At 71.5% G+C, this 51061-nt stretch carries 49 protein-coding genes; 28 read left to right on the forward strand and 21 right to left on the reverse strand.

Annotation, left to right across the window (positions count from 1 at the left end; all coding sequences use genetic code 11):
* Positions 1-297: 297 nt before the first annotated feature.
* Positions 298-684, reverse strand: a complete 387-nt coding sequence (locus AB0B48_RS05390) for a DUF2267 domain-containing protein (RefSeq protein WP_088989254.1) — start codon at positions 682-684, stop codon at positions 298-300.
* A 181-nt stretch (positions 685-865) separates the two neighbouring features.
* Between AB0B48_RS05390 and AB0B48_RS05395 the strand changes: the two genes are divergently transcribed.
* The 3 genes from AB0B48_RS05395 to AB0B48_RS05405 all read left to right on the forward strand — a co-directional run bounded on the left by AB0B48_RS05395 (position 866) and on the right by AB0B48_RS05405 (position 2439).
* Positions 866-1198, forward strand: coding sequence for a nuclear transport factor 2 family protein (locus tag AB0B48_RS05395; RefSeq protein WP_357196243.1), 333 nt, complete (start codon positions 866-868; stop codon positions 1196-1198).
* Positions 1199-1536: 338 nt separating this feature from the next.
* A complete protein-coding gene (locus tag AB0B48_RS05400; protein ID WP_357196245.1) occupies positions 1537-1956 on the forward strand; it encodes an ATP-binding protein in 420 nt (139 codons plus the stop codon).
* A gap of 105 nt (positions 1957-2061) precedes the next feature.
* Positions 2062-2439: a nuclear transport factor 2 family protein gene (locus tag AB0B48_RS05405; RefSeq protein WP_357196248.1), complete on the forward strand. Its 378-nt coding sequence runs from the start codon at positions 2062-2064 to the stop codon at positions 2437-2439.
* Positions 2440-2454: 15 nt separating this feature from the next.
* Here AB0B48_RS05405 and AB0B48_RS05410 read toward each other — a convergent pair whose 3' ends face one another.
* Positions 2455-2925, reverse strand: coding sequence for a molybdenum cofactor biosysynthesis protein (locus tag AB0B48_RS05410; RefSeq protein ID WP_355006695.1), 471 nt, complete (start codon positions 2923-2925; stop codon positions 2455-2457).
* Between the two features lie 101 nt (positions 2926-3026).
* Between AB0B48_RS05410 and trpB the strand changes: the two genes are divergently transcribed.
* Genes trpB through AB0B48_RS05425 form a run of 3 tightly spaced genes read left to right on the forward strand, consistent with a single transcriptional unit; the run spans position 3027 to position 5715 of the window.
* Positions 3027-4208, forward strand: coding sequence for a tryptophan synthase subunit beta (gene trpB / locus AB0B48_RS05415; RefSeq protein ID WP_357196251.1), 1182 nt, complete (start codon positions 3027-3029; stop codon positions 4206-4208).
* Positions 4205-4927, forward strand: coding sequence for a tryptophan synthase subunit alpha (trpA, locus tag AB0B48_RS05420; protein ID WP_357196254.1), 723 nt, complete (start codon positions 4205-4207; stop codon positions 4925-4927). The genes trpB and trpA overlap by 4 nt, the downstream gene beginning before the upstream one ends.
* Before the next feature lie 56 nt (positions 4928-4983).
* The gene (locus AB0B48_RS05425) at positions 4984-5715 is read left to right on the forward strand and encodes a GntR family transcriptional regulator (protein WP_357196257.1); all 732 of its coding nucleotides are present in this window, start codon (positions 4984-4986) and stop codon (positions 5713-5715) included.
* Between the two features lie 99 nt (positions 5716-5814).
* On the opposite strand, the gene AB0B48_RS05430 is transcribed toward AB0B48_RS05425, so the two are convergent.
* The gene (locus AB0B48_RS05430) at positions 5815-7917 is read right to left on the reverse strand and encodes a PQQ-dependent sugar dehydrogenase (RefSeq protein ID WP_357196260.1); all 2103 of its coding nucleotides are present in this window, start codon (positions 7915-7917) and stop codon (positions 5815-5817) included.
* Positions 7918-7954: 37 nt separating this feature from the next.
* Positions 7955-8902 carry a LamG-like jellyroll fold domain-containing protein gene (locus AB0B48_RS05435; RefSeq protein ID WP_357196263.1) on the reverse strand — a complete coding sequence of 316 codons (948 nt, stop codon included), beginning with the start codon at positions 8900-8902 and terminating at the stop codon, positions 7955-7957.
* A gap of 133 nt (positions 8903-9035) precedes the next feature.
* On the opposite strand from AB0B48_RS05435, the gene AB0B48_RS05440 reads away from it, so the two are divergent.
* The gene (locus AB0B48_RS05440; protein ID WP_357196266.1) at positions 9036-10070 is read left to right on the forward strand and encodes a LacI family DNA-binding transcriptional regulator; all 1035 of its coding nucleotides are present in this window, start codon (positions 9036-9038) and stop codon (positions 10068-10070) included.
* A gap of 15 nt (positions 10071-10085) precedes the next feature.
* Here AB0B48_RS05440 and urtE read toward each other — a convergent pair whose 3' ends face one another.
* The 6 genes from urtE to AB0B48_RS05470 all read right to left on the reverse strand — a co-directional run bounded on the left by urtE (position 10086) and on the right by AB0B48_RS05470 (position 16502).
* Positions 10086-10778, reverse strand: coding sequence for an urea ABC transporter ATP-binding subunit UrtE (gene urtE / locus AB0B48_RS05445; protein ID WP_355006688.1), 693 nt, complete (start codon positions 10776-10778; stop codon positions 10086-10088).
* On the reverse strand, positions 10778-11611 hold the full coding sequence (gene urtD, locus AB0B48_RS05450) for an urea ABC transporter ATP-binding protein UrtD (RefSeq protein ID WP_357196270.1): 834 nt from the start codon (positions 11609-11611) through the stop codon (positions 10778-10780). Before urtD ends, urtE begins: the two co-directional genes overlap by 1 nt.
* A complete protein-coding gene (gene urtC, locus AB0B48_RS05455; RefSeq protein WP_357196273.1) occupies positions 11608-12795 on the reverse strand; it encodes an urea ABC transporter permease subunit UrtC in 1188 nt (395 codons plus the stop codon). Before urtC ends, urtD begins: the two co-directional genes overlap by 4 nt.
* Positions 12792-13679, reverse strand: a complete 888-nt coding sequence (urtB, locus tag AB0B48_RS05460) for an urea ABC transporter permease subunit UrtB (protein ID WP_357196276.1) — start codon at positions 13677-13679, stop codon at positions 12792-12794. Before urtB ends, urtC begins: the two co-directional genes overlap by 4 nt.
* 75 nt (positions 13680-13754) lie before the next feature.
* Positions 13755-14999, reverse strand: a complete 1245-nt coding sequence (gene urtA, locus AB0B48_RS05465) for an urea ABC transporter substrate-binding protein (RefSeq protein WP_355006684.1) — start codon at positions 14997-14999, stop codon at positions 13755-13757.
* Between the two features lie 420 nt (positions 15000-15419).
* Complete coding sequence (locus tag AB0B48_RS05470; RefSeq protein ID WP_357196280.1) at positions 15420-16502, reverse strand: substrate-binding domain-containing protein; 1083 nt, start codon at positions 16500-16502, stop codon at positions 15420-15422.
* A gap of 96 nt (positions 16503-16598) precedes the next feature.
* Between AB0B48_RS05470 and AB0B48_RS05475 the strand changes: the two genes are divergently transcribed.
* Positions 16599-17063 carry a MarR family winged helix-turn-helix transcriptional regulator gene (locus tag AB0B48_RS05475; protein ID WP_357196283.1) on the forward strand — a complete coding sequence of 155 codons (465 nt, stop codon included), beginning with the start codon at positions 16599-16601 and terminating at the stop codon, positions 17061-17063.
* Between the two features lie 481 nt (positions 17064-17544).
* Here the strand turns inward: AB0B48_RS05475 and AB0B48_RS05480 are convergent, their stop codons facing one another.
* Genes AB0B48_RS05480 through AB0B48_RS05505 form a run of 6 tightly spaced genes read right to left on the reverse strand, consistent with a single transcriptional unit; the run spans position 17545 to position 22143 of the window.
* The gene (locus AB0B48_RS05480; RefSeq protein WP_357196285.1) at positions 17545-18261 is read right to left on the reverse strand and encodes an urease accessory protein UreD; all 717 of its coding nucleotides are present in this window, start codon (positions 18259-18261) and stop codon (positions 17545-17547) included.
* A complete protein-coding gene (ureG, locus tag AB0B48_RS05485) occupies positions 18261-19013 on the reverse strand; it encodes an urease accessory protein UreG (RefSeq protein ID WP_357196365.1) in 753 nt (250 codons plus the stop codon). The genes AB0B48_RS05480 and ureG overlap by 1 nt, the downstream gene beginning before the upstream one ends.
* Before the next feature lie 37 nt (positions 19014-19050).
* Entirely contained in the window at positions 19051-19797 is a 747-nt protein-coding gene (locus AB0B48_RS05490) for an urease accessory UreF family protein (RefSeq protein ID WP_357196287.1), read from the reverse strand.
* The gene (locus AB0B48_RS05495) at positions 19797-21500 is read right to left on the reverse strand and encodes an urease subunit alpha (RefSeq protein WP_357196290.1); all 1704 of its coding nucleotides are present in this window, start codon (positions 21498-21500) and stop codon (positions 19797-19799) included. Before AB0B48_RS05495 ends, AB0B48_RS05490 begins: the two co-directional genes overlap by 1 nt.
* Positions 21497-21844 (reverse strand): urease subunit beta, encoded by a 348-nt coding sequence (locus AB0B48_RS05500; protein WP_357196293.1) that lies wholly within the window; start codon positions 21842-21844, stop codon positions 21497-21499. The genes AB0B48_RS05495 and AB0B48_RS05500 overlap by 4 nt, the downstream gene beginning before the upstream one ends.
* Entirely contained in the window at positions 21841-22143 is a 303-nt protein-coding gene (locus tag AB0B48_RS05505; RefSeq protein WP_030335444.1) for an urease subunit gamma, read from the reverse strand. The genes AB0B48_RS05500 and AB0B48_RS05505 overlap by 4 nt, the downstream gene beginning before the upstream one ends.
* A 323-nt stretch (positions 22144-22466) precedes the next feature.
* On the opposite strand from AB0B48_RS05505, the gene AB0B48_RS05510 reads away from it, so the two are divergent.
* Positions 22467-22877, forward strand: a complete 411-nt coding sequence (locus AB0B48_RS05510) for a hypothetical protein (RefSeq protein ID WP_357196296.1) — start codon at positions 22467-22469, stop codon at positions 22875-22877.
* A gap of 21 nt (positions 22878-22898) precedes the next feature.
* Here AB0B48_RS05510 and AB0B48_RS05515 read toward each other — a convergent pair whose 3' ends face one another.
* Positions 22899-24074 (reverse strand): LLM class flavin-dependent oxidoreductase, encoded by a 1176-nt coding sequence (locus AB0B48_RS05515; protein WP_357196299.1) that lies wholly within the window; start codon positions 24072-24074, stop codon positions 22899-22901.
* Between the two features lie 177 nt (positions 24075-24251).
* On the opposite strand from AB0B48_RS05515, the gene AB0B48_RS05520 reads away from it, so the two are divergent.
* From AB0B48_RS05520 to AB0B48_RS05545, 6 genes are read left to right on the forward strand one after another with little or no spacing between them, the layout of a single operon-like run.
* A complete protein-coding gene (locus AB0B48_RS05520; protein WP_357196301.1) occupies positions 24252-25232 on the forward strand; it encodes an aliphatic sulfonate ABC transporter substrate-binding protein in 981 nt (326 codons plus the stop codon).
* Positions 25229-26062 (forward strand): ABC transporter permease subunit, encoded by an 834-nt coding sequence (locus AB0B48_RS05525; RefSeq protein WP_357196304.1) that lies wholly within the window; start codon positions 25229-25231, stop codon positions 26060-26062. Before AB0B48_RS05520 ends, AB0B48_RS05525 begins: the two co-directional genes overlap by 4 nt.
* Positions 26035-26766 (forward strand): ABC transporter ATP-binding protein, encoded by a 732-nt coding sequence (locus AB0B48_RS05530; RefSeq protein WP_357196307.1) that lies wholly within the window; start codon positions 26035-26037, stop codon positions 26764-26766. The genes AB0B48_RS05525 and AB0B48_RS05530 overlap by 28 nt, the downstream gene beginning before the upstream one ends.
* A gap of 14 nt (positions 26767-26780) precedes the next feature.
* A complete protein-coding gene (locus AB0B48_RS05535) occupies positions 26781-28187 on the forward strand; it encodes a selenium-binding protein SBP56-related protein (protein WP_357196310.1) in 1407 nt (468 codons plus the stop codon).
* Positions 28184-28813, forward strand: a complete 630-nt coding sequence (locus AB0B48_RS05540; protein ID WP_357196313.1) for a hypothetical protein — start codon at positions 28184-28186, stop codon at positions 28811-28813. The genes AB0B48_RS05535 and AB0B48_RS05540 overlap by 4 nt, the downstream gene beginning before the upstream one ends.
* A gap of 42 nt (positions 28814-28855) precedes the next feature.
* Positions 28856-29872 carry a methyltransferase gene (locus tag AB0B48_RS05545; RefSeq protein ID WP_355006668.1) on the forward strand — a complete coding sequence of 339 codons (1017 nt, stop codon included), beginning with the start codon at positions 28856-28858 and terminating at the stop codon, positions 29870-29872.
* Positions 29873-29964: 92 nt separating this feature from the next.
* Here the strand turns inward: AB0B48_RS05545 and AB0B48_RS05550 are convergent, their stop codons facing one another.
* Complete coding sequence (locus AB0B48_RS05550; RefSeq protein ID WP_357196317.1) at positions 29965-30816, reverse strand: alpha/beta hydrolase; 852 nt, start codon at positions 30814-30816, stop codon at positions 29965-29967.
* A gap of 139 nt (positions 30817-30955) precedes the next feature.
* Between AB0B48_RS05550 and AB0B48_RS05555 the strand changes: the two genes are divergently transcribed.
* Entirely contained in the window at positions 30956-31822 is an 867-nt protein-coding gene (locus tag AB0B48_RS05555) for a metallophosphoesterase (RefSeq protein WP_357196320.1), read from the forward strand.
* A 9-nt stretch (positions 31823-31831) separates the two neighbouring features.
* On the opposite strand, the gene AB0B48_RS05560 is transcribed toward AB0B48_RS05555, so the two are convergent.
* Entirely contained in the window at positions 31832-32680 is an 849-nt protein-coding gene (locus AB0B48_RS05560; protein ID WP_357196323.1) for a helix-turn-helix transcriptional regulator, read from the reverse strand.
* Positions 32681-32808: 128 nt separating this feature from the next.
* On the opposite strand from AB0B48_RS05560, the gene AB0B48_RS05565 reads away from it, so the two are divergent.
* The gene (locus tag AB0B48_RS05565) at positions 32809-33795 is read left to right on the forward strand and encodes an aldo/keto reductase (protein WP_357196326.1); all 987 of its coding nucleotides are present in this window, start codon (positions 32809-32811) and stop codon (positions 33793-33795) included.
* Between the two features lie 90 nt (positions 33796-33885).
* Here the strand turns inward: AB0B48_RS05565 and AB0B48_RS05570 are convergent, their stop codons facing one another.
* Together AB0B48_RS05570 and AB0B48_RS05575 are read right to left on the reverse strand one after the other, a co-directional pair.
* Positions 33886-36273: a discoidin domain-containing protein gene (locus AB0B48_RS05570; protein WP_357196329.1), complete on the reverse strand. Its 2388-nt coding sequence runs from the start codon at positions 36271-36273 to the stop codon at positions 33886-33888.
* Positions 36274-36397: 124 nt separating this feature from the next.
* Positions 36398-37450, reverse strand: a complete 1053-nt coding sequence (locus AB0B48_RS05575) for a GDP-mannose 4,6-dehydratase (protein ID WP_357196332.1) — start codon at positions 37448-37450, stop codon at positions 36398-36400.
* A 210-nt stretch (positions 37451-37660) separates the two neighbouring features.
* On the opposite strand from AB0B48_RS05575, the gene AB0B48_RS05580 reads away from it, so the two are divergent.
* From AB0B48_RS05580 to AB0B48_RS05630, 11 genes are all read left to right on the forward strand, one after another.
* The gene (locus AB0B48_RS05580) at positions 37661-38782 is read left to right on the forward strand and encodes a sugar transferase (protein WP_357196335.1); all 1122 of its coding nucleotides are present in this window, start codon (positions 37661-37663) and stop codon (positions 38780-38782) included.
* Positions 38775-40340, forward strand: coding sequence for an oligosaccharide flippase family protein (locus tag AB0B48_RS05585; RefSeq protein WP_357196338.1), 1566 nt, complete (start codon positions 38775-38777; stop codon positions 40338-40340). Before AB0B48_RS05580 ends, AB0B48_RS05585 begins: the two co-directional genes overlap by 8 nt.
* A complete protein-coding gene (locus AB0B48_RS05590; RefSeq protein ID WP_357196341.1) occupies positions 40337-41185 on the forward strand; it encodes a class I SAM-dependent methyltransferase in 849 nt (282 codons plus the stop codon). The genes AB0B48_RS05585 and AB0B48_RS05590 overlap by 4 nt, the downstream gene beginning before the upstream one ends.
* The gene (locus AB0B48_RS05595; RefSeq protein WP_357196344.1) at positions 41185-42036 is read left to right on the forward strand and encodes a class I SAM-dependent methyltransferase; all 852 of its coding nucleotides are present in this window, start codon (positions 41185-41187) and stop codon (positions 42034-42036) included. The genes AB0B48_RS05590 and AB0B48_RS05595 overlap by 1 nt, the downstream gene beginning before the upstream one ends.
* Positions 42036-43343 carry a glycosyltransferase family 2 protein gene (locus tag AB0B48_RS05600; protein WP_357196347.1) on the forward strand — a complete coding sequence of 436 codons (1308 nt, stop codon included), beginning with the start codon at positions 42036-42038 and terminating at the stop codon, positions 43341-43343. Before AB0B48_RS05595 ends, AB0B48_RS05600 begins: the two co-directional genes overlap by 1 nt.
* Positions 43336-44502, forward strand: a complete 1167-nt coding sequence (locus AB0B48_RS05605; protein ID WP_357196349.1) for a glycosyltransferase — start codon at positions 43336-43338, stop codon at positions 44500-44502. The genes AB0B48_RS05600 and AB0B48_RS05605 overlap by 8 nt, the downstream gene beginning before the upstream one ends.
* On the forward strand, positions 44499-45815 hold the full coding sequence (locus AB0B48_RS05610) for a hypothetical protein (protein WP_357196352.1): 1317 nt from the start codon (positions 44499-44501) through the stop codon (positions 45813-45815). The genes AB0B48_RS05605 and AB0B48_RS05610 overlap by 4 nt, the downstream gene beginning before the upstream one ends.
* Positions 45812-46759 (forward strand): glycosyltransferase family 2 protein, encoded by a 948-nt coding sequence (locus AB0B48_RS05615; RefSeq protein WP_357196355.1) that lies wholly within the window; start codon positions 45812-45814, stop codon positions 46757-46759. Before AB0B48_RS05610 ends, AB0B48_RS05615 begins: the two co-directional genes overlap by 4 nt.
* On the forward strand, positions 46759-47958 hold the full coding sequence (locus AB0B48_RS05620) for a glycosyltransferase (RefSeq protein ID WP_357196358.1): 1200 nt from the start codon (positions 46759-46761) through the stop codon (positions 47956-47958). The genes AB0B48_RS05615 and AB0B48_RS05620 overlap by 1 nt, the downstream gene beginning before the upstream one ends.
* Positions 47958-49967, forward strand: coding sequence for a hypothetical protein (locus tag AB0B48_RS05625; RefSeq protein ID WP_357196360.1), 2010 nt, complete (start codon positions 47958-47960; stop codon positions 49965-49967). The genes AB0B48_RS05620 and AB0B48_RS05625 overlap by 1 nt, the downstream gene beginning before the upstream one ends.
* Before the next feature lie 87 nt (positions 49968-50054).
* A complete protein-coding gene (locus tag AB0B48_RS05630) occupies positions 50055-50918 on the forward strand; it encodes a TylF/MycF family methyltransferase (protein ID WP_357196362.1) in 864 nt (287 codons plus the stop codon).
* Positions 50919-51061 lie beyond the last annotated feature (143 nt).

The raw sequence follows: 51061 nt of genomic DNA on the forward strand, positions 1-51061 counted from the left end.
CCCCGCTCAGGGTGCCGAGGTCGACGACCCGATAGCTGTGCGGGGGTGACGGCGCTGCGACGGCGGGAGCGGGAGCGAGGGTGATCATCGCGACGGCGGTCGTCGCTGCGGTCAGCAGGGGACGCGGGGACACCATGGACGCCAAGGGGGACGCTCCTCGGATCGGAGCGGCGACGACCCGGCGGACGGGCGCGGGGCAACCGCCACTGCGCGTTCGATCGGTAACGCACAGTAGATCCGGTGTCGTGGCGGCACGCCAGGGACCGAACGGTCACCGACGCATGAGGTGCGCGTCGGTCAGGGGCCGTGCGGCAGCGGCTGCGCCAGTGCCCGCAGGTCCGCCGGGAGTTGGGCCAGGGCGTCCTCGAACTCCCGGTGCCCGACCACCCGGTGCATCGTCTGGAGCACCGCCCGGGTGCCCCGCTCGGCGGCCGGACGGTCGATCCCGGCGCGGTCGGCGACCCGGCTCAGGAACTCGTCGTAGCCGAACGTTTCCGGCGGCTCGGCGGCCTTGACCAGCAGTGGGCTCAGCTCATCGGCCAGGTGGGGGGCCAACGCGCCCGCCTCCCCGCCGCTGAGCCGCTCGGTGAGGGTCCGCAGGACCGCCTCGGTGAGCGGGCGTGCCTGCTCCGGCGGGAGACCCGCCCGTGCCGCAACCTTGTCGACGAACGCCAGCTCGGCCATGCCCCCGCCCTTCGCTCTCGGAAACGCGTGGCTACCCGGGCCCACCGGCAGCAAACCCGGCAGCCACAGCGGGGATGGTTCTGCTGGTTGCTCCGCGCGGTGCCGTCGGCTTCTCGTACGGTGAGGTCGGACCGGGAACCCGACGGCTGCCCGACGGCGGCCCGTGCCGCAGGAGGAGCAGATGGCCCTCGACCTGCCCGACGTGATCGACCGGTACTTCCGGGCCGTCAACGACCGGGATCTGGACGCCTTCGTCGCCTGCTTCGCGGACACCGCGAGCGTCGCCGACGAAGACCGCCTGTACGACGGACGGGCCTCGATCCGCGCCTGGCGGCAGAAGACGATGGACGCCTACGCGTACACCGCGGAGCCGGTCCGGGTCACGTCGCAGGCGGGCGACTCGTACCTGGCTGTCACCCGGGTGTCCGGTGACTTCCCCGGAAGCCCGATCGAGCTGCGGTACCGGTTCACGCTGCGCGACGGGCTGATCGGCGCCCTGGACATCCGTCCCTGACGGCGAGGGGGCCCACTGACACGAGAGGAATGCGGTGCCGCGAGTCTGGCTCATCACCGGCTGTTCGGCGCGATGGCGGGAGTTGAGCGAATCGATAGCCTTCGACGCGGCACCCTGACCCGACTGCCCTACCGGACCGGCGAGGCCGGTCAGGCCGGCCCGTAGGTGATCAACCGCCGAACGGACGAGACAGTCAAGAGGGCGGTGGGTGACATGATGTGGCGGCAACAGCTACGAGAAGGGTTCCGCTGCCCGATGGCGCACTTTGAGGCTCGCACGCCCACGACACCCGCGCGGAACGCGGTGCCGCTGGTCGGGCAGCCGCATCGGGCGGGCTGATGCCGGGCGAGCGACCGGAGACCGTGGCCGAGCAGAATGTCCCCACCCACGCCGCAGACACCATGGCGTATCAGGTCGCGACGGACATTCGGGCGCTGCGCGCATTCGTCAGCGCCGGTGCGCTGGCCCGTGGCCTGTCGGACGAGGGGGCGGAGCTGTTGACGCTGGCCGTCAGTGAGTTGGCCACCAACACGTTGCAGCACACCACCGGCGGTGGCTGGGTGCGACTCTGGGCCGAGCCGGGTCAGCTGATCTGCGACGTCGTCGACCACGGGCCGACGCGGGCGTTCGGCCGAAGCATGCCGGCCACCGACTCGGTACGGGGTCGCGGGCTGGCGATCGTGGAGCAGATCTGTGACGAGGTCGCCGTGCTCACCAGTCCCGGGGAGACCGTCGTACGGATTCGCCTGAGTCTGTGAACCTCGGCGGCGATCCCCACCCGCCCACGCCAGGTTGACTGCCACAATGCGGACAGCTCGGGCCGACGGTGGCACCGGGTCGGACCCGAACGGGAGGACGCCCCGATGCCGGACAGCGCACGCGAGGCCGAGCTGCTCGACGCCGAGCGCACCCTGCAGGCCGCCCAACGGGCCGGTGACGTCGCCGCCCTCGATCAGCTGCTGGTCGACCAGCTGATCGCCATCGGCCCGGACGGGCGTACCCACAGCAAGCAGGATGACCTGGCCGCTCACCGGGACCGACGCTCGGTCGTCGAGGAGTTGGTGGAGGAGGAGCTGGACCTGCTCGTGGTCGGAGCGACGGGGGTGACGTTCTTCCTGGGCCGCGTGTCCGGCGTCCTCGAGGGAACGCCGTTCGCCGCGCGGCTGCGCTACACCCGGACGTGGGTCCACGACGACCCGCACGGCTGGCGGGTCCTGGCCGCACACATCAGCCCGGTCTGACTCAGGCTGGCGTCCTCAGTTCACTGTGGCGTCGATCGCGCCGAGGCGCAGGGTGCCGTCGTTGAGGGGCGTGCAGCGGATGCCGCCGGTGGTGCGCAGCGCTTTCCACGCCCCCGGTCCGACAGTGACGTCCATCCAGGCACACGGTCGGGCCGCCCGGTTGACCCGCAGGCTGACCGGGCCGTCGCCGGAATCCAGCACCAGCACTCTGCCGATCAGCTCGTCCACGGCGATCCCGGTGGTGAGGATGTTTCGCCGCACCTCGGTCAGGCCGATGCCGACCGGCAGCGATTCGCGGGCGATGACAGTGACGCTCGCGTCGCGGTGTGCCTGCTGACCGAAGTACCTGTCGCCGACGATGCCGAGGCCGGCCCGGATCCGGACGGCGTCGACCAGCTCGCCGGGTGGGGCCGGGGCCGGGCCGTCGGCGGGCCGGCCCAGGAAGCGGTGCACGGGCGAGGCCAGCAACTCGACGATCTCCGGCATGGCAGGAATTCTACGAACCGGACAGGGCCGCCGGGGCAGGTCGACGGATGCGCGGTGCCGCCTCTCTTGCCAGGCGACCTCCGCTGTTCTATAACTGTTGCATGAGTTCTATAACAGTACGACCGGCGGGCGTTCCGGGGCGATACGGGAGCTACGGCGGGCGGTACGTGCCGGAGTCTCTGATCCCCGCCTGCGAAGCGGTCGCCGAGGCCTTCTCGCAGGCGTGGGCAGACCCCGGGTTCCGCGGCAGTCTCGCCGCGCTGCTGTCGGCCCACGTGGGACGGCCGACACCGCTGACGCCGGCCGTGCGACTGTCGACCGAACTCGGCGTGACGGTGCTGCTCAAGCGGGAGGATCTGACGCACACCGGATCACACAAGATCAACAATGTGCTCGGGCAGGCGTTGCTGGCCCGACGCATGGGGCGCACGCGTCTGATTGCCGAGACCGGGGCGGGCATGCACGGCGTCGCGACGGCGACGGCCGGCGCCCTGCTGGGCTTACCGGTGAAGGTGTTCATGGGCGAACGCGACGTGGAACGCCAGGCGCACAACGTCTTCCGTATGCGGCTGCTGGGTGCCGAGGTCGTTCCGGTGACCACCGGCAGTCGGACGCTGAAGGACGCCACCAGCGAGGCCATGCGCCACTGGGTGACAGACGTCGACGAGGCGTACTACTGCGTGGGCTCGGTCATCGGTCCGCACCCCTATCCGATGATGGTCCGCGAGTTCCAGCGCGTCATCGGTGACGAGGCCCGGCGGCAGTGCGCGGCCGAGCTGCCCGCTGCCACCCCCGACTACGTGGTCGCCTGCGTCGGCGGGGGCAGCAACGCGGCGGGCACGTTCGCCGGGTTCGTCGAGACCCCGGCGAAGCTCGTCGGGGTGGAAGCCGAGGGCGGCTCCGGCGCGACGAACGGGGAGATCGGCGTCCTGCACGGCTTCCAGTCGCTGTTCCTCCAGGACGAACACGGGCAGATCAAGGAGGCGCACTCGATCGCCGCCGGGCTGGACTACCCGGGCGTCGGCCCCGAGCACGCGTACCTGCGCGATCTGGGGCGCGCCCGGTATGTCACCGCCTCCGACGGGGAGGCGATCGCGGCCGCGGTCCGGCTCGCGCGGTCGGAGGGCGTGCTGCCCGCCATCGAGTCGGCCCACGCGCTCGCCTGGGTCGTCCGCGCCGCCGGCACGCCGGAGCTACCCAGAGGATCGACGGTGCTCGTCACCCTCTCGGGGCGCGGCGACAAGGACATCACCACCCTGATCGCGGAAGCGGAGCTCGCATGAAGCTACTGATGCCCTACATCACGGGCGGGATCGTGCCCGGCTGGACGGCGTACCTGAACGCCTTCGAGGACGCCGGAGCCGACATGGTCGAGGTCGGGCTCCCGTTCTCCGACCCGACGGTGGACGGCCGCACCATTCAGGAGGCCTCGGACGCGGCGCTCGCCCGAGGCGCGACGCCCGCCTCGGTCCTGGGAGACCTCGCCACGGCGCGGACAGGCATCCCCCTCGTGGCCAGCACGTACGCCAACATCGCGCTACGACCCGGGTTCGGCGACGCGCTGACGGCGGCCGGGGTGACCGGGCTGATCGTGCCCGACCTGCCCCTCGACGAGCTGGCCGGGCTGGACGTGCCGGGCGTCCAGGTGAGCCTGCTCGCCTCCCCCGCCACGCCCGACGACCGGCTCGCCGAGATCGGCCGACGCAGTCAAGGTTTCGTGTACGCCATCTCGATCATGGGCACGACCGGCGAACGCGACCGGCTCGCACCGTCGGCCGTCACTCTGGCCGCCCGACTCAAGCAGGTCACTGATCTACCCGTGCTGCTGGGTTTTGGCATCTCCACCCCGGAACACGCGGGCGAGGCGGCGGCGGTCGCCGACGGAGTCATCGTCGGCGCGGCCGTCATGCGGCGCATCCTCGACGGGGCGGGTCCCACCGAGGTCGGCGCCTTCGTGGCGTCGCTGCGGGCCGCGTTGTCTCAGGTGGCTACCGTGCGATGATCGGCGGTGGCCGTCGATGACGGGAGCGGACAGTCGACGCATCGGGAGACAGAACAGTGGCACGCTACCGGGCCATCGCCGCCGACCTCGCCGCCAAGATCCGCGACGGTCGCTACGCGCCGGGTGAGGCGTTGCCCGCGCAGCGCGAACTGAGCACGGCGTACGGCGTCACTCTGATGACGCTGCGGCAGGCCCTACGCGAACTGAGCGCCGAGGGCCTGATCGTCCAGCGACCCGGCAAGGGCACCTATGTCGCACCTGCTCATGCCGCGTACCAGCTCGGATCGTTGCGGAGCTTCGGCGACGACCTGCGCGAGCAGGGCCACGAGGTCCACACGACGGTGATCTCCCGCGCGCAGCGCCGCGTGCCGTCGCGCGTCGCGGCCCGGCTGCGGGTCCGCGAGGCCGAGACGGGCCTGCGCCTGGAGCGGGTCCGCGCGTTCGCCGGCCGCCGCGCCATCCATCAGATTTCCTGGGTACGCGAGCCGCACGCGAACCGGTTGCACGACGTGGACTTCACCGGCACCTCGTTGTACGCGGCCCTGGCCGACCTGGGGGTGGTGGTGGCCCGGGCGGCGGAGACGATTCGACCGGAGGTGCTGAACGCGGACGTGGCCCGGCACCTGGACGAGGCCGAGGGGGCGCCGGTGCTGGTCAGTGACCGGATCACGTACGCGCCCGACGGGACGGCCCTGGTGACCGACCGGGCCACGATGCTGGGCAGCATGATGCAGATCACCGCCGACCGGGCCGCCACCGGGTTGTCCCTCCACTACGGAGCGGTCTAGCCGGCCCGGCGTGCTCCTCGCCATTGATCTCGCACGGTCGCGACGGTTGCCCGGTGGGGACGGCGGCGTGAGCCGTCGCCGTCCCCACCGTGACCCGGTTCAGGCCGGCGCGCCGTTGACGGTCAGGTTGCGCAGTCGGCCCACGTTGTCGAACGAGCCGAAGCCGACCCGCCCCGAGCCGAACGTGGTGTCCTTCGCGGTCAGCAGCGGGTCCCGGTGCCCGTCGACGTAGACGGCGATCTCGCCGGTGGCCGGCAGGTGCACCACCCGCACCTGGTGCCACCTGGCGTCGGTGATCGCCGGGTTGGCGCCCCGCGAGCGGCCGTTCCACTGGTGGTCGATGCGCTCCCGGTCGGCGTTGTCCACCTTGAAGATGCCGTTGTGCGGATAGATCGTGTTGTCGGTGGAGAGGTGGGCGTAGTAGAACTCGGTGTCCGAGCGCCAGCCGAAGACGATGATCACGTCCCGGTTGGTGACCTCCACCGGGGTGTCGAGTCGTACCTGGGCGTCGACCCGCACCGACGACCACGCCGGTCCGTTGGTCAGCACTGCGTACTCGAAGGGCCGGCGCGGGCCCGGCCGGCTCTCCCCGGCCTCGGCCAGGACGACCTGGTCGTGTGTGAACTGCCACTTCGCCGGCGTCACCGGTGCCCAGTTGGTGGCTCCGGTGGTACGGCGGACTGTGACGTCCCCGACGTCACCGCTGGCGAACTCTCGGGTGCCGGTCACCTTCCAGACCTTTCCGTTGGCCTTCGCGACGACGTAGAGCTCACCGGCGGCGTCGGTGCCGAAGCGCAGGTCCACCCGGTTGGGGTCACCGGGCGCGCCCGGTGCGGACAGGTCGCGCATCCGGACCGGTGTGCCCGCCTCGTCGAAGAGCGCGAGCTGGTGGATAGTGGCCAGCTCCCGGCCCCGGCGCATCTCGTTGGCCTCGGTGTAGAGCACCCGACCGTCGACCAGGTCGCCGAAGACGTACTTGCCGCGCAGCGCTGGCAGCGCCCGCCCCCGGTAGACGAAGCCGCCGGCCACCGCGACACCGACATCGTCGGTGCAGTTCCAACCGGCTGCGGGGTCGTGGTCGTACGCGGCGACCGGGTAGGTGTAGCCGTAGCTGTCGTCGTCGGCGGGCAGCGGGAGCAGCCGGTCGCAGGGGTTCGTGGCCGCCTTGTCGAAGACGAAGGAGCCTTCGCGCTCGCTCCAGCCGAAGTTGTCCCCGGCACGGACTTCGTAGATCGCCTCGACTGCGTGTTCGCCGATGTGCCCGAGGTACATCCGGCCGGTCGCCCGGTCCCAGCTGAACCGGTGCGGGTCCCGGAAACCCACGGCGTAGAGCTCGCCGAGCGCGCCGGCCCGGCCGACGAACGGGTTCCCGGCCGGGATGCCGTAGCGCCCGTTCGCGGAGTTGGTGCCCCGCGGGTCGATCCGGAGCAGCTTGCCGTGCGGCAGGGCCAGGTTCTGCGGATCGGTGTTGCGAGCACCCTGGCCACCGTCGCCGACGGCCAGGTACAGCAACCCGTAGTCGCGGTCGTGGCGCTTGGCAGTGGGGTTGAAGTTGATCTCCTGGATGCCGTGGACCTGGCCGCCGAAACCGATGCGCAGCACCTCCCGGTGCGTACCGGCGAAGGTGGCGGCGGCGGGATCCGTCGCCGTCCACTCGGTGATGACGCCGTGGAAGAGCGTGTTGGGCTGGGCGTAGTCCGCAACGGCGGTCGTCGTCGACGCCAACTCGGTGTGGATGGTGTAGAACCGGCCGTTCACACCGAACTCCGGGTGGAACGCGACGTACCCGAAGCCCTGGCCGAGCCCACGACCGGAGAAGAACCGCGGCGCGAACGTCGCGGCCACGTCCAGGTAGACGTGCGGCACGCCGCCCTCGACCAGGTAGAGGCTGCCGTTGAGGTCGGGCACCGCCCGCCGGCCGGAGCCGTCGGGCACCTCCATGATGGTGTTGATCCGCGCGGTACGCATGAGCCGCGCGTCGGTCGGCGCCGGTGTCGGATACGACTGCGGGAAGCTGGCGTACTCGCTGAGGACCAGCCCGAGTCGGGACTGGACCGGCATGTCGGGGATCGGGTCGTCGACCGCGTCCGCGGCTCGCGCGGGTGTGGCGACCAGTGTGGACAGGATCAGCACGAGGGCGGTGAGGCCGGCCCTCAGTGTGGGCCGGCGGACGGCGCCGGCGCGGCGGTGCAGGGTGCGCACGCGTGTCTCCTTCTCGGTGGGACGGTGCCGAGGGTGGTCAGCGGGCAAGGTGGCGGTACTGCCTCCGCACGTCGTTCGCGGAGACCACACTGTCGAGGAACATCAGGCCGTCCATCCGGCAGTCGCACGGGTTGCGTTCCAGGTTGTCCTGGGGGAAGCTGCCGCCGATCTTGATGCCCCGGGGGTCGGACGCCGTGGTCACGTGCGGGCCCGGCCCGGAGACCAGCCACGGGTCGTCGGCGCGGGTGTAGAAGCCGTCCACCGGTTCACCGTTGCGGTAAAGGGCGAGCGCGCCGGTGGCGAAGTCGAAGGTGGCGGCCAGGTGCACCCACTCCCCCATGGGCAGCAGCTCACGCCAGTCCCGGGTGGCGGCGAACGTCTGTGAGTTGCCGCCGTCGAGCCGCCGGCCGAGCGCGACGAGACGCAACTCCCCGTCGACGTCGATCAGCTCCAGCAGAGCGCGGACGCCGTGGCCGTCGGAGTCGCCGGTCAGCACTCCGGCCAGCCCGATCGCGTTGTACCTGTCGTTGGGATCGGCGGTGGTGGAGTTGGGTAGCGGGCGGTCCATGTTCAGCTTGAACCAGCCCATGACCGTGGTGCCGGCGGTGCCGCTGAAGGCACGTAGTGTCCGCACCCCGCTGGCCGACCAGGTGCCGGCCTTCCAGTCGTCGTCGCCGGCGACGGCGGGATCGATCTGCCGGGTCTGCACCGCGTTGCGGCTGCCCCGGTAGGCGCCCTCCGGCACCCGCATGGCGGCACCGCCGTTGATCAGCTCGATCTCGGTGCCGGAACGCCCCTGGTCGCGCTCCAGTGCGGGGTCGCCAGGCACCGGGTGGTCGAAGTCGTACGCGGCGACCAGGTGCGCGCGCAGCGCCGGGTGGACGGCGGACGGGATGCTGCGATCCGCCTGCGCCGGTGGCGCACTGGCGCCGGTCAGTGCGCCGATCGCCAGGAGGGAGACGGCCGCTCGTCGGGCCCTGGACATGGCTGTCACCTCGTTTCGCGGCATCACGGATGCCGGTCACGTAAGCGCTTACGAAAGCGCTTACGTACCCTAGGCTTCGATCGGTGCCGATCGCAACAGATCGGATGACATGGATGTCTTCGGAGGGTTGCCGATGCCCAGGGCCAGCCAACGGCCGCGCCTCGTGGACGTCGCCGAACACGCTGCCGTCTCGCTGGCGACGGCCTCCCGAGCGCTCGCCGGCCGCGAGGGGGTCAGCGCCGAGGTCGCCGACCGGATCCGGCAGATCGCCGGTGAGCTGGGCTATGTCGCCAACCCGTACGCCCGCACCCTGGCCAGCGGGGCCACCTCCACGGTTGGGTTGATCGTCCATCAAATCGATGACCCGTACTTCTCCGAGATCGCCGCCGGGGTCATCCAACTCGCCGCCGAGCAGGGGCTGCTGGTGCAGATCTGCCAGTCCGGCCGCGACCCCGGCTACGAGCTGCAACAGCTGCGCCACCTGATCGCCCAGCGGGTCGGCATCGTCCTGATCAGTGGTTCCGGCTACGACGACCCCCGGATGGAGAGCGCGGCCCGCGCCGAGTTGGCCGCGTTCCAGGACCACGGCGGACGGGCCGCTGCCATCGGACGGCACACGCTCGGCGTCGACGCCGTCCTACCGGACAACGAGGCCGGCGGTCACGCCCTCGCCCAGCACCTGATGGACCTCGGTCACCGGCGGATCGCTGTCGCCGCGGGCAGCGCCGGCCTCACGACGGTCGCCGACCGGCTGGCCGGTGTGTCGTCGGCCCTGCGGCAGCGCGTGCGCTCCCCCGCCGACCTCGCCGTCGTGCACAGCGACTTCACCCGCGGCGGGGGGCGCGCCGCCGCCGAGCAGATCCTCAACGAGCATCCCGAAACCACGGCGATCATCGCGCTCAACGACGCGATGGCCATGGGTGTGCTGTCGACGCTGCGGTCCCGCCGCGTGCCGGTGCCCGCGCGGATGTCCGTGGTCGGCTTCGACGACGTCTCCGTGGCGGCCGACCTGGCACCCAGCCTGACCACCATCCGCCTGCCGATGACCGAGATGGGTCGCACGGCACTCACCCTCGCGCTCAAGCCGCGCACGACACGCCCGCGCCGCCGCCCCACCGGGCACCTGCTGGTCGTCCGCGACTCGACCGGGCCCGCGCCGGGAAGCTGACCGACGCCACCCCGATCAGACGGCCAGGGCCGCCCGGACGTCCCGCTCGGCCGTGACACCCCCGTCGCCGGACGAGGTGACCCGACCGGACTCCAGGACGTGGTAGCGGTCCGCCACCCGCAGGGCGAAACCCAGATGCTGCTCGACGAGCAGCACACTGAAGCCGGACTGCCGGGTCAACTCGACGATCCGCTCCTGGATCTCCGCAACGACCGACGGCTGGATGCCCTCGGTCGGCTCGTCGAGCATCAGCAGCCGCGGCCGGGTGATCAGGGCGCGGGCGATGGCCAACTGCTGGCGCTGACCGCCGGATAGCAGCCCGGCCCGCCGCCGCAGCAGCGGGCGCAACGCCGGAAACAGATCCAGCACCTCCGCCGTCGCCACCGCGCCGTCGCGCCGGCCGTCGGCGACCAGCCGCAGGTTCTCCGCCGCGGTCAGGTGCGGAAAGCACTGCTGACCCTGCGGGACGTACGCCATCCCCCGCGCCACCCGCTCGTGCGGCCCGGCGCGGGTGACGTCCTCCCCGTCCAACTCCACGGTGCCGGCACTCGGGCGCAGCAGCCCCGCCGCGACCCGCAGCAGGGTGCTCTTGCCGGCACCGTTGTGCCCGAGCACGGAGGCGACCCCGTCGGGCGGGACCGCCAGGTCGACCCCGTGCAGCACCCGAGAACGCCCGTACCCGGCGTGCACCCCACGCAGCGTCAGCATCATGCCTCCCGGCCGGTGCGGGCCGACCCGGCGTCGACCGGGTGGCCAAGGTAGACCTCCTGCACGCGCGGGTCCGCCTGGACCTGCGCGACCGTACCCTCGCTGAGCACCCGGCCGGCGTGCAGCACTGTGACGCTGCGCGCGAACCGACGCAGGAAGTCCATGTCGTGCTCGATCACGACGACAGTGCGATCCCGGCTCACCCTCTCCAACAGGACGCCGGTGGCGTCGCGTTCCTCATGGCTCATCCCGGCGACCGGCTCGTCCAGCAGCAGCAGCCGCGCGTCCTGCACCAGCAGCATGCCGATCTCCAGCCACTGCTTCTGGCCGTGCGCGAGCGTCCCGGCGAGGTCCGCGGTCCGCTCGGCCAGACCGATCGTCTCCAGCGCGGCGGCGATCTCGTCCGGCACGCCCCGTCGGCGGCGGGCCAAGGTCGCCCAGCTGCGCCGCGCGCCCGCCGCGATGTCGAGGTTCTGCAACACCGATAGCTCCTCGAAGACCGTCGAGGTCTGGAAGGTCCGCCCGATGCCGAGCCGGCTGATCCGGTGCACCGGCCGGCCGAGCAGTTCCTGGTCACCGAACCGGACCGAGCCGCTGGCCCTGACCAGGCCGGTGATCGCGTCGACCAGTGTGGTCTTGCCGGCGCCGTTCGGCCCGATCAGGAACCGGATGTCGCCGGCGGGCACCTCCAGCGAGACGCCGTCCACGGCGGTGAAACCGTCGAAGCTGACCCGCACGTCACGGACGGACAAGCCGTCCAACCGCTCGCCGCTCATGCTGTGCTGACTGGGCATGCGCTCACGGCCCTCGCTGCGCTCGGTGCGTTCGCTCATGCCGCCGGCACCTCCGTCCGCTCGGCGCGTCGTCGACCCGGCGACAGCCAGCCGCGCCGCTGCGGCCGCGCGGCGACGTCACGGCGGCGGGCCAACGCCCACAGCGACGCCAGGCCTCCGGGGAGGAACGCCACCACGACCACGAAGAGCAACCCCTGAAGGTACGTCCAGGTGCCCGGAAAACGCTCGGAGAGGGCGGTACGCGCCCAGGCCACCGCCACCGCGCCGAGCACCGGCCCGAGCACCGTCGCCCGGCCGCCCACCGCGACGCCGATGACGAACTCGATCGACGGGACGATGCCGATCAGCGCGGGCGAGATGATGCCCACCGCCGGCACGAAAAGCGCCCCGGCCAGCCCGGCCATGCCCGCCGCCACCACGTACGCCACAAGCTTGACCGACGCCGGGTCGTAGCCCAGGAAGCGGACCCGTTCCTCACCGTCGCGGACCGCCACCAGCAGTTCACCGTAACGGCTGTGGATGAGCTGACGGGTCAGCGCGAGCAACGCCAGCAGCGTGCCGGCGATGATGAAGTACACCATCCGCTGGTTGACCGGGTCGTCGAGGTCGTAGCCGAAGAAGCCCTTGATGTCGGTGAGCCCGTTGGTGCCACCCGTGGTGCCCTGTTGGCCGATCAGCAGGATCACCATCGCGGCGGCGAGCGCCTGGCTGAGGATGGCGAAGTACGCGCCGCGGACGCGGCGGCGAAAGACCAGCGAGCCGAGCCCGAAGGCGACAGCCATCGGCAGCAGCACCGTGGCGGGCAGCGCGAACCACGGGCTGGCGAACGGCCGCCACCACAGCGGCAGCTCGTCGAGTTGCCCGTACAACTGCATGAAGTCGGGCATCCCACCCGGGCCCGCGTCGGCGAGCTTGAGGTGCATGGCCATCGCGTAGCCGCCGAGGCCGAAGAAGACACCCTGGCCCAGGGTGAGCATCCCGCCCCGGCCCCAGGCGATCCCGATGCCGACCGCGACCATGGCGACGCAGAGGTACTTGGCGAGCAGGGCCAGCCGGAAGTCCGACAACACCAGCGGGGCGACCGCGAACAGCAGCGCCGCGCCGAAGGCGAAGCCGGCCAGGGTCCGTAGCCGCGAGCGGCCGGCGGGGCGGCCCGGTGGTACGGCGCCGGCAGGCGCCGGGCGGACGGCGGTGCTGGGTGGCGCGGGGGTGACGGCTGTCATGCGAGGCTCCTGGTCCGCAGGGTGAACAGGCCCTGTGGCCGCCACTGGAGGAACGCGACGATCGCCACGAACACGATCACCTTGGCGACGCTGAGGGTGGTCAGGTACTCCCCGGTGGCCTGGAGCACGCCGAGGGCGAAGGCGACGATCACACTGCCCTTGAGCTGGCCGATCCCGCCGACCACGACGACCAGGAAGGCATCGATGATCAGGTTGGTGCCCATGGTCGGGCCGATCGGGCCGAGAAGGGTGAGGGCCACCCCGGCGAGCCCGGCCAGGCCGGAGCCGAGGAAGAAGGTCGTCCGGTCGACCCGGGAGGTCGCGACGCCGGAAACGGCGGCGAGGTCGCGGTTCTGCACCACCGCGCGGATACGACGTCCGAGCGGGGTGAGTCGCAGCGCCAGGGTGAGCGCCGCGACAGCGGCCAGCGCCAGGGCCAGGATGAACAGCCGGTTGTTGGCGATGGTCAGCCCGCCGGGCAGCGCCACGTTGCCGGTAAGCAGCTCGGGCGCGCGGGTCTGCACATTGGGGCTGCCGAAGATGTCCCGGGCCAGTTGTTGCAGGATCAGTGACACACCCCAGGTGACCAGCAGGGTGTCCAGGGGGCGGGCGTAGAGCCGGCGGATGAGCAGCACCTCCAGCAGGACACCCATGGTGCCGGCGACCACGAACGCCACCGGCAGCGCGACCGCCAGTGACAGGCCAGCGCCGGTGATGCTCTGTTGCAGAACGTAGGTGGTGTACGCGCCGGCCATGATGAACTCACCGTGCGCCATGTTGATCACGTTCATCTGGCCGAAGGTCAGCGCGAGGCCGAGCGCGATGAGCAGCAGCACCGCGCCGATGCTGATGCCGGTGAAAAGTTGACCGAAGAGGACTGTCACGGTGGGTACTCCGAACTGCTGGTCGGGTGGCCCGGGCGGAGCGCGCGGCAACGCGTTCCGCCCGGGCCGGCGTCGTCAGCTCAGGCCGCTCGCCCACGGGTAGGTCTTGAGGTACGGATCCGGTGCGACCGGCTTGCCGGAGTTCCACACCTCGGTGATCAGGCCGTCCGCGCCGATCTTGCCGATCCGGGCGGTCTTCGCGATGTGCTGGGTCTTGCCGTCGACGGTGACCAGGCCCTCCGGAGCGTCGAAGGTGATCCCGTCCGAGGCGGCGCGGACCTTCTCCACATCGAAGGCGCCGGCCTTCTCGACCATCGCCTTCCACAGGTGCACGCCGACATAGGCGGCCTCCATCGGGTCGCTGGTCGGCTTGTCCGCGCCGTACTTCGCCTTGTACGCGGCCACGAACTTCGAGTTCGCCGCGCCCGGAGTGGTCTGGTAGTAGTTCCAGGCCGTCAGCTGGCCCTCCAGGTACTGGGTGCCGATGCCCTTGACCTCTTCCTCGGCGATCGACACCGACACCACAGGCATCGCGGCGGCGCTCAGACCCGCCGACTTGTACTCCTTGAAGAAGGCGACGTTGCTGTCACCGTTGAGCGTGTTGAACACCGCATCCGCGCCGGATGATTTGACCTTGTTCACGATGGTGCCGAACTCGGTGGAGCCCAGCGGCGCGTAATCCTCACCCAGCACGGTCATCCCGTTCGCGGCCGCGTACGCCTTGATGATTTTGTTGGCGGTCCGCGGAAACACGTAGTCGCTACCGACCAGATAGACCGACTTCGCGCCCTGCGACTTGAGGTAGTCCAGCCCGGGAACGATCTGCTGGTTGGTCGTCGCTCCGGTGTAGAAGATGTAGGGCGACTGCTCGAGTCCCTCGTACTGCACCGGGTAGAACAGCAACGCCTTGTTCTTCTCGAACACCGGCTTGACCGCCTTGCGGCTGGCCGACGTCCAACAGCCGAAGACAGCCGCCACCCGGTCCTCGGAGATGAGCTTCTCGGCCTTCTCCGCGAAGGTGGGCCAGTCCGAGGCGCCATCCTCACCGACCGGCTGGATCTTCTTGCCGAGGACGCCGCCGGCCGCGTTGATCTCGTCGACGGCGAGCATGATGGAGTCGCGGACGGTGACCTCGCTGATCGCCATGGTCCCGGAGAGCGAGTTGAGCAGGCCCACCTTGACGGTGTCGCCGGAGACGTCGGCGGTGACGCCGGTCGCGCCACCCTCGTCGGTGGTCTTGCTGCCGCACGCGGTCATCGCGGCCGCGGCGACCAGGGTCATGGCACCCGCCAGGATGCGGCGGCCCCGGAATAATGACATCTACTCTCCCTGCGGTGCAGTCATGTGGCGAAAGGACGGTCGGTGCGGTCCGATGGAGCTGACGTGGGCGGTGCCGAGATCGACGGGTGGACGCCGCGCAGGGCACCGGCTCGGATATGGGCAGGGAAAGCGTTGACCGGCATGATTGCGCGCGTGTTTCCCGGTCCTTAATTGACTGTTTCCGAGGGACCGTCGAGTCGCACACGAAAAGCGGCCGACACCGTTGGGGAGGAAACGGTGTCGGCCGTTCGGAAAGACGCAGGGATAAGTGCCACCACATTGGTCGACGGCGAATCCGCCAACGGTGGGCACACAATGGTGAGATCTGACTCCTCGGCCAGATACTTCACGCAGGAAGCATCTTAGGGCGGGATCGGGTGGCGCTGTCAAGAGTCGGGTGGGCCGACTGCCGTGCCCGGTTCAGAGCTGAGCGAGCACAGTGAAGTCGAGCCCGTCGGCCTCGGCCAGGTAGATGCGCTGCCGGACGTGCCGCTGACGCAGCCGTAACCGCCCACGCGGCCCGTGGTAGGCGACCGTGTCGGCGGCCGTCTCGATGGCCCGTACGTCGAGGGTGCGGGCTTGGCCGATCAGCGCGGCGAGCAGCATGACGCCCTCGTAGCAGGACTCCCCCAGACTGCCCAGCGGCGGCGCCTCCACGCCGAAGCGCCGCGCGAACTCGCCGTGGAAGTCGAGGTTCTCCTGTGTGACAAGTCCGGCGAAGAAACCCGCGGTGCTGTAAAGCCTTCGAGTCGCGCCGGCACCACTGGCCAACAGCATGTTCTCGTCCATCAGGGTGCTCAGCCGCAGGCAGCGCTGATCCAGGCCGGATCGGGCGAACGCCCTGTTGAACCGCACCGCGTCGGCACCGACCAGCAGCATCAACACCGCGTCCGCGTCACTGTGCTCGATGCGGCGTAGCACCTCGGTGAAGTCGTGCGCGTCCAACGGCAGGAAGTGCCGGCCCACCAACTGCCCACCGCCGCGCAGCGCGTACCGCTGGGCGGCCCGCGCCGTACGGCGCGGCCACACGTAGTCGTTGCCCACCACGAACCAGCGGCGCACCCCCTGCTCCGCGGCGAGCATCCGCATCGCGGGCCACAACTGGGCATCGGGCGTCTCGCTGGTCAGGAAGACACCTTCGGTGCGTTCGCCGCCCTCGTAGAGTGCGGTGTAGACGTAGGGCACCCGGTGCGCGACGCGGGGTGCCAAGGCCTGGCGCACCGAGGAGATGTGCCACCCCGTCACCCCCTGCACGGCTCCCACCGACACCAACGCCTCGACCTCGGCGGCCACCTCGCCCGGCGGTGCGCCACCGTCGACAGGAACCAGGCGGACCTCCCGGCCCAGCACGCCACCGCACCTATTGATCTCCTCGACCGCGAGCTGCGCGCAGAGCTCACAGGTGGGGCCGAACATGCCGGCCGGCCCGCGCATCGGATAGACCAGCGCGATGCTGACCACGGCACGGTCGACGGTCAGCCACGGCGGTGCCGGCGCGGACATGAGCACATGATTGCCCGGCCCACGACGGAAGACCAGCGCTCACCACTGACCGGGACGACTCGCTACCATGACAGGGCCACCGGACCAGGGAGTTTCATGTCAGACGTGCCCGGGGCGCCAGCCGACCTGCTGCGCTCGCTCACCCGCGCCGAACGGCTGCTCTCCCGCCGGCTGGGCGCCGTTCTGGCCGACGACGCGATCAGCATCGAGGCCTGGAGGGTGCTCTGCCTGCTCGCCGACGGCCAGGGTCACCCGATGAGCGAGGTGTCCATCGAGGCGTCGCTGCCGCCGGGCACGCTCACCAAGCTGGTCGACCAACTCGTCGACCGCAACCTCGTCTTCCGTCGGATCGATCCGATCGACCGCCGACGGATTCGGGCGTACCTGACCGCTCGGGGCCGCCGCGAGCACGCCCGCCTGGACGAGCGGGTCCGCGCCAGCATCGCCGAACTGGGCGTGCCGCACGCCGCCGACCTGGTGAGCCAGATCGACGACCTGATCGGCCGTCTCGACCCGGCCCGGCCACGGGAACACGCCGACGCGTCCGGCCCCCACCGCTGATCCGTCCCCGGCTCACCGGCCGAACTTCTGGGCGAGCCGCAGTCTCACCCTGCTCCCCACGCGGCAAGAATCGGCCCGGGCTGGCCTCGATCGCGACCCAAGTCCAACCGCCGCCCGACCCGCACGCATCACTCGGCCACACGCGCCACCAGCCGCGAACGCCACCGGCCCCGCACACCCCAACCAGCCGCCAACACCACCCGGCCACACGGGCACCCAGACGCCAACGCCACCCAGCCCGCACGCCTTCACCAGCCGCGAACGCCACCCGACCGGACACCCCACTCAGCCGCGAACACTAACCGGCCACACGCGGCACCCAGCCGCGAACGCCATCGAGCCTCGCGCTGCACCCGCCCGAGAGCGTGATGTCTGTGAGTCATCGTGATGACTCACAGACATCACGCTCTCCGCAGTGTCCGCCTCCAGAACGGCCCCCGGGGTAGGCGGACCGACTGGGCTTCCTAGCCGGTGAGGTGGGCTAGCCGGTGAGGTGGGCGCGCAGGGTGCGCGCGTCGGGAGCGGTGGCCGTCCACAGGGTCGCCGGGCCACCGGCCAACGGCAGCCGGGCGACACCACCCTCGGCCGATGGAGGTTCGGCGGGCCGCGACGGGTCGACCACCAGCAGCGATCCCGTGGCCGGGGCGCCGCCGAGCACCGCCGGGCCGGCCCAGCCCGGCGCGTGCGGTCCCACCGCGAGGGACTGGCGCAGCAGCGGTCGACCCGCGTAGTCGACCTGGGTGTGCACGACGGCGCTGCCGGGCGCCTCGCCGTACCGGCCGCAGATCAGCTCGTCGCGCCACCGCAGGCCCGCGCCGGCGGCCAACTCGATCCGGGACTCGGCGAGGTGCGCGCAGCCAGCCGCCGCTACCAACTGTTCCGGAAGCCAGTGCAGCGTGGCCCCGGCGTGCACCACCGCCCGCACCGCCATCCGGGAGACGGCACCCACGCGGCCCGGTAGGGCGATCGACGCGGCGACGCTGTGCACCCGCACGGCCGCGCCCGGCCCGACCTCGATCTCCAGGCGCAGATCGTCGCCGGCCAGTGGCCCGGCCGCCCCGCCGACGAGGTACACAGAGGCGACACCACCGTCGGTCGGGGTCTGGCGCAGCAGCAACGGCGTTTCGCCGTGCAGCTCGACAAGGGCCGCGCCGCCCCGCCCGTCGGCCCGGGCGACCAGCCGGGCGAGCGCTCGCATCAGGCCGTTTCCACCGGTACGGCGAGCGGGTGCAGGGCGGCGTGGTGGGCCAACTCGTGCCGGATCCAGTCCGCGACCGACGTGGCGGTGGGGTCTCCCACGATGGACAGGAAGAGGGTCGGGAGGTCGCCGCGCCGGGCCCGCGCGTCACGATCCATGACGGCGAGGTCGGCGCCCACCATCGGGGCCAGGTCGGTCTTGTTGATCACGAGAAGGTCGGCGGCGGTGACCCCCGGGCCGCCCTTGCGGGGGACCTTGTCCCCGCCCGCCACGTCGACCACGAAGATCTGCCGGTCGACCAGCCCCCGACTGAAGGTCGCCGTCAGGTTGTCCCCACCGCTCTCGACGAGGACGAGGTCCAACGGGCCGACCGTATCGGCCAGTTCGTCGACGGCGTCGAGGTTGGCGCCGATGTCGTCGCGGATCGCCGTGTGCGGGCAGCAGCCGGTCTCCACCGCGCGGATCCGCGCCGGGTCCAGCACGCCGGCCCGCCGGAGGAAGTCGGCGTCCTCGGTCGTGTAGATGTCGTTGGTCACCACGCCGAGCCGCAACTCGTCGGCGAAGGCACGGCAGAGCGCGGCCACCAGGGCCGTCTTGCCGGAACCGACCGGGCCGCCGATGCCGACCCGCAGGGCACGGCCGGCACGCGCCAACGGCGGATGGGGGTCCACCCCCGGCTCCGGATGGGTGTGCGGAACGGTCTCGTCGTGGGGTGGGATGGCCGCCGTCGGCGTGCCCGGCGGCGGCGTGATCGGTTCGACGGCGGGCACAGCGCTCGGCACAACGGTGTCAGGACGCAAAGAGACGCACCTCCCAGGTGGCATGGATCTCGGCATGGATGTCGGCGAGTGGGGCGGCGGCGGCTGGCAGCCGCTCCGGTGGATCATCGGCGGCCCGCGCCGCGTCGGCGGCCGTGCCGTCGCAGGCGTCGGCCAGGCCGACCAGCAACGCTTGGACCTGGTACGGGTCGAGTCCGAGCAGACGTACGCCGGCGCTGGCCGCCCCGGTCAGCGTCCCGTACGCGGCGATCGTGGCGGTCTCGACACGGGACAGCCCGGCCGCGGCGCAGAGCAGCCCGAGCACCAGCGGCTGGTGTGCGCCACCGGGCGTCGCGGGCAGGTCGGCGAACGGGGCGTCCGACCAGATGGCCCGCCCGGCCCGCAGCAGCGCCCTACCCTGTCGGCGCGAGACCGCCCGCAACGCCGGGGCAGCGGTACGCGCGTCCAGCTCCGCGTCGAGCCGAGCCAGCGCCCCCGACCGGGCGGCGGACTCAGCCGGCGCGTCCGCCCCTCGGGCGGACCGGGCCGGGTTGGCGGAGTCGGCGGTCTCGGCCACCGCCGCCCGGTGTGCGGCTGCCGCGAACGCCGCGCCGACCAGACCGGCGGTGGCCAGTCGTCCGGCCAGGAACGCCTCCAACGAGGCCAGGTCGGTGACCCGGCCGGCGGCGACGGCCGCCTCCAGACCACCGGAGTGCGCGTGCGCCCCGGCCGGGAAGCGTCCGTCGGCCAACAGCAACAGCAGGCTCGGCGTTGCCATCAGAACAGGAAGTACCGCTGGGTCATCGGCAGCCGGGTCACCGGGTCCGGCTCCACCACCTGCCCGTCGATCCGCACCGTGAAGGTGTCCGGGTCCACCTCGATGCGCGGCATCGCGTTGTTCTCCGGCAGGTCGGCCTTGCCCCGCGACCGTACGTCGCTCACCGGCACCACCCGGCGACGCACGTCCAGGCGGAGCCCGGCGTCCACGGCCGCCGGGGCCACGAAGGCCAGGCTGGTGGCGGACGCCGCCGCGCCGTACGCCCCGAACATCGGCCTCGGCAGCATCGGCTGCGGTGTCGGGATCGAGGCGTTGGCGTCGCCCATCTGGGCGTACGCGATCATGCCGCCCTTGAGTACCAGGTGCGGCCGGACCCCGAAGAACGCCGGGTCCCAGAGCACCAGGTCGGCGAGCTTGCCCGGTTCGACCGAGCCGATCTCCCGTTCCAGGCCGTTGGCCATCGCGGCGCAGATGGTGTATTTCGCCACGTACCGTCGGGCCCGGTGGTTGTCGGCGGGCCCGTCACCCGGTAGGGCGCCGACCCGGTCCTTCATCACGTGGGCGCTCTGCCAGGTCCGCATGATCACCTCGCCGACCCGGCCCATGGCCTGCGCGTCGGAGCCGATGATCGAGATGGCGCCGAGGTCGTGCAGCAGGTCCTCGGCAGCCATCGTGGACGGTCGGATCCGGCTCTCGGCGAAGGCGAGGTCCTCCGGCACGGACGGGTTGAGATGGTGGCAGACCATCAGCATGTCCAAGTGCTCGGCCAGGGTGTTCGCGGTGTACGGCCGGGTCGGGTTGGTCGACGACGGCAGCACGTTCGGTTCGCTGGCCACGGTGATGATGTCCGGTGCGTGACCGCCACCGGCTCCCTCGGTGTGGTACGAGTGGATCGCCCGTCCACCGATCGCCCGCAGGGTGTCGGCGACGAATCCGGCCTCGTTGAGCGTGTCGGTATGGATCGACACCTGGACCCCGGACGCGTCCGCCACCCGCAGGCAGGCGTCGATCGCCGCCGGTGTGGTGCCCCAGTCCTCGTGCAGCTTGAAACCGCCCGCACCGGCCCGCAACTGTTCCCACAGCGCTTCGCTGGAGACGGTGTTGCCCTTGCCGAGCAGCAGCACGTTGACCGGCATGGTGTCCAGTGCCTCGTGCATCCGGGCCAGGTGCCAGGCGTTCGGGGTGACAGTTGTCGCGCGGGTCCCCTCGGCCGGCCCGGTGCCGCCGCCGACCATCGTGGTGATGCCACTGGCCAGCGCTTCGGTGACGATCTGCGGGCAGATGAAGTGCACGTGGGTGTCGACCGCGCCGGCGGTGAGGATCCGCCCGTTGCCCGCGATCACCTCCGTCGACGGGCCGATGACCAGGTCGGGGTGCACACCGGGCATGGTGTCCGGGTTGCCGGCCCGGCCGAGCGCCACGATGCGTCCGTCGCGCAGCCCCACGTCGGCCTTGACGACGCCCCAGTGGTCGAGCACCACCGCGCCGGTGATGACGGTGTCCAGTGCCCCCTCGGCGCGGGTGGCACGGGACTGCCCCATCGACTCGCGGATCACCTTCCCGCCGCCGAAGACAGCCTCGTCGCCGCCTACGCAGTGGTCGGTCTCCACCTCGATCAGCAGGTTCGTGTCGGCCAGTCTGATCCGGTCACCGGTCGTCGGGCCGTACAGGTCGATGTAGCGGTCCCGCCGCACGGCGCTCACCGCGTTGACCCGTCGGCAGTGACCGCGTGCGGCGAGGGGTCCAGCGGTCCCGCGCACTCTGCGCGCAGACCCGGCACGACACGTGCGCCGCCAAGTGGTACGAGCTCGACGCTGCGGTTGATGCCCGGCTCGAACCGGACGGAGGTGCCGGCCGGGACGGCCAGCCGCTGCCCCCAGGCCGCCCTGCGGTCGAACGACAGCGCCGGGTTGGCTTCGGCGAAGTGGTAGTGCGAGCCGACCTGCACCGGGCGGTCGGCGGTGTTGACCACGAGCACCGTGGTCACCGGACGACCCACGTTGATCTCGACCGGGTCGGCCGCCGGCAGGATCTCCCCGGGGATCACGGGATCGGGTGGTGCACCGTCACGAGCTTGGTGCCGTCCGGGAACGTCGCCTCCACCTGCACCTCCCTCAGCAGCTCGGGGATGCCGTCCTGGACGTCGTCGCGGCCCAACACCGCCCGGCCGGCCGACATCAGGTCGACCACCGACCGCCCGTCGCGGGCCCCTTCGAGGAGGAACGCGGTGATCACCGCGACGGCTTCGGGGTAGTTGAGGCGCAGGCCGCGTTCGCGGCGGGCGCGGGCGACATCGGCCGCGACGTGGACGAGCAGGCGATCCTGCTCGTGCGGGCTGAGGAACACGGGGCTCTCCCGGTGGGTCGGCGTGCCCCGGCTCGCCGTCGGCTCCACGCGGAGCCACCCGGGCACCAGGACCCGAGGGGACGAGCTGGGAGTCACACGACCGCCGGGCCACCGCCGACGGGGCGACCCGGGACTCCACCATCCCGGCCCGCACGACGGGCATCCGGCGGTGTCGGGTCGGATGCGGACCGCACCGCCCACCGCTGAGCAGACCGTAGAGGATCGCCACCGACCGAGGCAACAGTCCACTGGGGATCGGCCTGGTTCACGGCCCGGTGCGGGTACGTGTTCCCGTGCGGCGGCAGGCAGGGGATGATCACCGGATGACGGCGACGAGGGGTACGCGCGCACTGCTCGGTGTTCTGTTCCTGGCGGCGGCCACGGTCGGGACGTGGCTCCTCTGGCTGGGCTGGGACACCCGGTACACGGTCGACGCGCAGACCGGCGCGAGCAGCGGCCCGTACGAGCCGTGGCAGGTGATCGGCTGTGTGGTGACGCTCGTGCTGCTGGCCGCGCTCGCCGGGACGCGGCTCAGCCCGTGGTTGGTGGCGCCGGTGATGACCGTGGCGTTCACGGCGGCCTGGTCGTGGCGGGCCGCCGGGACCGACGACAGCGGGCTGTGGGTGGTCGGGGGGATTCTGGTGCTGGTCGGGATGGCGGCCGGCAGCACCGTGGTGAGCCTCGCGGCGCGGCGGGTCGGCCAGCGGTTCGCCGGCCGACGCGCCGCGAGATAACCGATCGCAGCGGGCCGCCGGTCAGCGGGCCACGGCGGGTTGCGGCGCTGGCACGCCGGCGAAGGGGATGTCGACGTGGTCGCCGGCCCCTGGCTGGCCGTCGGGGTGCCGCCACAGCCCACGCTCGCGAAGGATCGGCAGCACGCCCTCGCCGAACCAGTACGCCTCCTCCAGGTGCGGATAGCCGGAGAGGATGAACTCGTCGATGCCGAGCGCGTGGTATTCAGCGATCCGGTCGGCGATTTCGGCGTGGCTGCCCACCAGCGCCGTGCCGGCCCCGCCGCGGACCAGCCCGACCCCCGCCCACAGGTTGGGGGCGACCTCCAGGCCGTCGCGGGAGCCACCGTTGAGGTCGAGCATGCGGCGCTGCCCCTCGGACTCGCTGCGGCGCAGTCCCTCCTGCACGGCCCGGATGTCGGCCTCGGACACCCCGTCGAGCAGGCGCTGCGCCTGCGCCCAGGCCTGCTCGACGGTGTCACGCACGATGACGTGCAACCGGATGCCGAAGCGCAACTCACGCCCGGCGCGGGCGGCCAGCGCCCGGACCCGCTCCAGCTTGTCGGCGACCAGGGCCGGCGGCTCGCCCCAGGTGAGGTAGACGTCGCTGTGCCGCACCGCCACCGGAAGTGCGGCGGCGGAGGACCCACCGAAGTAGACCGGCGGCACCGGGTCGGGCGGCCGATGCAGCCGTGCCTGTTCGACGCGGACGTGGGTGCCGTCGTGGTCGACGGTCTCGCCGCGCCACAGCGCACGCACCACGTGCAGGAACTCGTCGGCCCGCGCGTACCGGGCGTCCTTGTCCAGGAAGTCGCCGTAGGCCCGCTGCTCCTGTGACTCGCCGCCGGTGACCACGTTGAGCAGCAGCCGGCCCCGGGACAGCCGCTGGAAGGTCGAGCCCATCTGGGCTGCGAGGGTGGGGGCCAGCAGCCCGGGCCGGAAGGCGACCAGGAACTTGAGTCGCTCGGTCACCTCGGTGAGCATCGCGGTGCTGAGCCAGGCGTCCTCGCACCAGGCGCCGGTGGGGGTGAGGGCGCCGACGAAGCCGAGTTGCTCGGCGCTGCGGGCGATCTGCCCGAGGTACGCCACGCTGGCCGGGCGGGCGCCTCCCGCGGCACCGGTCGGTACGCCGTGGCCGCCGCCGACGATGTCCCGGCTGTCGCCGTTGGTGGGTAGGAACCAGTGGAAGGTGAGGGTCATGGGGCTCTTTCCTCCAGCGGGGGCGGTCGGCGCACGCGGCGAGGCGGGCGCCTCCTGAGGGGTGGGACGATCCCGCCGACAGCCTACCCATAAAACCTATCGGGTTAGTAGGCTACTGCCGGCGGCGACACCTGTCGATGCGCCGCTGTCCGCCTGCCCCCGACCCGAGGAGCCGCCATGCCCACCCCGTCGACGAGCCGTCCCCCGCACCGCCGCCTCCTGACGGCGGCACTCAGCACAGTGGCGCTGCTCGCCACTGTCGCGGTGAGCGCGTGCGGCGGGTCCGCCGATGCGGACGGCGGCAGCGCTCAGAAGCTCCGGATCGGCTACCAGCGCTTCGGCGGGCTGAGCCTGGTCAAGGCGCGCGGCGCCGCACCGGATGTGGAGTGGTCGCTGTTCGAGAGCGGACCCGCGCTCACCGAGGCGCTCAAGGCCGGCTCCATCGACATCGGACAGGTCGGCGAGGCGCCGCCCGTCTTCGCCGCCGCCGGGAAGATCCCGTTCTCCGTCATCGGCACCTCGGCACCGATTCCGCAGGGGGAGGCTGTGCTGGTCAAGGCCGACCGGGGCTACCGCAGCTTCGCCGACCTCAAGGGCCGGACAGTGGCCCTCAACAAGGGGTCCAACGTGCACTGGCTGCTGGTCCGGCTGTTGGAGGCGAACAACATGACGTTGAAGGACATCCAGGTCAAGTACCTCAAGCCCGCCGAGGGGCGGCCCGCGTTCGACGGCGGGCAGATCGACGCCTGGGTGATCTGGGACCCGTACTTCGCCCTGGCCGAGCAACCGGGGGTCCAGGTGCTCGCCGACGCGACCGGTCTGGCCAGCAACCGCGAGTACGTCCTCGCCTCGCCCCGAGCGGTCGACAAGCGGACGGACGAGATCCGCGCTTTCCTCCAGCGCTACCGCGAGGTGACCGACTGGGGCATCGCCCACCCCGAGGAGCGGGCCAGCACCCTCGCTCCGGAGCTGAAGATCCCCCAGGACGTCACCAGCCGCGCCCTGGCCCGCAGCGCCAAGCCCCTCGCCCCGGTCACCCCGGCCATCGGCGACGAACTTCAGGCGATCACCGACAGCTTCATCGCCCTGGAACTCATCCCGGGGCCGGTCGACCTCCGATCCCGGGTCGACGGCCGGTTCAACGAGGTGTTCCAGTGAGTCGGGCGACGCTCGTCGAGGCGCCCGAAGAGGTCACCGCGGCGGCGCCTGTCGTACCCCGTCGTCAGCGGTCGACCCGGCGCTGGCGGCGGGTGGTGAGCCCGGTGGCGCTGGTCCTGGGGTGGGAGTTGGCCGCGCGGACCGGGCTGCTGGCGGCCGAGAAGCTGCCCGCGCCCAGCGACGTCCTGGCCACCGGCGCGCGGCTGAGCCGGGACGGGACGCTCGGAATCCACCTGCTGGACTCCCTCACCCGGGCCGGTGCCGGCCTGCTGATCGGCGGTCTCCTGGCCCTGGTCCTGGGCACCGTGGCCGGGCTGCTGCGGCTCGGTGACGACCTGGTCGACCCGCCGGTGCAGATGGCCCGGATGCTGCCGCACCTCGGGCTGGTCCCGTTGCTGATCATCTGGGTGGGCATCGGTGAATCACTCAAGATCAGCCTGGTGGCTCTGGGCGCGTTCTTCCCCATCTACTTCAACACCTACGCCGGGATCCGGGACATCGACGAGCGGCTGGTGGAGGCGGCCCGCACCTGTGGTCTGGGGCAGGCCGCCCGACTGCGGCACGTGGTGCTGCCCGGCGCGTTGCCGTCGCTGTTCCTCGGCCTGCGGCTGGCGATCGGGGCGGCCTGGCTCAGCCTGGTCGTCGGCGAGCAGGTCAACGCCCAGACCGGGATCGGCTTTCTGATGATGGAGGCGCGGGAGTTCAGCCAGACCGACGTGGTGGTGCTCGGCCTGCTCGTCTACGCGCTGCTCGGGCTGATATCCGACAGTGCGTTGCGGGTCCTGGAGAGGAGGATGTTGACATGGCGTCGCGGACTGCGGGCCACCTGATCGGCGCCGAGCCGGTGCTCACCGCCCACGCGGTGCGCCGGGCGTTCGGGCCGACGGTCGTGCTGGCCGGGGTCGACGTGACCATCGCCCGCGGCGAGGTGGTGGCCCTGCTGGGCGGCAGCGGTTCCGGCAAGAGCACGCTGCTGAGGATTCTCGCCGGGTTGGACGGCGAGGCCAGCGGGACGAGCGTCGTGCACGGCACCGCCGCGGTGGTCTTTCAGGAGCATCGGTTGCTGCCATGGAAACGCGTGGCGGAGAACGTGGGGCTCGGCCTGTCCGGCGCGGACGGCCCGGGGCGGATACGGCGGGCGCTGGCCGAGGTCGGTCTCGCCGAGCGGGATCGCGCCTGGCCGGCGGAGTTGTCCGGCGGGCAGGCGCAGCGGGTGGCAGTGGCGCGGGCCCTGGTCCGCGAGCCGGACCTGCTGCTGCTCGACGAGCCGTTCGGCGCCCTGGACGCGCTGACCCGCCTGCGGATGCAGATCCTGCTGCGCCGGCTGCGCGCCGAGCACGGCTTCGCCGCCCTGCTGGTCACTCACGACGTGGAGGAGGCGCTGCTGCTCGCCGACCGGATCCTGCTCCTCGATGAGGGCCGCATCGCCGCGGAACTGCCCGTCGACCTCGGCCCCACCCGCACGCCGGACGACCCGGCCTTCGGCGCGCTACGCCGCCACCTGCTCGACCGACTCGGCGTTCCCACCACCTGACGAGCGGAGCTGCGATGACCCGCTGGACCCCCGACCCCACGTTCTACCCCTCGCCCCGCGAGGCGGTGACCGCGCCGGCGGAGAAGCTCGCCTACGTGGCGGCCTTCGACCGGACGGCCAGCCGTCCGGACGCCATCGTGGTGCTGGACACCGACCCCGACTCCCCCGACTACGGCCGGGTCGTCGGCTGGACCGACCTGCCGTACGTGGGTGACGAGCTGCACCACTTCGGCTGGAACGCGTGCAGCAGCGCGCTCTGCCCGACCGCGCCGCACCCGCATGTCGAGCGGCGTTACCTGATCGTCCCCGGCCTGCGGTCGTCGCGCATCCACGTGCTCGACACCCAGCCGGATCCGCGCCAGCCGCAGATCGTCAAGGTGATCGGGGCCGACGAGTTGGCGAAGCGGGCCGGCTACTCACGGCCGCACACAGTGCACTGTGGCCCGGACGGCATCTACCTCTCCGCTCTCGGCGGCGCGGACGGCGCGGACGGCCCGGGTGGCATCGCCATCCTCGACCACACCACGTTCGAGGTCCGCGGGGCGTGGGAGGCCGACCGGGGGCCGCAGTTCCTGGCGTACGACGTGTGGTGGCACCTGACCCAGGACGTGCTGGTCACCAGCGAGTGGGGCACCCCGCCGATGATCGAGGACGGCATCATCGGTGAGCTGCTGCTGGGTCGACGCTACGGGCACGCCATCCACTTCTGGGATCTGGCGAAACGCCGGCACGTCCAACGGGTCGATCTCGGCGACCAGTACCAGATGCCGCTGGAGCTGCGGCCGGCACACGATCCGACGAAGTCGTACGGGTTCGTCGGCGTGGTGATCAGCGTCGAGGACCTGTCCGCCTCGATCTGGCTCTGGCACCGCGACGGGGACGCCTGGGCGGTCACCAAGGTCATCGACATCCCGGCCGAGCCGGCCGACCCGGCGAACCTGCCCGACCTGCTCAAGCCGTTCGGGGCGGTGCCGCCGCTGGTGACCGACATCGACCTGTCGGTCGACGACAGGTTCCTCTACGTCTCCTGCTGGGGCACCGGGGAGCTGCGCCAGTACGACGTCAGCGACCCGCTGCACCCGGTCCAGACAGGCTCGGTGCACCTCGGCGGGATCGTCCGCCGCACCGCGCACCCGTCCGCACCCGATGAGGCCCTCGCGGGTGGCCCGCAGATGGTGGAGGTCAGCCGGGACGGCCGGCGCGTCTACGTCAGCAACTCGCTCTACGGCGCGTGGGACGACCAGTTCTACCCCGACGGGGTGGGTGCCTGGCTGGCCAAGCTCGACGTCGACGTGGACGCCGGCGGGCTCACCCCGGATGAGCGGTTCTTTCCGCACGGGGATGAGTTCCGGGGCCTGCGGGTGCACCAGACCCGGTTGCAGGGCGGCGACGCCTCCTCCGACTCGTACTGCTATCCATGACCGTCACCACCCTCGCGACGCTCGCCGCGCTCGGCGCGTTCCATGGTCTGAACCCGGCGATGGGTTGGCTGTTCGCCGTGGCGCGGGGCCTTCAGGAGCGCAGCCGGCTGGCGCTGCTGCGCGCCCTGCCGCCGATCGCGGTGGGGCATCTCGCCTCGGTGGCCATCGTCGCCGCGTTGGTCGCCGCGACCCGCTCGGTGACGGCGAGCAGCACCCTCGCGGTGGTCGGCGGTGTGGTGCTGGTGGCCTTCGGGCTGTGGCGGCTGCTCTCCGAGCGGCACTTCCGCTGGGCAGGGATGCGACTGTCCGCAGCACAGCTCGCCGCCTGGTCGTTCCTCATGTCGTCGGCGCACGGGGCAGGGCTCATGCTGGTGCCGGTGCTGGTGGCCGAGCCGGTGCCCGGGGGTCACTCCGGGCACCTGGCCGCCGCGCCGGTCGGCGCGCTGTCCGGCCTCGCGGCGGCCGGGGTGCACACCGTGGCCATGCTCGGCGTCGCCCTGGCCGTGGCGCTGCTGGTCTACCAGGTGCTCGGGGTCGGCGTGCTGCGTCGGGCCTGGTTCAACGTGGACCGGCTCTGGGCCGGAGTGCTGGTGGCCGCGGGGTTGGTGACGCTGATCCGGGCATGACCGACCATCGTGGACGGCGGCAAATCGTGATCTGATGTCGGGGTGATCACTCCCACTCCCCTCATGCGCCTGGTGGCCGGTGTGTGGGGGTTCAAGACCCTCGCGGCCGGCGTCGAGCTCGGTCTGTTCACCCGGTTGGCCGGCGGGCGGACGATGACCGTCGAGCAGGCCGCCGCCGAGTTCGGGCTGCCCGACCGGCCCGCGGACCTGTTGCTGGCCGCCAGCGCGTCGCTCGGCCTGTTGGAGAAGGCGGGCGACGGCTACCGCAACTCGGAGTTGGCCGAGCAGTTCCTGGTCGAGGGTCGCCCGTACTACTTCGGGGCGCAGGTTCGTTACTCGGACCTGCGCACCTACCTGCCCTGGCACCGCATCGGGGAGGCCCTGCGCACGGATCGGCCGTTGACCTGGGACCCGGAGGCCCAACAGTCGATGTTCGACACCGCCGATCCGGAGATGCTGGCGCAGTTCTGGGACGCGATGTTCTCCACGTCCAGCTTCACCGCCAGCGCGCTGGCCGACGCGTACGACTTCTCGGCGCACCGCCGGCTGCTCGACGTGGGCGGCGGTGCCGGCGCGTTCCCGATCGAGTTCTGCCGCCGCCTGCCCGAGCTGCGGGCCACCGTCCTGGATCTGCCGCACGTCTGCGTGCGGGCCCGGGAGCGGATAGCGGAGGCCGGCCTGACCGGGCGGATCGACGCGGTGGGCGGTGACTTCCTCGCCGACCCGGCGCTACCCGACGGGCACGACGTCATCCTGCTCAGCATGATCCTGCACGACTGGGACGAGCCGACCAACCGGGCGTTGCTGGCCCGGTGCCACGCGGCGTTGCCGCCCGGTGGAGCGATCGTGGTCTGCGAACTGCTGCTGAACGATGAGCGCACCGGGCCGCCGGAAGCGGCCCTGATGGGGATGAACATGCTCGTCGAGACCGAGGGTGGCCGGAACTACTCGGGCGCCGAGTACGCTGCCTGGCTCACCGACGCCGGCTTCGTCGACGTGCGTACGGTGCCGTTCGACGCGCCGGGCGCCAACGGCGCGGTGGTGGCGCGCCGGGCCTGAACGCGGACGACACCCGGCCCCGGGTGCGAAACCGTGGGCCGGGTGTCGCAGCGCCGGGTTGGCGCTGGCGTCCGATCGGCTACCGGTACGGGTCAGGCGCGAGCCTTGGCCGGCTGCTTCATGAAGTCCATGATCGCCTTGTTGACCTCGTCGGCGTGGGTCCACGGGATGCCGTGCGGCGCGCCCTTGAGCGTGACGAGCTGGGCGGTCGGCATCATCGGCCCGAGCCGCTGACCGGTCACCGGGTAGGGAAGCACACGGTCCTGGTCACCCTGGACGATCAACACCGGAATGTTGATCTTCGGCAGATCCGGGCGGAAGTCCTCCTGCCAGGCGTCCACGCTGTCGTGGGTGGCCTTGCCGGAAGCCATCGCACCGATCTGCCAGTGCGCCCGGTACGCCTCCTCGCTGACTCGCTTACCCATGTTCTGGTCCGGGTTGAAGAACGCGTCGCAGAAGGACGTCAGGTAGGCGAAGCGGTCCTTGATGATGGCGTCCTGGAAGCCCTTGAAGAGGCTCCGGTCGACACCCTCCGGGTTGTCGCTCGCCTTGGCCAGCATCGGTTGCAGCGGGCTGAGCAGCACGGCCCGGCTCACCCGCTGCGAGCCGTAGTTACCCAGGTAGCGGACCACCTCGCCGGTGCCCATCGAGTGACCGATGAGGGTCGCCTCCTTGAGGTCCAGCTCGGTCATCAACACGTCCAGGTCCGCCGCGAACGTGTTGTAGTCGTACCCGAACGCCGGCTGGGCGGAGTTGCCGTAACCGCGCCGATCAATGGTGATCGTCCGGTATCCGGCGTTGAGTAGCGCGGTGGTCTCCTTCTCCCAGGTCGCACCGTTGAACGGGAAGCCGTGGATGAGCACCACCGGCTTACCGGAACCGTGGTCCTCGTAGTACAGGTCGATGGGCGCGGAGTTTTCCGTCCCCACGGTAATGAAAGGCATGTTTTACTCCTGCTCCGGTTTGGGCTGTCGGACGCCCCGCGCTTTCCCGCCCGGTCGACGGATATGCGGGCCGTCAGATCGGCCCGAACAGCAGGAACAGGGGTTCCCGGACCCTCCCCCGCCGCCCTAACCTCGGGGGGTGAAACTTCCGCCCCGGCTGCGGGCCGTCAGTGACCTGCACATCGGGCACCCGCAGAACCGCGCGTTCGTCCAGGAGCTACACCCGGAGAATGCCGGTGACTGGCTGCTCGTCGCCGGGGACGTCGCCGACCGGTTCGCCGACATCGAGTGGGCGCTCGGGCTGCTGAGCAGCCGGTTCGCCCGGGTCGTCTGGGCGCCGGGCAACCACGAGCTGTGGACGCCACCGCGCGACCCGGTCACGTTGCGCGGCGAGGAGCGCTACCGCGAGCTGGTGCGGATGTGCCAGCGGTTGGGGGTGCTCACCCCGGAGGATCCGTACCCGGTGTGGGACGGCGACGGCGGCCCGGCCACCATCGCCCCGCTCTTCGTGCTCTACGACTACACGTTCCGGGTGCCACAGGCGCGCACCAAGCAGGAGTCACTGGCTTTGGCGTACCAGGCCGGGGTGGTGTGCACCGACGAGGCACTGCTGCACCCCGACCCGTACCCGAGCCGGGAGGCGTGGTGCGCGGCACGGGTCGCCGAGACCGAACGCCGGCTGGCCGAACGCGACCCGGCGCTGCCGACGGTGCTCGTCAACCACTACCCGCTGGTGCGGGACCCCACCGACGTCCTGCGTTTCCCGGTCTTCGCCCAGTGGTGCGGCACCGTCCGCACCAGCGACTGGCACCTGCGCTTCGGCGCGTCCACCGTCGTGTACGGGCACCTGCACATCCCCCGCACCACCTTCCACGACGGGGTGCGTTTCGAGGAGGTCTCCCTCGGCTACCCCCGCGAGTGGCAGCCCCGGGGGTCGGTGCCCGACCCGGTGCGCACCATCAACCCGGCGGACGACGTGCGCCGGCGCTCGTCCGTCAGCGGGTAAACCCGACTGTCAGTGCGGCACACCGGCCGGGAACTCCTCGACCCCCAGCACGCGCAGCAACTCAAGCTTCTCCCGCGCCTCGGCGTCGGCCGGGGTCAGCACCAGCAGCTGCTGGCCTAGGTCGGGGGTGACCAGGGTTTCGCAGTCCATCGTGATGCGGCCCACGCGCGGGTGCATGAACGTCTTGCGGTCGGCCCGGCGCACCGCCACCTCGTGCTCGGCCCACAGCCGCCGGAAGTCGTCGCTCGCAGCCCGCAACCGTTCGATCAGACCGGTCACGGCCGGATCGCCGGCCCGCCGACCGGCCACCGCGCGCAGGTCGGCGACCTGCTGGCGGGCGTGCCGCTGCCATTCCTCGGGGCCGTGGAGGTCGCGGATGACCGGGTCGGTGAAGTAGCGGTAGGCGACGTAGCGGCGGTCGCCGGTCAGCCCGGTGTGGTCGCCGGTGAGCAGGATCGACATGCGGTTCTGCGCAAGGACCTCGCCGAGGTCGGACAGGACCATGGCGGGGGTGCCGCCAACCAGGTCGAGCAGGCGGACCAGGCCGGCCCGGGCCAGGCTGGCGATGCCGTCGGCGGGCGGCGGCTGGTGGCCGGCCAGGTGGAACAGGTGGCTTCGCTCGTCGTCGGTCAGGCGCAGGGCCCGGGCCAGGGCACCGAGCAGCTGGGTCGACGGCTGGCTGCTACGGCCCTGCTCAAGGCGTACGACGTAGTCGACGGACATGCCGGCGAGCATGGCGACCTCCTCGCGGCGCAGGCCGGCGGTGCGGCGGCGGGGGCCGCCGGCGATGCCGACCTCGGCGGGGCGGATGGCCTCGCGCCGACGCCTCAGGAAGTCGGCGAGCTGCTCACGCTGCATGCCTCCATGCTGCCTCGGGGACTGGGCACCGAGCCAGGGAGCGGCGCTCCCACGATAAGCGCTCCGCTGCCGGCGGGCCGGAAAGCGGCGCAGGGTGGAGGCGAAATCGACCGATGAGGAGAGTTTCGATGCAGACACGCACTCTGGGCAACACGGGTCCCAAGGTTTCCGCGGTGGGGCTGGGGGCGATGAGCATGTCGGGCACGTACGGGCCGGCCGATCGCGAGGAGAGCATCGCCACCGTACGGGCCGCGCTGGACGCGGGGGTCACGCTGGTCGACACCGGCGACTTCTATGGCATGGGGCACAACGAGCTGCTGCTGTCGGAGGCGTTGCGGGGGCGCGACCGGGACAGCTATCTGCTGAGTGTGAAGTTCGGGCAGCAGGTGGGGCCGGGCATGCGGTTCGCCGGTCAGGACTCCCGCCCGGCTTCGGTGCGGAACTTCCTGAGCTACTCGCTGACCCGGCTCGGCGTCGACTACGTGGACATCTACCGGCCGGCCCGACTCGACCGGTCGGTGCCGATCGAGGACACGATCGGCGCGATCAAGGAGATGATCGACGCCGGCTACGTGCGGTATGTGGGGCTCTCCGAGGTTGACGCGGAGACCGTCCGGCGGGCGCACGCCGTACATCCGGTTGCTGATCTTCAGATTGAATACTCGCTGCTGTCGCGGGCGGTCGAGGCCGACGTGCTGCCCACGCTGCGGGAGCTGGGCATCGGCCTGACCGCGTACGGAGTGCTGAGCCGTGGCCTGCTCTCGGGGAACTGGACGCCGGGGCGGGCGGGCGATCCGCGTAACCACAGTCCCCGCTTCTCCGCCGAGAACGCGCCGCACAACCTCGCCCTGGTGGAGGCGTTGCGCCGGGTCGCCCACGCGAAGGGGTGCACTGTGGCGCAGTTGGCGATCGCGTGGGTGGCAACGCAGGACCCGTTCATCGTTCCGCTGGTCGGTGCGCGTACCCGGCAGCGGCTGGCCGAGGCGTTGCCGGCGCTGGACGTGAAGCTGTCGGCCGATGATCTCGAAGAGATCGAGGCGGCCGTTCCGAAGGGTGCCGCGCGGGGTGACCGTTACCCGGCGGCGTTCATGTCGAGCCTCGGCGTCGGTAACTAGTGCCTCGTCAGGCAGCCATGATCGGGTAGTCCGGGTGTCGGACCTCGGGGCTGGGCGGCCGCCGCTCCCCGACGGCCGCCCACGCCTCGGTCAGCTGGCGTAGACCTCCAGGGCCGAGAGCTGTCCTGCCGGCCAGCCGGTGTTGCCGGTGACGGCGATCCGCACGTAACGCGTCTGCGCGGCGCTGAAGGTCAGCGTCACCTGGTTGCCGGTGGCCGGGTCGAAGGTGCGCCCCGCCGATCCGACGAGCGTGCCGAAGCTGCTCCCGTCGGTGCTGCCCTGCACGGACAGTGTCTGCGTCCGAGCACCCCACGCCGACGACGGCGGCAGCTTCAGCACCACCCGCCCGACAGTCCGCGAGGAACCCAGATCAACCTGGACCCACTGCGGGAACGCGTTGTTGCTGCTCTCCCAGTAGCTGTTCGCGTCACCGTCGACCACATTGCCCGACCCGTAACTCTGGACGTGGCTGCTCTCGCTGGTGGATCGGCCCCGGGCCAGGTCCGAGTTGGCCGCGGCGTCCGTGGTGACGGTGACCGCGTTGGACGCGCTGGAGGTGTTGCCGGCGGCGTCGCGGGCGACGACCGTGAAGGTGTACGCGGTGGATGCGCTGAGCCCGCTCACCGTCGCCGTGGTGCCCGTCACGGTGGCGACGACGGTACCGCCCTGGCGCACCTGGTAACCGGTGACTCCGGTGTCGTCGGTGGAGGCCGTCCAGGCCAGGGACACACTCGTCGACGTCTTGCCGGTGACAGTGAGGCCGCCCGGGGCGGTCGGCGGGTTGTCCGGGGTGGTGCTGCCCGCGTACACCTCGACCTTGGCGAGCTGGCCCGCCGGCCAGCCGGTGTTGCCGGCGATGCTCAGCCGGACGTAGCGGGCCGTGGTGGTCGTCAGCGTGCGGGTGACGGTGTTGCCGGTCGCCGGGTCGAAGGCGAACGCCGAGGCCGCGGCGATGGTCGAGAAGGTGCTGCCGTCGACGCTGCCCTGCACGGTGATGGTCTGGGTACGCGCGCCCCAGCCGGCGGGCAGCCGTACGACGAGCTTGTTGACCTGGTGGCTGGCGCCGAGGTCGACCTGCCACCAGTGTGGGAAGGCGCCGCCGCCGCTCTCCCAGTAGCTGCCGGCGTCGGAGTCCACCGCGTTCGAGGCCGGGAACGGGCCGTTCTGGCTACTGGCCGAGGTGGACCGGCCGGCCGCGAGGTCGCCGCTGGTCGGGGGCGGGGTGCCGACCATCGGTGGGGTGGGGCGGACCGGGGTGAGGGCGAGCTGCCCCTTGAGCATCCGGCCGCCGTCGGCGGTGATCCGGAGGTAGTAGTCGGAGGAGCAGGCCACGCCGTCCTCGTCCAGGGCGCGGATGTTCGCGCCGGCCGGGGTGGTGGCCTGGGTCTCGGACGTCTTCGCGATCTGGTTGCCCTCGTTGTATTCGTCGAACATGGACACGTAGAGGCCCTGGGAGCCGAGCCGGACCATGTTGTAGATGTGCCGCCAGTAGAAGTCGCCGTGCTTGCGGTGGCCCCCGGCGAGGTCGCCGGGCATCACGCAGGGCAGGTAGTCGATGCCGCGCGCCGCGCAGTCGGCCATGTCGCCGACGTTGACGTTGTTGTAGTAGGAGTCCAGCTCCTCCACCGTCCTGGCCCGGTAGACCATCCACGGCGAGATCGCGTGGAACGCGTGGTAGACGTCGAGGAAGCCGGGGCGGGAGTCCTCGATGCCCTGCCGCCACCAGGTGGGCACGCCACCGATGACGTAGCAGCCCTGGGCCTTGAACCAGTTGATGACCTCCAGGCAGGGCCCGGGGGTGAAGGGTCGGCTGGGCTCGCTGAAGCCGAAGCCCCAGATGCAGACGACCGGTTTGCCGTTCTGTCGGGCGTACGCCGAGGACGCGGTGTACGCGGCCATCTTCGTCGTCCAGTCGGTCTTGATCTCCGATTGGAAGGTCAGCCAGTCGGTGACGTCGTACATGATGTAGAACTTGCGGTTGTAGCGTTCGGCGGCGGAGCGCACCTTCTGGGTCATCGCGTCGCGGGTCGGGCCCTCGTCGCCCATCGGGTTGAACCGTTGCAGCGCTGCGGTGTCGCAGCCGTTCTCCTGCATCCAGCGGAAGTGGGTGTCCACCGTCTGCTGGTCGTAGGAGGAGAAGAGGGTGGCCGGCTGGCCGTTGCCCAGGTTGGGGTACGCGGTGGGGTAGGTGCGGGTGTACTCGCGCATGTCCGGCCAGGACACGATCGTGGTGTTGGCGGGTGAGGGCGGCTGGAACCGGTCGCGGCCCCAGTGCCACCAGCCGCCGATCGGTGCCCCGTCGCCGGGTGCGCTGAACCAGCCCTGGTAGCCGACGGTCACCTTGCCGACCACGTCCCCGGGGGGACTGGCGGCGTGGGCGGGGCTGGACAGGCTGGTGAGCAGCTCGGTGGTGGAGGCGGTGGCGAGGGCGGACCCGGCCAGCACCGATGTGACGAACCTGCGGCGGGAGACCGCCATGACGACCACTCCTTCGGGACGGAAGGCATTGACGGCCATCGTGGCAGCAGTGGATGCCGACCCGCAAGAGTTAGACTGATCAATGAAAATACCGATCAGATGACGGGAATTACACGCCGAGTCCTCAGTGGCTGACGGCGCGCTCCAGCGCCCGCACCGGGGACAGGATCTGGCTGCCGGCCTGGCGGCGACGGGCGTCACGCACTGTCATCCGTACGCCCTCGGTGAAGCCGATCTTCGGGTACCACCCGAGCAGCTCGCGCGCCTTCCTGGTGTCCAGCGCCATGTTGCGCACCTCGCCCGGCCAGGGCAGCGGCTCGTACCGGGCCGCGTTGCCGACGCCGGACGCCTCCCGGACCGTGTCGTAGACCTCGTTGACGCTCGTCTGCCGACCCGAGGCGATGTTGACCAGACCCACCCCGGGGTGGTGACAGGCGACGGCGATCGCCTCGGCGACGTCGCTGACATGGATGAAGTCCCGGGTCTGCGTACCGTCGTCGTAGATCACCACCTGCCGGCCGCCGAGCAGCGCGTCGGCCATCAGGGACACCACGCCGCAGTCGCTGCCCTCCTGCCGGGGTCCGTAGACGTTGCCGAACACCATCGAGGTGTACGGCAGGCCGTGCTGACGCCCGTACCAGTCGAGGTAGTGCACGCCGGCGGCCTTGCTGACGCCGTACGGGCTCACCGGGGCGATCGGATGGTCCTCCCGGACCGGCAGGTCGTGGGCGGCGACGCTGCCGAAGATGGCGCTGCTGGCCGCGTTGATCACCAGCCGTACGCCCCCACGGGCGCAGGCGTCCAGCACGTTGACGGTGCCGAAGACGTTCACGTCGGCGTCGTACAGGGGTGACCGACGGGCCGCGGGAACGCTGGGCTGCGCGGCGAGGTGCACCACCACGTCCGGCTGCCACTGGTGGATGACCTCGACACCCTCCGGCGTACGGATGTCTCCCGAGACGACGTCGGCCTCGGTCAGCCCGCCGTACGCGGCATCGGCCAGGTTCTCGATCCGACCGGTGGAGAAGTTGTCGAGCACCCGGACCTGACTGCCCATCAACATCAGCCGGGCGACCACGTGGCTGCCGATGAAGCCGGCGCCTCCGGTCACCAGCACGCGTCCGGGGATCAGGTCCTTCGGCGGGTCGACACCGACGGCAACAGCTGGCTGGTCCATGTGGAACTCCTTGGAACGACGGGGTTGTCGGCCCTCAGCGGCAACCGGACGGCCGGCACGACCGTAACTCACTGAATACCTACTAAAGGGATGTTTCGCCCAATAGTTTGGGTAGCTATGCGAGGTTGAGGACGAAAAGTCCTGTTTTTACCTATCCGGGACTAATGGGGCTTTTGTGACTAGTAGCTTACTTCCGGGGTGCTCATCCGCATGCCCTCGAACCACCTGACGGAGATGGAGGTCGGCGCGTTGAGGAAGACCCCGGAACCCGTGACCGCGGACTCAGCTCCGTTGCCGGGCAACGACAGCGCAACCTCCCACGACCTCGCCGGGGCACCAGAGTCCGAGACGCGACAACGCCCGGAGATCCCGCTGCAGCTTCAGGAGTTGTTCACCCGCTACGAGCAGGCCACCCGCTCCGACCAGCACCGACGGCGGGCCCGCGTGGTGGTCCTCGAGGCGAACGACGCGGCCACCACGCCCGACCGCCTCGACGAGGAGTTCGACGTGGCCGTCCGGCTCCCGGTGCCGGTCTGCGCCGAGGAGTTCGCCAGAGTGCTGGCCGGCGTCCGCCCTCGACTCCTGTTGCTCAAGCACTCCCTGGAGAGCATCGACGACCGCATCATCACCAGTTGCATGAGTGCCGGCGTCGAGATCATGGTGCTGGCCCGTCCCGTCTACGGTCTGCTGCGGGCACCCGCGATGGCGCGCTTCGGTGGGCTGCCCTGGATCCGGCTGGGTTCGGGCGGCGCCGGTCGACCCCGAGGCGAGCGGCTCAAGCGGCTCTTCGACCTCGGCGTGATCCTGCTCAGTGCCCTCGTGGTGATCCCACTGATCGCGGTGATCGCCGCCGTGGTGTCGTTCACCGGCCCACCGTTCTACCTCCAGCAGCGCGTCGGCACGGGTGGCCGCCTGTTCCGGGTGGTCAAGTTCCGGACCATGCGGGTCGGCGCAGAGCAGACCACCGGCCCGGTCCTGGCCCTGCCGGACGACGTCCGGATCACCCGACTGGGTCGCTGGCTACGACGGTCCCGGCTGGACGAGCTGCCCCAGCTCTGGAACGTGCTGCGCGGCGAGATGAGCCTCGTCGGGCCTCGCCCGGAACGACCGGAGTTCATCGCCGGCTTCGCCCGGTTGCCCGACTACGACCTGCGGCACCTGATCCGGCCGGGGCTGACCGGCATCGCGCAGCTCACCGGCGGATACGCGGCCACCGTGGAGGAGAAGCTCCGGTGTGACCTGCTCTACCTCAATTGCCGCTCGATGCGGGTCGACCTGACCCTGCTCCTGCTGACCGTCGTCGAGCTGTTCCGCGGGTTCCCCCGTGGCTAACGCGACCCACGCGGTGGAAAGCCGCGTCACCCGCAACACGGCCAGCATGCTGGCCGCGCGGATGGTCGCGGCGGTGGCCGGACTGGTCTCGGTGCCGGTCGTCTACCAGCAGCTCGGGCCACGGGAATTCGGGATCTGGGTGGTGCTCACCGGCCTGCTGGCGATGGCCGCCCTGATCGACCTCGGACTCGGCTCCGCACTGGTCCGCGAGGTGGCGCGGGCCGAGAGCCCGGCGGACCGCGACCTGGTACGTCGGCTGCTCGGGCTGGGGCTGGGCTGGGCCGTGCTGCTGGGCCTGCTCACCCTGGGGGCGCTCAGTGCCTGCTGGCCGTGGCTCGTCGGGCCGCTGCGCCTCGCTGACCTGGCCGACGAGGCGTGGCAGGCCACCCTCTGGTTGGTCGTCGGCCTGGTGGCCGGCGCCGTGGAACTGCCGTGGCGGGCCGTACTCGAAGGCGGCCAACGGTACGGATCACTCGCCGCGATCAGCGCCGGCACCGCCATCCTCGGGGCAGCCCTCGCCATCCTGGTGGTACGCCTCGGCGGCGGCCTGGTGGCGTTGGCCGCCTCGGCCGCCGCTACCGGGGCGATCCGTACCCTCCTGCTCGCCGCGGCGACCCACCGCCAGTGCCCGGACCTGTCCCCACGATGGGGACGGACCGACGTCGCCGACATGCGGCGGATCGGCGGCTATGGCCTGCGGGTGCAGGTCTCCAGCGGCGCAGGAATCGTCAATGTGGAACTCGATCGCCTCATCCTCGGTGGTGCCTTCGGCCCGGCCGTGGCCGGCGGATTCGACCTGGGCAGTCGCCTGCTCAACCTGCTCCGCCTGCCCCCGGGTTTCGCCCTCATCGCGCTGTTCCCCGCAGCGGTCGCCCGCACGGTGTCCCAGGGCACCGGCTGGCTGGACCGGTTCTACCTGACCGCCACCCGGTACCTCGCGCTGTTCCTGGCCCCGGCCACCGCCGCGCTGATGGTCACCGCCGATCCGCTGGTCCGGCTCTGGCTGGGCCACCAGGTCCCCTGGGCCGCAGCGAACATCATCATCCTCGCGCCCGCGTACGCCCTCAACCTGATCGCCGGGGCGGCGACGATCGCGGCCCGTGCCGAGGGCCGGCCCGGGTTGGAGACGCGGTACGTACTGCTCTCCGTCGTCCTCAACCTGGTCCTGACCGTGCCGATGCTGCTGCTGTGCGGGCCGCTCGGCGTACCGCTGTCGACAGCGCTGGCGGTGGTGCTCAGCACCGGGTACTTCCTTGTCTACTTCCACAGCGCCACGGACCGGCCGCTGGCCCCGCTGGCGCGGGCGATCTGGCCGCCGCTCGCCGCGGCCGCCGCGGCCGGGTTGGTCACGACGGCGGCCAGCCAGCTCCTGCCGGACGGTCCGGGACGCCTCGACGCCGCCCTCGCCGTGTCGTCCCGGGCGGGTCTGACAGTGCTCGTCGCCGGCGCGCTGCTGATCGCCGGCGGGCACCTGGGCGCGAGCGACCGGCTGCGACTGCACCGGCTGCTGCGCGCGCCGACGGCGGTGCTGTCGCCGAGCACGGGCGGTCCGCGATGAGCGTCGACCACCGCACCGCGCGGTGCGTGCTGTGTGGGCCACGGCAGGCCCACCTGCCCCGACTCGGCGGGCTGCTGCGCCGCTGCGAAGGCTGCGGCTTCAGCTGGACCGCGCAGGAGCAGGCCGCCGAGGACGGGCGATACGACGAGGACTACTTCGCCGAGGGTGGTTACGACGACTACTTCCGGGCCGCGCCACGCCGGTTCGAGGCACGGCGGCGGCTGCGCTGGCTGCTTTCCACAGTCCGTCCCACAGTGCTGCTCGAAGCCGGCCCCGCCGGGGGTTACTTCCTCGAAGCCGCCCACCAGGCCGGGATCACCGCCAGCGGCATCGAAGTCAGCCACACCGCCGCCACCTTCGCCCGCGACCACCTCCACATGCCCGTACGCCAGGGCTACTTCGAAACCATCGCACCCACCCTCACCGCCGACGTCGTCTGCGCCTTCCACGTCCTCGAACACGTCGAAGACCCCCGCGCCTTCCTGCACGCCGCACACACCGCCCTCACCCCCGGCGGCTGGCTCGCCCTCGAAGTACCCAACATCGCCTCCGCCGCCGCCAACCGACTCGGCACCGACTGGCCCGGCCTGCAACCGCGCTACCACCGCTGGCACTTCACCCCCGACACGCTGGTCCGGCTGGTGACCGACCTCGGCTTCGAGGTGGTCCGGCAGGACACCACCGTCTTCCGCTACTACATGCCGCTCGCCTACCGGCTGCGGCACGCCCGACATCTACTCCCCGCCGACGTGCTCGGGCTCCGCTCACCGCGGCTGACCCACCCACGCCTCGGCGACCTGCTCCGGGTGATCGCCCGGACGCCACGATCCGGACGGAGCACCTGATGAAACTGGATGGGATCGAGCTGGTCCGCTGCCAGCTCTGCGGCCGCGCCGGTGGGCATTCGCCGACCCTCGGTGAGTTGCTGTGGAGCTGCCCGGACTGCGGCTTCGTCTGGACTGCGGGCAGCTCCGCAACCCCGGAGGACCTGTACGACGAGGCCTACTACGCGACCGGCGGGTACCAGGACTACTTCGCCTCCGCCGGTCAGCGTCGGTTCGAGGCGAGCCGGCGGTTGCGTTGGCTGCTTTCCACAGTCCGTCCCACAGTGCTGCTCGAAGCCGGCCCCGCCGGGGGTTACTTCCTCGAAGCCGCCCACCAGGCCGGGATCACCGCCAGCGGCATCGAAGTCAGCCACACCGCCGCCACCTTCGCCCGCGACCACCTCCACATGCCCGTACGCCAGGGCTACTTCGAAACCATCGCACCCACCCTCACCGCCGACGTCGTCTGCGCCTTCCACGTCCTCGAACACGTCGAAGACCCCCGCGCCTTCCTGCACGCCGCACACACCGCCCTCACCCCCGGCGGCTGGCTCGCCCTCGAAGTACCCAACATCGCCTCCGCCGCCGCCAACCGACTCGGCACCGACTGGCCCGGCCTCCAATCGCGCTACCACCGCTGGCACTTCACCCCCGACACCCTGGTCCGGATGCTCGTGGAGTCCGGGTTCCGGGTGATCTCCCACGACACGGTCTTCTCCCGGTTCTACTGGCAACCGGCGGCACGGCTGCGCAACGCCCGCGATCTGCTGGTCGCCGACGTCGCCGCCAGCCGGTCGCCCCGGGTGACGCACCCACAACTCGGCGACCTGCTGCGGATCTTCGCCCGCCGCGACGACCGGGCGGTGTCCTGATGACCGCCCCGCTGCTGTCGGTGCTCCTGATCAGCTGGAACACCCGCGAGCAGACCCGGCAGTGCCTGGAGTCGCTGGCCTCGACAGTCGACCCCGACCTGGACTACGAGGTGATGGCCGTCGACAACGGCTCGTCCGACGGCTCGGCCGAGATGCTCAGCGACCAACCCCGGGTCCGGCTGATCCGCAACAACCACAACACCGGGTTCGCCGCCGCCGTCAACCAGGCGTACCGCCGGGCGAACGGGCAGTTGATCCTGCTGCTCAACAGCGACATCCGGTTCCATCCGGGCGCGCTGTCGCGGATGATCGACCACCTGCGGGAGCGGCCGGACGTGGCGGGGGTCAGCCCGCTGTACCTCAACCCGGACGGCACCTTCCAGCAGCACTACGTCCAACAGCCCAGCTTCACCGCCACCATCGCGCTGGTGACCGCGCTGCGCCGGCTGCCCGGGTTCCGCCAGGCACTGCACCGGTTCCAGATGCGCGGCGAGGACTTCAGCCGCCCCCGGCAACTCGCCTCGGGCAGCTGCATGCTGCTGCGCCGCTCGGTGCTCGGACAACAGACCATCTTCGACGAGGCGTTCCCCGTCTACTGGAACGACGCGGTCCTCGCGCGGCAGCTCGACCAGGCCGGGCACCAGCTGTGGATGCTCCCGGACGCCGTGGTGACGCACAGCCGGGGCGCGTCCTGCCGGCTGCTCGGGCCGACCATCCGCTTCCGACACCTGCTGGGCAGCCTGGTCGGGTATCTGCGGTTGACCCAGCCCCGGTACCGGTTGCCGGTGTTCCGGGCCGCGCTGCTCGCCGACCACCTGGTCAAGCGGCTCCTCGGTCGATCCGTACAGCTGGGCCTGGGCGACCTGCTCGCCGCGCTGCGCGGCGACGTCGGTCCGCTGCCCGACGGTGACACCCGCGACTGGGTGGTGCTGTTCAGCCGGACCCGATGGTCCGTCGACGGGCATTCGGCGGTGCTGGGGCAGTTGGCGCCCGGGCAACGGTTGCTCTTCGTCGACCCGCCGGGACGCCGGCCGCGCTGGCGGTGCGAGGTGACCCCGATCGGTGCGGCGGCCTGGCACGCCGTCGCACCGACAGCGCTGCCGCTGGGTGATGCGGTGCCGCTTCTCAACTGGATCAACCGGCGGATCGCGGCCGGAGCACTGCGTGGCTGGCTGGACCGGCACGCGGGCGCCCGACTGCTGCGACTCGACGACGAGCGCGCCCGCCCGGTGCTCGGCCGCCTCGGCGAGGACGAGTTGCTGCCCGCCGAAGCGCCACGGCCGATGGAACGGTCGGGCCGTGGCTGAGCACACGAGCACCCTGCAACCGGCGGCCGCAGCGGTCGTGCCGCCCGCCGACGGCGACCGCGACTGGGTGGTCATCTTCAGCGGCACGCCGTGGGCGAACGGCGCCCACCGGCAGCACGCGCTGGCCCGCGAGCTGGCCGTGGACCACCGGGTTCTCTTCGTCGACCCGACCGGGCACCTCCCGCGCTGGCGGGTCCAGGTCCGGAAGGTGGCCGACGGCCTGTGGCAGTGCGCCGGTCCGGCGCTGCTGCCGTTCGGTAGGCACCTGCCTCCGGTCAACCGGGTCAACCGCTGGCTCGCCGCGCGGGTGCTGGGCCGCTGGTTCCGCCGGCGTGGGGCATCCGTACGACTGCTCTGGCTGGACGAGGACCTGGCCGCGCCGGTCGCCGCCCGGCTGGACGCGTCCGCCGTCGTCTACGACGCCACCGACCTGGACTGGACGTTCACCCGCCCCTGGAACCGTTGGCACCTGCGCCGCGCGCTGCGCTCCGCCGTCGGCGCCGCCGACCTCGTCCTCGCCTCGTCCACCGCGCTACCCGACCGGATGCCCACCTCCGACCCGGCACCGGTGGTCCTGGCGAACGGATGCGACCCGGACCGCTTCTCGCCGGACGGCCCAGTCGCACCCTGGTTGCTCGGCCTGCGCCGACCACTGATCGGCTACAGCGGGGCGGTCGACACCCGGGCCTTCGACGCGGACCTGGTCGCCTCGGTGGCGCGCGCCCACCCGGAGTGGACGTTCGTGTTGGTCGGGCCGTCCACCCGGGCCGGCCGTGCCCCGCTCGCCGGACTGTCCAACGTGGTGCTTGTCGACGCAGTCCGCTTCGCGGACGTGCCGGGCATCCTGCGGGCCTGCGACGTCACCATGATCCCCTACCGGGTTGGTGGGCTGATCGACTACGTGCACCCGAAGAAGTGCTACGAATACCTGGCCCTCGGCAAGCCCGTCGTCGCGACGCCGCTGCCGGCGCTGCGGTCCCTGGGCGACACCATCGCCCTCGCCGGCGACCCGGCGAGCTTCGCCGCGGCGCTGGCCGACGCGCTGGACCGCGCCGGCGCGCCCGACGACGCCGCCCGACGCCGAGAGGTCGCCGCCCGCAACAGCTGGTCGGCGCGGGGCGTCCAGCTGCGTTCCCTGTTGGCGGGGTTGCCGCGATGAGAGTGCCGATCGTCGCGCCCGGTGTGGTGCTCGCCGGGGCCGCGCTGGGCGGTGTGGTGACAGTGGTCACCCTGCTGCCCGGGCCGGTCGGCCTGGCCGCCGCCGTCGGAGTGCTGTGTTTCGGCGCGTTCCTGCTCTGGCCCTGGGCAGTGCTGCCGGTCGGCATCATCGGCGGCGCCGTGGTGGGTGCTGTGCTCAGCGGCGGCGACGTGCGCGGCTACATCGCGGTGAAGGTGCTGCTGCTGGCCGCCGGCGGTGCCGCGCTGGCCACCCGCCACTGGCTCGGGGCGGAGCGGGGCATCCGGCGTACCGCCGCCGACGTGGGGATGCTGGTCCTGGTCGGGTTGACCGTCGTGGCGGCCACCTACGGCCTGGCCGTCGGCAACCTCCCGGCCGAGGTACTGGTCGCCGCGTACCAGGTGGCCACGATCCCGGTGTACTTCTTCGTCGCCACCCACACCCTCACCACGCCCCGTCGGATCCTGGCCGCCGGCATCCTGTACGTGGTGCTGGCGGGGGCCTTCACCGCCATCTCGGTGACGGCACCGGGGCGCCACGGCGGGCTCATCACCCTCATGGCCATCCCCGCGCTGATCTGGATCGCCGGTCGGGTGCGGGGTTGGCGTCGGGCCGGTGCCCTCCTGCTCGGCGGGTTCTTCGCCGTCGACGTGCTCCTCGCGTCGTACCGGGGGATCTGGCTCGCCGCGGCACTCACCGGGCTGATCATGCTGGTTCGTGGCGGTCGCACGGTCCGCACCGGCCTGGCCGCCACTGCCGCGGCGGCGGTCGCGGTGGCCGCGATCCTGGCCCTGCAACCAGGGGTACGGGAGCGCGCCACGGAGATCACCAAAGGGTTCGAGCAGTCCGCCGGTTACCGGGGGGTGGAGTCCGAGGTGGGCCTGGGCGTCTTCGCCGACCAGCCGTTGGTCGGGGCGGGCCTCGGACAGACCACGCCGGACATCTACCTGTCCGGCTTCACCTTCACCGACGTCGGTCCGGTGTACCACGCCTTCTACGTCACGGTGCTGGCCAACCTCGGGCTGGTCGGCCTCCTGCTGGTCCTCTGGCCGATCCTGCGCAGCATCCGCGTCGGCCTGCAAAGTCGGGACGGGATCGCGCTGCCGTTCGCGGCGCTGTGCTGCGGTTTCCTGGCCGCCGCCCTCTTCGCCGCGCCGACCGACGGGCACTGGGAGTTGGGCCTGTTGCCGGCGCTGACCCTCCTCACAGCACACCACGAGGGGACGCGGCTGCGGCGAACCGCACAACCGCCGCTGCTGCGCGACGTCCTGGCCCGAACGGGTGTGGCGGCATGAGCGCGGCCGACGCCACCGCGGTGGTGGTCACCCACAACTCGGCAGGACAGATCGTCGCCGCCCTGAGCGCGCTGCGGCAGGCGCAGGTGCCGGTGCGGTTGGTGGACAATGCCTCCACCGACGGCACTGTCGAGCTCGTCCGACGCCGCTTCCCCGAGGTGACGGTCCTCGCCAGCCCCACCAACACCGGGTTCGCCACCGCCGTGAACCGGGCCGCGGCCGGGGTCGACACCGACGTCGTGCTTTTGGTCAACCCGGACTGCGTGGTCACCCCCGGTGCGGTGGCGGAACTGGTCCGGGTGCTACGCGACCGAGCGTCGGTGGGCATCGCGGGGCCACGGCTCACCGACGCGCACGGCCGGGTCGCGATCAGCGCCCACCGCTTCGAATCCCTCGCCACGGTGCTGGCCAGCCGGTTCGGTGGGTCGCTGGTGCCGGTCTCGCTGCGACGGTTGCTCAGCGGTCGGCAGCGCCGGGCCGCGTACGACGCCTGTGTGCGCGGGGCGCAGCCAGTGGCTGTGGACTGGCTCTCCGGTGCCTGCCTGGCGGTGCGTCGCGACCTGTTCGAGGCAATCGGCGGCCTCGACGAGGGCTACTTCCTGTACTACGAGGACGAGGAGTTGTGCCTCCAGGCGGCCCGGCACGGCGCCCAGGTGCTGTACGTGCCCTCGGTGACCGCCGTGCACACCGGCGGGGCGAGCAGCTCCGACCCGGCCTGGATCTGGCCCCACCTGTACCGCAGCATGCTGCGGTTCTTCGCCCGCCACCGCGCTGGCACCCTGCGCGCGGTACGCGGCGTGGTGCTGCTGCGCGCACTGATCGGCATCGGACTGGCCGGGGCGCGGATGCCGGTGCAACCCCGGGCCGGGACGGCCCGGCTGCGCGCCTGGACCCGCGTCGGCCGAATCGCTGTCAACAGACCTGAAACGAGAGGAGGAGCGTGATGCACGTCCTGACAACGGTCGTCGGCAAGCGCACCGAACACTGGACGGACCTGTTCGACGTCCTGTGTGAACAGCCGGACGTCACCCTCACTGTGCTCGCCGCGGACGTGTCCCCGACGACCCGACGCGAACTGGCCCGGCTGGCCCGTCGACACCACCGGCTGCGGTACCACGTCGTCCCGCATCTGCTCGGCGAGTCGCTGACCGGGCACATGGCCTCGGTGCTGTTCCGGCTGCCCGGCCAGCACGACGTGACCACCGCCCGCCCCGACATCCTGCACGTCATCGGCGAGGCCGCGTACCTCACCACCTGGCAGGCGCTGCGGCTGCGTCAACGCTGCTGGGCCGGGGTGCCCACCACGTTGTACGCCGCGCAGAACGTGGTCACCCGCTTTCCGGTGCCGTTCCCCCGGATCGAGCGACAGTCCTACCTCTCCGTCGACCACGCCTTCCCGATCACACCCGCGGCGCTGAATGTGCTGCGGATCAAGGGTTACCGGGGCCCGGCCACGATCGTGCCGCTCGGCGTGGACACCCGGATGTTCCGGCCGCTGCCCACCGATCCGGTCGCACGGCCGTTCACTGTCGGGTTCGTCGGGCGGTTCGAGCCGCACAAGGGCGTGGTCGACCTGCTACGAGCCGCCGAGCTGATCGACTGCGACGTGTCGCTGGTCGGGGAGGGCAGCCTCGGCGCCGAGATCGAACGGGCCGCCGCGCGCCGACCGGGCCGGGTGCACCGGCACGGCTGGGCCGGGCACGCCGAGTTGCCCACGCTGCTGAACGACATGGACGTGTTGGCGATGCCATCGATCGAGGTGGTGCAGCGCAACACCCTTCCGTGGATCGGTATCCCGCTGCGCGAGCAGTTCGGCCGGGTGCTGGTCGAGGCGATGGCCTGTGGCGTACCCGTCGTGGGCAGCGACGTCGGCGAGATCCCCTACGTGGTGGGCGACGCCGGTCTCGTCTTCCCCGCCGGCGACGTCTCCGCGCTCGCCGCCCGCCTCGCGCGGCTGCGCGACGACCCGGCGCTCTCCGGCCAGTTGGCCAACCGTGGGTTGGCCCGCGCCGGCGCCGAGTTCGGCTGGGACCGGATCGCCGAGACCCTCTGCACGACCTGGCGCGGACTGCGGTCCCCGGCCCGGTCGCTGCGCACATCGCCCGCCGAGGCCGGGCACCCAACCAGAGAGGCGATCGCCTGATGAGCGCGTCGATAGATGTCAAAGGTCTGCTCGGTGCCTCCTGGCGCCGGGTGGGCGTACCGCTGCTCGGCCTGTGCGCGGGCCTGGCCGCCGCCCAGGGAGTGACCCAGCTCCTCCCTGCGCGCTACGAGGCGGAGGCCTCGGTGCTGGTCAGCGCCGAGCAGACCAACGAGGACGGACCGGCGGATCTGACCCTCGCGCAGAACCTCACGCCCACCATCGCCCGACTTGTCGGGTCCCGGGAGGTCGCGCTGGAAGCGGCGCGTTCACTGCAACTTCCCGAGCGGGCCGTGCTCGGTCACGTCAGCGGCGAGTACGAACTGGGCCTCCAGATCATCACCGTGCACGCGAACGCCGGAACCGGCACGCAGGCCGCCGCGATCGCGAACGCCGCCTCCCGCGCCGTCAGTCAACAGCTGGGCCGACTGGACATGGGCGGTTCCACCAGCATCAACGCACGGGTTCTCGACACCGCCAGCCCGCCGACCCGGCCGGCCTTCCCGCGGCCGCTGCTGAACGGCGTGCTCGGAGCCCTGGCCGGGCTGCTGGCCGGTTGGGGCGCGACCATGCTGCGCGACCGGTTCGACAGCCGGCTGCGCGACATCGGCCAGATCGAGGCGCGCCTGGGCCTGCCGGTGGTCGGGGTGCTGCCGAAGCTGCCGCGCCGCTTCGCCCGCCATCACGCCGCCGCGCTGTACGCCCGCACCAACGTCGCCGACGCGGTGCGCGCCACGATCTCGACGCTCAGTGTGCTCACCGCTCCCCTGCCCCGTCGTCGGCTGCTGGTGACCAGCGCGCACGACGACGACGGCAAGGCGTTGGTGACCGCCCTGCTCGGTCTCGGCATGGCCGATGAGCACTGTCGGGCGACGCTGGTGGACGGGGCGGTACGCGACCCGGTGCTGTCGGGACACTTCCCGGAGGCACCGCACACCTGGCAGCAGGTGCTGGCCCAGAAGTGCCCGCCGGTGCGCCTGGTCGACTTCCCCACCCTGACCGTGCTGCCGGCCGAGCCCCGCGAGGGCGCCGACACGGAGGCCCTGCACGAGCTGGGCGGCCTGCTCAACGCGCTGGGCGAGGACGAGGACTGCGTGATCGTCCACGCGCCGCCGATCCTGGCCGGACGGGAGATCTCGGCGTTCGCCCAGCACGCGGACGGCGTGCTGCTGGTCGTCCGCGCCGGCCGGACGAACCTGGACGACAGCACCCGGGCGGCCCGACTCGTGCAACAGCTCGGGCTGCCGCTGGCGGGGGTCGTGGTCATCGGAGCGGTGCCCCGACCGGACCACCGGTCGAGCAGCGAGCAACCGGCCCTGGTGCCGGGCGCGACCCAGGATGCCCTGGCGCTGCCGGCGACGAAGGCGGGCGCTCAGGGCGCGGTCATCCGTGAGCTGGTCAGTGCCCTGGTCGAGGACAAGTCTGGGCCGCCCGGACGGCACCGCCGACAGAGCTCGGGTGAGTCGGCCACGGCCGGCAGGACCGTCGAGGGTAGGACGGTCGAGGGCACGACGGTCGAGCGCACGCCCGTCCACCGCAAGCCGGTCGCAAGCGCGACGGCTGGCAGCGTGCCGGTCGAGCGTCACCCGGTCGAGAGCACCGGGGGCGGCGTCGTGGCGCCCCCGGAGGCACCGGCCGAGCCGACCCGGATCGAGGATGCCATCACCCAGCCGAACCCGGTGGTGACGGATGCCCCGGACCGGCCCGAGCACGTACCGACGCCCACCGCCCAGCCCGAGCCGGCGGCTCCGGCCTGGGGTGGCTCCCCCGCCGTGGCGGGTGTTCTCGGCCGACCGTTGGCCCGGCCCGAGACGGCCTGGCGGTCACCGGTGGTGGAGGCAGCGCTGCCGGAGCCTTCCCCGGACGCCCCGGTGGCCAACCACACGGACCATTGGCCGGTCTTCGGGCAGGAGTTGCTGGCCGCCGGGCGGCCGAGTGCGGAACGACCCTCCACCGGGCCCGTGGTGCTGCGACGGGCGGTAGCCGTCGGGGACGCCGATCGCTGGGGCTGACGACGGCCGGAGCAACGGTCGGCGGCCCGCCCACGACAGGCGGCCCGACCAGCTGGCTACAAACGACACCGACAAGGAGACAGGCCGATGAGTGAGATGTTGATACCCACACAGGCGTCCGAGCCGTCGCTGGACGACCCCCGCGCCCTCTACTGCGATCTGCTCAAGAAGGCGTTGACCCGCTACGTCTTCCGCGAGACGTGGATGCCGTACCAGCCACGTCAGGGCTCCCTGCACGGCCGGATCCTTCAGCACGGCCGGCACCTGCTGCGACGCAAGGGCCTGGAGCTGGTGCTCCAGTTCCCGTTCGACGCGGAGGCGCGGGCCACCGGCCGGGACTGGCCGCCGGAGGCAGAGACCATGATCGGGCTGCGGCGGCTGGACAACCTGGAGCGATGCGTCAAGGACGTGTTGGAGCGGGGCGTGCCCGGTGACCTGATCGAGACCGGTGTGTGGCGGGGCGGGGCAGTCATCTTCATGCGCGGGATGCTGCGCGCCTACGGCGACCGGGACCGGACGGTGTGGGTCGCGGACTCGTTCCGCGGCCTGCCGAAGCCGGCTCCCCACCGGGTCGAGGACGTCGAGGACGCGCTCTGGCAGGTGCCCTTCCTGGCGGTGTCGTTGGAGCAGGTGAAGGCGAACTTCGAACGGTACGGGCTACTCGACGGCCAGGTCCGGTTCCTCAAGGGCTGGTTCTCGGACACCCTGCCGACAGCGCCGGTGGAGCAGATCTCGGTGATGCGTCTCGACGGGGACCTCTACGACTCGACGATGGTCGCGCTGCGCTCGCTCTACCCGAAGCTCTCCGTCGGAGGCTACGTGATCATCGACGACTACCACGCGGTACGTGGCTGCAAACAGGCCGTCGACGACTTCCGCGCCGAACACGGCATCGAGGACGAGCTGCACCAGGTGGACTGGACCTGCCGCTACTGGCGGCGGTCGCGCTAGACCTGGCCCCACAGAAGTCGGCGGGTGGGGGTGGAGGTCGGCAAATAACCCCACAAAATAAAAACTGCGCAAAGGAAAAACGACCCCCACGCGATGGGCAACCCCCCACCACACCCCCCAAACAGAACCCCAGAGCCAGGGAG

The organism is Micromonospora sp. NPDC049089 (assembly GCF_040648775.1).
Classification (GTDB): Bacteria; Actinomycetota; Actinomycetes; order Mycobacteriales; family Micromonosporaceae; genus Micromonospora.

Excerpts from the sequence above, each read along its gene's own strand:
- AB0B48_RS05540 (WP_357196313.1), top strand. The coding sequence starts at position 28,184 with ATGACCGTCACCACCCTCGCGACGCTCGCCGCGCTCGGCGCGTTCCAT.
- AB0B48_RS05440 (WP_357196266.1), top strand. The coding sequence starts at position 9,036 with ATGCCCAGGGCCAGCCAACGGCCGCGCCTCGTGGACGTCGCCGAACAC.
- AB0B48_RS05510 (WP_357196296.1), top strand. The coding sequence starts at position 22,467 with ATGACGGCGACGAGGGGTACGCGCGCACTGCTCGGTGTTCTGTTCCTG.
- AB0B48_RS05520 (WP_357196301.1), top strand. The coding sequence starts at position 24,252 with ATGCCCACCCCGTCGACGAGCCGTCCCCCGCACCGCCGCCTCCTGACG.
- urtD (WP_357196270.1), bottom strand. The coding sequence starts at position 11,611 with ATGAGCGAACGCACCGAGCGCAGCGAGGGCCGTGAGCGCATGCCCAGT.
- AB0B48_RS05575 (WP_357196332.1), bottom strand. The coding sequence starts at position 37,450 with ATGGACCAGCCAGCTGTTGCCGTCGGTGTCGACCCGCCGAAGGACCTG.
- AB0B48_RS05630 (WP_357196362.1), top strand. The coding sequence starts at position 50,055 with ATGAGTGAGATGTTGATACCCACACAGGCGTCCGAGCCGTCGCTGGAC.
- AB0B48_RS05470 (WP_357196280.1), bottom strand. The coding sequence starts at position 16,502 with ATGTCCGCGCCGGCACCGCCGTGGCTGACCGTCGACCGTGCCGTGGTC.
- AB0B48_RS05515 (WP_357196299.1), bottom strand. The coding sequence starts at position 24,074 with ATGACCCTCACCTTCCACTGGTTCCTACCCACCAACGGCGACAGCCGG.
- AB0B48_RS05405 (WP_357196248.1), top strand. The coding sequence starts at position 2,062 with ATGCCGGACAGCGCACGCGAGGCCGAGCTGCTCGACGCCGAGCGCACC.
- AB0B48_RS05565 (WP_357196326.1), top strand. The coding sequence starts at position 32,809 with ATGCAGACACGCACTCTGGGCAACACGGGTCCCAAGGTTTCCGCGGTG.
- AB0B48_RS05475 (WP_357196283.1), top strand. The coding sequence starts at position 16,599 with ATGTCAGACGTGCCCGGGGCGCCAGCCGACCTGCTGCGCTCGCTCACC.
- AB0B48_RS05580 (WP_357196335.1), top strand. The coding sequence starts at position 37,661 with ATGCCCTCGAACCACCTGACGGAGATGGAGGTCGGCGCGTTGAGGAAG.
- AB0B48_RS05395 (WP_357196243.1), top strand. The coding sequence starts at position 866 with ATGGCCCTCGACCTGCCCGACGTGATCGACCGGTACTTCCGGGCCGTC.
- AB0B48_RS05595 (WP_357196344.1), top strand. The coding sequence starts at position 41,185 with ATGAAACTGGATGGGATCGAGCTGGTCCGCTGCCAGCTCTGCGGCCGC.
- AB0B48_RS05570 (WP_357196329.1), bottom strand. The coding sequence starts at position 36,273 with ATGGCGGTCTCCCGCCGCAGGTTCGTCACATCGGTGCTGGCCGGGTCC.
- urtA (WP_355006684.1), bottom strand. The coding sequence starts at position 14,999 with ATGTCATTATTCCGGGGCCGCCGCATCCTGGCGGGTGCCATGACCCTG.
- AB0B48_RS05390 (WP_088989254.1), bottom strand. The coding sequence starts at position 684 with ATGGCCGAGCTGGCGTTCGTCGACAAGGTTGCGGCACGGGCGGGTCTC.
- AB0B48_RS05615 (WP_357196355.1), top strand. The coding sequence starts at position 45,812 with ATGAGCGCGGCCGACGCCACCGCGGTGGTGGTCACCCACAACTCGGCA.
- AB0B48_RS05625 (WP_357196360.1), top strand. The coding sequence starts at position 47,958 with ATGAGCGCGTCGATAGATGTCAAAGGTCTGCTCGGTGCCTCCTGGCGC.
- AB0B48_RS05610 (WP_357196352.1), top strand. The coding sequence starts at position 44,499 with ATGAGAGTGCCGATCGTCGCGCCCGGTGTGGTGCTCGCCGGGGCCGCG.
- AB0B48_RS05600 (WP_357196347.1), top strand. The coding sequence starts at position 42,036 with ATGACCGCCCCGCTGCTGTCGGTGCTCCTGATCAGCTGGAACACCCGC.
- AB0B48_RS05480 (WP_357196285.1), bottom strand. The coding sequence starts at position 18,261 with ATGCGAGCGCTCGCCCGGCTGGTCGCCCGGGCCGACGGGCGGGGCGGC.
- AB0B48_RS05590 (WP_357196341.1), top strand. The coding sequence starts at position 40,337 with ATGAGCGTCGACCACCGCACCGCGCGGTGCGTGCTGTGTGGGCCACGG.
- AB0B48_RS05530 (WP_357196307.1), top strand. The coding sequence starts at position 26,035 with ATGGCGTCGCGGACTGCGGGCCACCTGATCGGCGCCGAGCCGGTGCTC.
- urtE (WP_355006688.1), bottom strand. The coding sequence starts at position 10,778 with ATGCTGACGCTGCGTGGGGTGCACGCCGGGTACGGGCGTTCTCGGGTG.
- trpB (WP_357196251.1), top strand. The coding sequence starts at position 3,027 with ATGAGTTCTATAACAGTACGACCGGCGGGCGTTCCGGGGCGATACGGG.
- AB0B48_RS05410 (WP_355006695.1), bottom strand. The coding sequence starts at position 2,925 with ATGCCGGAGATCGTCGAGTTGCTGGCCTCGCCCGTGCACCGCTTCCTG.
- AB0B48_RS05535 (WP_357196310.1), top strand. The coding sequence starts at position 26,781 with ATGACCCGCTGGACCCCCGACCCCACGTTCTACCCCTCGCCCCGCGAG.
- AB0B48_RS05560 (WP_357196323.1), bottom strand. The coding sequence starts at position 32,680 with ATGCAGCGTGAGCAGCTCGCCGACTTCCTGAGGCGTCGGCGCGAGGCC.
- AB0B48_RS05550 (WP_357196317.1), bottom strand. The coding sequence starts at position 30,816 with ATGCCTTTCATTACCGTGGGGACGGAAAACTCCGCGCCCATCGACCTG.
- AB0B48_RS05620 (WP_357196358.1), top strand. The coding sequence starts at position 46,759 with ATGCACGTCCTGACAACGGTCGTCGGCAAGCGCACCGAACACTGGACG.
- urtC (WP_357196273.1), bottom strand. The coding sequence starts at position 12,795 with ATGACAGCCGTCACCCCCGCGCCACCCAGCACCGCCGTCCGCCCGGCG.
- AB0B48_RS05490 (WP_357196287.1), bottom strand. The coding sequence starts at position 19,797 with ATGGCAACGCCGAGCCTGCTGTTGCTGTTGGCCGACGGACGCTTCCCG.
- trpA (WP_357196254.1), top strand. The coding sequence starts at position 4,205 with ATGAAGCTACTGATGCCCTACATCACGGGCGGGATCGTGCCCGGCTGG.
- AB0B48_RS05435 (WP_357196263.1), bottom strand. The coding sequence starts at position 8,902 with ATGTCCAGGGCCCGACGAGCGGCCGTCTCCCTCCTGGCGATCGGCGCA.
- AB0B48_RS05400 (WP_357196245.1), top strand. The coding sequence starts at position 1,537 with ATGCCGGGCGAGCGACCGGAGACCGTGGCCGAGCAGAATGTCCCCACC.